Origin of the sequence: Microbulbifer pacificus (genome assembly GCF_033723955.1) — a bacterium.
In the GTDB taxonomy this organism is placed as follows: domain Bacteria; phylum Pseudomonadota; class Gammaproteobacteria; order Pseudomonadales; family Cellvibrionaceae; genus Microbulbifer; species Microbulbifer pacificus.
Map to the genome: position 1 here is coordinate 2,388,358 of NZ_CP137555.1, position 57,671 is coordinate 2,446,028.

The 57,671-nt window shown below is 59.5% G+C and carries 50 protein-coding genes (2 of these 50 only partly in view); 19 read left to right on the forward strand and 31 right to left on the reverse strand.

The window, feature by feature from the left end:
• Nucleotides 1-398, forward strand: partial view of a VIT1/CCC1 transporter family protein gene (locus R5R33_RS10340; RefSeq protein WP_318952620.1) — the 3' portion only. The gene continues 358 nt to the left of window position 1, outside the view; only the last 398 of its 756 coding nucleotides appear in the window; its start codon lies off the left edge, out of view; its stop codon occupies nt 396-398.
• Nucleotides 399-450: 52 nt separating this feature from the next.
• Here R5R33_RS10340 and R5R33_RS10345 read toward each other — a convergent pair whose 3' ends face one another.
• From R5R33_RS10345 to R5R33_RS10355, 3 genes are read right to left on the reverse strand one after another with little or no spacing between them, the layout of a single operon-like run.
• Entirely contained in the window at nt 451-1,182 is a 732-nt protein-coding gene (locus R5R33_RS10345) for a TSUP family transporter (RefSeq protein WP_318952621.1), read from the reverse strand.
• 58 nt (nt 1,183-1,240) lie between these two features.
• Nucleotides 1,241-2,101, reverse strand: coding sequence for a CheR family methyltransferase (locus R5R33_RS10350; protein WP_318952622.1), 861 nt, complete (start codon nt 2,099-2,101; stop codon nt 1,241-1,243).
• Nucleotides 2,102-2,115: 14 nt separating this feature from the next.
• Complete coding sequence (locus R5R33_RS10355; RefSeq protein ID WP_318952623.1) at nt 2,116-2,505, reverse strand: c-type cytochrome; 390 nt, start codon at nt 2,503-2,505, stop codon at nt 2,116-2,118.
• Nucleotides 2,506-2,635: 130 nt separating this feature from the next.
• Here R5R33_RS10355 and R5R33_RS10360 point away from each other — a divergent pair, with 130 nt between their 5' ends.
• The gene (locus tag R5R33_RS10360) at nt 2,636-3,199 is read left to right on the forward strand and encodes a glutathione S-transferase family protein (RefSeq protein ID WP_318952624.1); all 564 of its coding nucleotides are present in this window, start codon (nt 2,636-2,638) and stop codon (nt 3,197-3,199) included.
• A 187-nt stretch (nt 3,200-3,386) separates the two neighbouring features.
• On the forward strand, nt 3,387-4,376 hold the full coding sequence (locus R5R33_RS10365; protein ID WP_318952625.1) for an amidohydrolase family protein: 990 nt from the start codon (nt 3,387-3,389) through the stop codon (nt 4,374-4,376).
• Between the two features lie 53 nt (nt 4,377-4,429).
• Here the strand turns inward: R5R33_RS10365 and typA are convergent, their stop codons facing one another.
• Both typA and R5R33_RS10375 read right to left on the reverse strand, forming a co-directional pair.
• Nucleotides 4,430-6,238, reverse strand: coding sequence for a translational GTPase TypA (typA, locus tag R5R33_RS10370; protein ID WP_318952626.1), 1,809 nt, complete (start codon nt 6,236-6,238; stop codon nt 4,430-4,432).
• 205 nt (nt 6,239-6,443) lie between these two features.
• Entirely contained in the window at nt 6,444-7,709 is a 1,266-nt protein-coding gene (locus tag R5R33_RS10375) for a TIGR03862 family flavoprotein (RefSeq protein ID WP_318952627.1), read from the reverse strand.
• A gap of 208 nt (nt 7,710-7,917) precedes the next feature.
• Here R5R33_RS10375 and R5R33_RS10380 point away from each other — a divergent pair, with 208 nt between their 5' ends.
• On the forward strand, nt 7,918-9,102 hold the full coding sequence (locus R5R33_RS10380) for a TIGR03032 family protein (RefSeq protein ID WP_318952628.1): 1,185 nt from the start codon (nt 7,918-7,920) through the stop codon (nt 9,100-9,102).
• Nucleotides 9,103-9,212: 110 nt separating this feature from the next.
• On the opposite strand, the gene R5R33_RS10385 is transcribed toward R5R33_RS10380, so the two are convergent.
• Genes R5R33_RS10385 through R5R33_RS10400 form a run of 4 tightly spaced genes read right to left on the reverse strand, consistent with a single transcriptional unit; the run spans nt 9,213 to nt 12,305 of the window.
• On the reverse strand, nt 9,213-10,394 hold the full coding sequence (locus R5R33_RS10385) for a sensor histidine kinase (RefSeq protein ID WP_318952629.1): 1,182 nt from the start codon (nt 10,392-10,394) through the stop codon (nt 9,213-9,215).
• The gene (locus R5R33_RS10390) at nt 10,394-11,143 is read right to left on the reverse strand and encodes a response regulator transcription factor (protein WP_318952630.1); all 750 of its coding nucleotides are present in this window, start codon (nt 11,141-11,143) and stop codon (nt 10,394-10,396) included. The genes R5R33_RS10385 and R5R33_RS10390 overlap by 1 nt, the downstream gene beginning before the upstream one ends.
• Nucleotides 11,140-11,508, reverse strand: coding sequence for a DUF3019 domain-containing protein (locus R5R33_RS10395; protein ID WP_318952631.1), 369 nt, complete (start codon nt 11,506-11,508; stop codon nt 11,140-11,142). Before R5R33_RS10395 ends, R5R33_RS10390 begins: the two co-directional genes overlap by 4 nt.
• Nucleotides 11,505-12,305 (reverse strand): MipA/OmpV family protein, encoded by an 801-nt coding sequence (locus R5R33_RS10400; protein WP_318952632.1) that lies wholly within the window; start codon nt 12,303-12,305, stop codon nt 11,505-11,507. The genes R5R33_RS10395 and R5R33_RS10400 overlap by 4 nt, the downstream gene beginning before the upstream one ends.
• Nucleotides 12,306-12,731: 426 nt before the next feature.
• Here R5R33_RS10400 and R5R33_RS10405 point away from each other — a divergent pair, with 426 nt between their 5' ends.
• The 4 genes from R5R33_RS10405 (at nt 12,732) to R5R33_RS10420 (ending at nt 23,540) form a co-directional block, all read left to right on the forward strand.
• Nucleotides 12,732-18,029: a hypothetical protein gene (locus R5R33_RS10405; protein WP_318952633.1), complete on the forward strand. Its 5,298-nt coding sequence runs from the start codon at nt 12,732-12,734 to the stop codon at nt 18,027-18,029.
• A 95-nt stretch (nt 18,030-18,124) separates the two neighbouring features.
• A complete protein-coding gene (locus tag R5R33_RS10410) occupies nt 18,125-20,899 on the forward strand; it encodes a TonB-dependent receptor plug domain-containing protein (RefSeq protein ID WP_318952634.1) in 2,775 nt (924 codons plus the stop codon).
• 69 nt (nt 20,900-20,968) lie between these two features.
• On the forward strand, nt 20,969-23,038 hold the full coding sequence (locus tag R5R33_RS10415) for an alpha/beta hydrolase family protein (protein ID WP_318952635.1): 2,070 nt from the start codon (nt 20,969-20,971) through the stop codon (nt 23,036-23,038).
• Nucleotides 23,031-23,540: an energy transducer TonB gene (locus R5R33_RS10420; RefSeq protein WP_318952636.1), complete on the forward strand. Its 510-nt coding sequence runs from the start codon at nt 23,031-23,033 to the stop codon at nt 23,538-23,540. The genes R5R33_RS10415 and R5R33_RS10420 overlap by 8 nt, the downstream gene beginning before the upstream one ends.
• A gap of 120 nt (nt 23,541-23,660) precedes the next feature.
• Here the strand turns inward: R5R33_RS10420 and R5R33_RS10425 are convergent, their stop codons facing one another.
• The 6 genes from R5R33_RS10425 to thiI all read right to left on the reverse strand — a co-directional run bounded on the left by R5R33_RS10425 (nt 23,661) and on the right by thiI (nt 31,102).
• Nucleotides 23,661-24,842 (reverse strand): ATP-binding protein, encoded by a 1,182-nt coding sequence (locus R5R33_RS10425; RefSeq protein ID WP_318952637.1) that lies wholly within the window; start codon nt 24,840-24,842, stop codon nt 23,661-23,663.
• Complete coding sequence (locus tag R5R33_RS10430; RefSeq protein ID WP_318952638.1) at nt 24,842-25,585, reverse strand: response regulator transcription factor; 744 nt, start codon at nt 25,583-25,585, stop codon at nt 24,842-24,844. The genes R5R33_RS10425 and R5R33_RS10430 overlap by 1 nt, the downstream gene beginning before the upstream one ends.
• Nucleotides 25,582-25,971, reverse strand: a complete 390-nt coding sequence (locus R5R33_RS10435) for a DUF3019 domain-containing protein (RefSeq protein ID WP_318952639.1) — start codon at nt 25,969-25,971, stop codon at nt 25,582-25,584. The genes R5R33_RS10430 and R5R33_RS10435 overlap by 4 nt, the downstream gene beginning before the upstream one ends.
• On the reverse strand, nt 25,968-26,813 hold the full coding sequence (locus tag R5R33_RS10440) for a MipA/OmpV family protein (RefSeq protein ID WP_318952640.1): 846 nt from the start codon (nt 26,811-26,813) through the stop codon (nt 25,968-25,970). Before R5R33_RS10440 ends, R5R33_RS10435 begins: the two co-directional genes overlap by 4 nt.
• Nucleotides 26,814-27,052: 239 nt before the next feature.
• A complete protein-coding gene (locus R5R33_RS10445; RefSeq protein WP_318952641.1) occupies nt 27,053-29,494 on the reverse strand; it encodes an MltF family protein in 2,442 nt (813 codons plus the stop codon).
• 141 nt (nt 29,495-29,635) lie between these two features.
• Nucleotides 29,636-31,102 carry a tRNA uracil 4-sulfurtransferase ThiI gene (gene thiI / locus R5R33_RS10450; protein WP_318952642.1) on the reverse strand — a complete coding sequence of 489 codons (1,467 nt, stop codon included), beginning with the start codon at nt 31,100-31,102 and terminating at the stop codon, nt 29,636-29,638.
• Nucleotides 31,103-31,477: 375 nt separating this feature from the next.
• Here thiI and glnA point away from each other — a divergent pair, with 375 nt between their 5' ends.
• From glnA to R5R33_RS10480, 6 genes are all read left to right on the forward strand, one after another.
• Nucleotides 31,478-32,881, forward strand: coding sequence for a glutamate--ammonia ligase (glnA, locus tag R5R33_RS10455; RefSeq protein WP_318952643.1), 1,404 nt, complete (start codon nt 31,478-31,480; stop codon nt 32,879-32,881).
• Nucleotides 32,882-33,037: 156 nt separating this feature from the next.
• Nucleotides 33,038-33,724, forward strand: a complete 687-nt coding sequence (locus R5R33_RS10460) for a DUF4124 domain-containing protein (protein WP_318952644.1) — start codon at nt 33,038-33,040, stop codon at nt 33,722-33,724.
• 338 nt (nt 33,725-34,062) lie between these two features.
• Nucleotides 34,063-35,136, forward strand: a complete 1,074-nt coding sequence (glnL, locus tag R5R33_RS10465; RefSeq protein WP_318952645.1) for a nitrogen regulation protein NR(II) — start codon at nt 34,063-34,065, stop codon at nt 35,134-35,136.
• A gap of 69 nt (nt 35,137-35,205) precedes the next feature.
• Nucleotides 35,206-36,618 carry a nitrogen regulation protein NR(I) gene (glnG, locus tag R5R33_RS10470; protein ID WP_318952646.1) on the forward strand — a complete coding sequence of 471 codons (1,413 nt, stop codon included), beginning with the start codon at nt 35,206-35,208 and terminating at the stop codon, nt 36,616-36,618.
• Nucleotides 36,619-36,763: 145 nt separating this feature from the next.
• Nucleotides 36,764-37,105 (forward strand): zinc ribbon domain-containing protein YjdM, encoded by a 342-nt coding sequence (locus R5R33_RS10475; protein WP_318952647.1) that lies wholly within the window; start codon nt 36,764-36,766, stop codon nt 37,103-37,105.
• 93 nt (nt 37,106-37,198) lie between these two features.
• Nucleotides 37,199-38,008 (forward strand): bestrophin-like domain, encoded by an 810-nt coding sequence (locus tag R5R33_RS10480; protein WP_318952648.1) that lies wholly within the window; start codon nt 37,199-37,201, stop codon nt 38,006-38,008.
• A gap of 22 nt (nt 38,009-38,030) precedes the next feature.
• Here the strand turns inward: R5R33_RS10480 and R5R33_RS10485 are convergent, their stop codons facing one another.
• The 11 genes from R5R33_RS10485 to R5R33_RS10535 form a co-directional block, all read right to left on the reverse strand.
• Complete coding sequence (locus R5R33_RS10485) at nt 38,031-38,576, reverse strand: DUF3833 domain-containing protein (protein WP_318952649.1); 546 nt, start codon at nt 38,574-38,576, stop codon at nt 38,031-38,033.
• A 55-nt stretch (nt 38,577-38,631) separates the two neighbouring features.
• Entirely contained in the window at nt 38,632-39,759 is a 1,128-nt protein-coding gene (locus R5R33_RS10490) for an AI-2E family transporter (protein WP_318952650.1), read from the reverse strand.
• A gap of 80 nt (nt 39,760-39,839) precedes the next feature.
• Nucleotides 39,840-40,577 carry a D-Ala-D-Ala carboxypeptidase family metallohydrolase gene (locus tag R5R33_RS10495; protein ID WP_318952651.1) on the reverse strand — a complete coding sequence of 246 codons (738 nt, stop codon included), beginning with the start codon at nt 40,575-40,577 and terminating at the stop codon, nt 39,840-39,842.
• 16 nt (nt 40,578-40,593) lie between these two features.
• Nucleotides 40,594-41,274, reverse strand: coding sequence for a D-Ala-D-Ala carboxypeptidase family metallohydrolase (locus tag R5R33_RS10500; protein ID WP_318952652.1), 681 nt, complete (start codon nt 41,272-41,274; stop codon nt 40,594-40,596).
• A gap of 159 nt (nt 41,275-41,433) precedes the next feature.
• Complete coding sequence (locus tag R5R33_RS10505) at nt 41,434-42,981, reverse strand: phosphoenolpyruvate carboxykinase (RefSeq protein WP_318952653.1); 1,548 nt, start codon at nt 42,979-42,981, stop codon at nt 41,434-41,436.
• 379 nt (nt 42,982-43,360) lie between these two features.
• Nucleotides 43,361-44,239, reverse strand: coding sequence for an Hsp33 family molecular chaperone HslO (gene hslO / locus R5R33_RS10510; RefSeq protein ID WP_318952654.1), 879 nt, complete (start codon nt 44,237-44,239; stop codon nt 43,361-43,363).
• Between the two features lie 143 nt (nt 44,240-44,382).
• Nucleotides 44,383-44,817 carry a DUF4124 domain-containing protein gene (locus R5R33_RS10515; RefSeq protein ID WP_318952655.1) on the reverse strand — a complete coding sequence of 145 codons (435 nt, stop codon included), beginning with the start codon at nt 44,815-44,817 and terminating at the stop codon, nt 44,383-44,385.
• Between the two features lie 39 nt (nt 44,818-44,856).
• Nucleotides 44,857-46,377, reverse strand: a complete 1,521-nt coding sequence (locus R5R33_RS10520) for a S1C family serine protease (RefSeq protein WP_318952656.1) — start codon at nt 46,375-46,377, stop codon at nt 44,857-44,859.
• A 231-nt stretch (nt 46,378-46,608) separates the two neighbouring features.
• On the reverse strand, nt 46,609-46,989 hold the full coding sequence (locus R5R33_RS10525; RefSeq protein WP_318952657.1) for an RNA-binding S4 domain-containing protein: 381 nt from the start codon (nt 46,987-46,989) through the stop codon (nt 46,609-46,611).
• A 200-nt stretch (nt 46,990-47,189) separates the two neighbouring features.
• The gene (gene yrfG / locus R5R33_RS10530) at nt 47,190-47,852 is read right to left on the reverse strand and encodes a GMP/IMP nucleotidase (protein WP_318952658.1); all 663 of its coding nucleotides are present in this window, start codon (nt 47,850-47,852) and stop codon (nt 47,190-47,192) included.
• A gap of 69 nt (nt 47,853-47,921) precedes the next feature.
• Nucleotides 47,922-48,620: a lysoplasmalogenase gene (locus tag R5R33_RS10535; RefSeq protein WP_318952659.1), complete on the reverse strand. Its 699-nt coding sequence runs from the start codon at nt 48,618-48,620 to the stop codon at nt 47,922-47,924.
• 135 nt (nt 48,621-48,755) lie between these two features.
• Between R5R33_RS10535 and cysK the strand changes: the two genes are divergently transcribed.
• From cysK to R5R33_RS10560, 5 genes are all read left to right on the forward strand, one after another.
• Nucleotides 48,756-49,673 (forward strand): cysteine synthase A, encoded by a 918-nt coding sequence (cysK, locus tag R5R33_RS10540; RefSeq protein ID WP_318952660.1) that lies wholly within the window; start codon nt 48,756-48,758, stop codon nt 49,671-49,673.
• 90 nt (nt 49,674-49,763) lie between these two features.
• Nucleotides 49,764-50,600, forward strand: a complete 837-nt coding sequence (gene cysQ, locus R5R33_RS10545; RefSeq protein WP_318952661.1) for a 3'(2'),5'-bisphosphate nucleotidase CysQ — start codon at nt 49,764-49,766, stop codon at nt 50,598-50,600.
• A 112-nt stretch (nt 50,601-50,712) separates the two neighbouring features.
• On the forward strand, nt 50,713-50,925 hold the full coding sequence (locus R5R33_RS10550) for a hypothetical protein (RefSeq protein ID WP_318952662.1): 213 nt from the start codon (nt 50,713-50,715) through the stop codon (nt 50,923-50,925).
• A gap of 279 nt (nt 50,926-51,204) precedes the next feature.
• On the forward strand, nt 51,205-51,480 hold the full coding sequence (locus R5R33_RS10555) for a type II toxin-antitoxin system HicB family antitoxin (RefSeq protein WP_318952663.1): 276 nt from the start codon (nt 51,205-51,207) through the stop codon (nt 51,478-51,480).
• A 104-nt stretch (nt 51,481-51,584) separates the two neighbouring features.
• Entirely contained in the window at nt 51,585-52,175 is a 591-nt protein-coding gene (locus R5R33_RS10560) for an outer membrane protein (protein WP_318952664.1), read from the forward strand.
• 72 nt (nt 52,176-52,247) lie between these two features.
• On the opposite strand, the gene R5R33_RS10565 is transcribed toward R5R33_RS10560, so the two are convergent.
• From R5R33_RS10565 to R5R33_RS10585, 5 genes are all read right to left on the reverse strand, one after another.
• Nucleotides 52,248-54,392 (reverse strand): TonB-dependent copper receptor, encoded by a 2,145-nt coding sequence (locus tag R5R33_RS10565; protein ID WP_318952665.1) that lies wholly within the window; start codon nt 54,390-54,392, stop codon nt 52,248-52,250.
• 170 nt (nt 54,393-54,562) lie between these two features.
• Nucleotides 54,563-55,048: a hypothetical protein gene (locus R5R33_RS10570; protein WP_318952666.1), complete on the reverse strand. Its 486-nt coding sequence runs from the start codon at nt 55,046-55,048 to the stop codon at nt 54,563-54,565.
• Nucleotides 55,049-55,086: 38 nt separating this feature from the next.
• Nucleotides 55,087-56,415 (reverse strand): DUF58 domain-containing protein, encoded by a 1,329-nt coding sequence (locus tag R5R33_RS10575; protein ID WP_318952667.1) that lies wholly within the window; start codon nt 56,413-56,415, stop codon nt 55,087-55,089.
• Nucleotides 56,412-57,476 (reverse strand): AAA family ATPase, encoded by a 1,065-nt coding sequence (locus tag R5R33_RS10580; protein WP_318952668.1) that lies wholly within the window; start codon nt 57,474-57,476, stop codon nt 56,412-56,414. The genes R5R33_RS10575 and R5R33_RS10580 overlap by 4 nt, the downstream gene beginning before the upstream one ends.
• A protein-coding gene (locus R5R33_RS10585) for a DUF4350 domain-containing protein (RefSeq protein WP_318952669.1) crosses the window boundary here: on the reverse strand, nt 57,473-57,671 show its 3' portion. It continues 1,145 nt past the right edge of the window; the window shows 199 of its 1,344 coding nt (coding positions 1,146-1,344); its start codon lies beyond the right edge, outside the window; the stop codon is at nt 57,473-57,475. Before R5R33_RS10585 ends, R5R33_RS10580 begins: the two co-directional genes overlap by 4 nt.

Sequence of the window (57,671 nt, forward strand, 5' to 3'; positions counted from 1 at the left end):
GTAAGGGATTCAGCGGCGAAAACCTGGAGCACATCGTCGACACGGTGACCGCAGACCGCACCCTGTGGGTGGACACCATGCTGAGCGAGGAGTACGGCCTCAGTCTCATCGACCCCAACCCGCTGGCTTCCGCGTGGTGGACGTTTGTGGCCTTCGTGCTGGTGGGGCTGATACCGCTGCTGCCGTTTTTCTTTAACGGGGAAAACTTTACGCAGAAATTTGCCATCAGCACCGCGCTTGCCGGCCTGGTATTTTTTTCCATTGGCCTGCTGAAAGGCTGGGTGTTCCAGAGTTCCCTGTTGCGTGCGGGGCTGGGGACCTTTTTGTTGGGAAGTACCGCGGCGGGAATCGCTTTCGCGGTGGGTTACCTTCTCCAGGGAATGTTTGGGGTTGCCTGAGGACCGGGCGGTTAACTACGGATAATTCCGGCCTTTTTGTCCGGCAGTAAACTCAGCCGAACAGCTCCTGCAGTCCCGTGAAAATATACACAGCGCTGACCGTGAGAATTACTGCGCTGCCAATGCGTTTGAAATGGTGGTCGTGCAGTTTTTCCACCAGAATTTTACCGAGTGTATTGCCGAGAATTGCCGCGGGAATTACCGCAGCAAACAACCAGTTTGGCAGTGATACCGAAAGATCCAGAAACATGGCGTAATAGCCCAGTTTGATCACATGCCCCAGGGTTTGTGTAATTGCCTTGGTGCCAAGAATCTGGTGCCGGGTCAGTGAGCTTTTTACATAGAACAGGTCCAGTACCGGCCCGGACACCCCCGCCAGCATCTGTGCACCGGTAACCAGGATTCCCGCCAGAAATGCCACCGGTTTACGACAGATATCCATCGCAAACTTTTTCGGAATTGCCAGCGCCAAAAACGGGAAGCTACCGATCAGCAGAAACATGATCCCCTTGCTGGGCACAAAGTTCAGCAGCATAAACAGCAGCAGGATCACCAGCGCACCGCCCGTGTAGGGTATCAGTACATCCCACTGCACATGCCGCCGGTACAGCCACACCCGCGAGCCATTCGAGGCGGTCTGGCTGACGCCGTGCAAAACCATCGCCGCCGGTACCGAGAGAAAAAATCCGAAGATTCCCATAAGAATGGAACCGCCGGCCATACTGAGCACCCCAGAGATCAGGCTGGTGATCAAGGTGGCCAGAACGAGCAGGAAATAGGTCATCGCCAGTGAAATTCGATCGGTCGGAATATTCGCAACAGTATCGCTTGGTCGGCAAATTTTAAAGTCGGTAGATCCGCAGGTTTTCCGCCCATGGGTGAAAGGCCGAAGACCCTTCCGGCAGATGCTCGTGAATGCCCAGCACGAGGGCGGCGCCGGGATTCATTGCCGCCTGCAGGCGCTCAAGGGTGGTGTGTTGCAATGCGGTGTTGAAATAGGTGAATGCGAGGTTGCGGCACAGTACCAGGTCGAACGGCCCGGTGGGTACGCCGGTGCGGAGATCTTCAACTCTGAATTCGACACAGCGACGAATATTTGGTTTGAGACAATAGTATCCGTCCCCAGCAGATAAAGCCGTATCCAGCCACTCGGCGGGCATATCTTTGAACACGCGCTGGGGATAATGGGCTTTCTTGCCGCGACGACACAGGTTTGCATCGGCATCGGAGGCGACGATGTTGATCTGTAATTCGGGAAACGCCGCGCGCAGCTGCAGTTCCCAGATAATCGCCAGGGTATAGGGCTCTTCCCCGGCACCGGCGCCCGCACACCAGACGTTCAGGTTGTCGGCGCCGCGGGCGCGCGCGCGTTGTGCCAGTTCCGGCAGCACGGTAGCCGCCAGGTAGTCAAACACAGCCCGGTCGCGGTAAAAGCGGGAGATGCTAACTCGGCTCATGGCGTCCAGGGTCTGCCATTCGTCCGGATGTGTATCGAGGTAACGGCGGTAGGCGGGCAGGTCTTCGATACCCAGTTGTGTGATGCGTCGATAAAGACGCTTGCAGACCTGGGGGCGAACACCGTGGTAACCCCGCCACCGCAGACGCAGTTCCGGCAGAGCCCACTGCAAAAACTCCGCACACTGCTGTTTCCGGGTGGAGTGCAGAGGTATTTTCTGATCTGGATCGACCGGTCTCCCCGTCATATCCATGAATCCACTCAGCGAGCCTTGTTGATATCGTCTTCGGTTACCAGCAGCACACCATCCCCCCAGCTATTTGAAATAAAGGCAATGATCGCCGTGATCTCGCGGTTGGTCAGGAAATCCAGCGAGGGCATCAGGCGCTCTTCGCTGCCGTCGGTTTGTTTGCCTGTGCGTCCGTGCAAAATGGTGCTGATCAGCAGGGGTTTGTTCGCCAGCAACTCGGGATCGCGCAATGAGGGGTAGAGCGCTTCCTCTCCGTAGCCATCGACCTGATGACATTTTATGCAATTGTCGGCAAAGGACAGCGCGCCAAGGGCGACCAGGTTGCGCGTTTCCTGCTCGGTTGCCGCCGCACCCAGGGAGATTGCAGCCAACAGTACGCCGATAGAAATTCTGAAACTCATACATTGGATCCTGTTGCCAAAAAAGCGATGCACTTATGCTACCTTGATTCCCCTCGAGCGGCATATAGCTTCGAGGACCATTGGCTTTCCGGCCCAAGAACGTTTATCGAGAACCAGGAATAGTTGCAGCATGAGACTTTTTGGCAGCTTTACTTCACCCTATGTACGCCATTGCCGTATCGCCCTGATGCAATCCGGGCTCGACTGGGAAATGGTGGAACTGGATATCCATACCAGCAAGGACCCGGGCACGCCCACCCTGCGAGTCCCGTTTCTGGAGGACGGTACCCTGAAGCTGACCGACTCCACGCCGATCGTGAAATATGTGCGTGAGAAAGCCGGTCAGGTATTTATTCCGGACGTTAGAGCCCTCGATCGCTACTGTCTTGCCAACACCCTGCTGGATGCGGCAATCAATCTCTTCCTGCTGGAGCGCAGCGGCCTCGATATCGAGTCGAACGTGTACACCCGTCGTCAGCAGCAGCGAATTGAACTGGTTCTCAGCGAGCTGGATTCGGCACCACTGCCCGCAGCGGGGCAACTGAATGATGCCGATTACCGTGTGGCAGTTGCCGCCGCCTGGGGCCAGTTCCGCAAGCGCTTCTCCATTGCCTCGCATCCCAACCTGCAGCGCCTGTTGGAAATCGCCGGAGAAAATTCGATATTTGTGGCGACTGCACCGCCCACAGTGTAAGGGCCGCCAGTATCGACGGATAACGATCATTAGGGTCAGAATCATTGATTTCTCAGCCGGTAAATTGAAGGTCAATGAACCTGACTCCGTTGATCAAAGACAAGGGGAGTTATTGCAGTCCCGAGTCGCCAACCCTCCCTATGCACGTACCTTCGGAAGGTGTGCGGAGCAACGACAGAGAAATGCAATGAAAATAAAATCCCTGATTACCTGTATGCCATTGTTATTTGCGGCCTTGCACAGTGCGGCCAACCCCGAGGGCGCCAAGGCGGTTGGCCCGATCATCGACATGCACATGCACGCGGGCCCCGGTAACGAAAATTCCAGTCTCTATCGGCGCGCGCCGGGTGAGACGGTCGATGACGCCAGCTTGCGCTGGTTTCGAGCCGAGCTCGACCGGTATGACGTACAGCTTGGCCTAGTGGGCGGACCGGTCAGTGACGCACTACGTTTCCAGCAGGCCGCTCCCGAGCGATTGTGGGCAGGCATCATTTTTCCGTGTGTTAACGGGCGGGAACCTAACGGCTGGAGGTGTTTTTCCTCGGGGGCAGACATGCCGGATCTGGTCTGGCTGCGCAGTGAAATAGAAGCGGGGCGAATCAAGTTCCTTGGCGAACTGCTGAACGTCTATGCCGGTGTGTCGCCCCAGGATACACGGATGATGCCTTACTATGATTTGGCTGCGGAGTACGATATCCCTGTTTCTGTACACGCGGATGAGGGGCCTCCCCCGAACAGTCCGGTGCGGCTCGCTGGCTGTTGCCCGGACTTTAACGGCGATTACGCCAACCCCGCGCTCTATCGCCCCTTGCTGGAAAAATACCCGCATCTGCGCCTTCTTCTTATGCACACGATCCGGGATGAATCTGTCAGTGAGGCAATCAAACTGATGGATGACTACCCAAACGTGTATATGGACACGTCACCCATGTCCAAGGTGCCGCGGGAGTGGGTCCATGCATCCCTGAAACGAATAACGGAAGCGGGTCATGGCGACCGCATTGTATTCGGCTCGGATTATTGGGGTTCCATTGGCGCCGGGATTGAGGTGATTGAGTCGGCGAGCTTTCTGACGGTGGAGCAGAAACGCGGCATCTACTTCGACAACGCCGCGCGCTTCCTGCGGCTGAAATCTGAAAAGGAACACCCGACCGGCGTAGTTGCGGGCAAAAATTAAAAAGTCACCAATAAAAAACGGGCCATTCGGCCCGTTTTTTATTTTCCGAAGAATTACTTCTTCGCACGCTTACGCATGTTTTCCTGCAGGATCTTCTTGCGCAGGCGGATGAAGTGCGGGGTCACTTCCACCAGCTCGTCGTCCTCGATGAACTCCAGCGCCTGCTCCAGGGTGTGGCGGATCGGCGGAGACAGGGTCAGGGCCTCGTCGGTGCCGGAAGCGCGGATGTTGGTCAGCTGCTTGGCCTTGGTGGGGTTTACCACCAGGTCGTTGCCGCGCGAGTGAATGCCCACGATCTGGCCCTCGTACACTTCTTCGCCATGGCCCATAAACAGACGGCCGCGCTCCTGCAGCGGGAACAGGCCGTAAGCCAGGGTCTTGCCCTTGACCATGGACACCAGCACACCGTTGATGCGCTTGGCCACGTCGCCCTGCTTCACCGGACCGTAGTGGTCGAAGATGCTGGTCATAATGCCGGAGCCGCTGGTCAGGGTCAGGAACTGCGAGCGGAAACCGATGATGCCGCGCGATGGCACGACGAAGGTCAGGCGCACACGGCCCTTGCCGTCCATTTCCATATTGGTCAGGTCAGCCTTGCGCAGGCCCATTTCTTCCATGATGGAACCCTGGTGCTGTTCCTCGACATCGATCATGACCTGCTCGTAGGGCTCCTGCACTTCACCGTCGACGATCTTCTGTACTACTTCCGGGCGGGATACGCCCAGCTCGAAGCCTTCGCGGCGCATGTTCTCGATCAGTACCGACAGGTGCAGTTCGCCGCGGCCGGAGACCTTGAACTTGTCCACGGTATCGCCCGGCTCCACGCGCAGCGCCACGTTGTGGATCAGTTCCTGTTCCAGACGATCCTTGATGTTGCGGCTGGTAACGTATTTGCCGTCCTGGCCAGCAAACGGGGAGTCGTTCACCTGGAAGGTCATGCTCACGGTGGGCTCGTCCACGGTCAGTGCCGGCAGTGCTTCCGGGTGGTCCGGGTTACACAGGGTGTCGGAGATGTTCAGCTCGCCCACACCGGTGATGCACACGATGTCGCCGGCGCTGGCCTGTTCCACTTCCACGCGTTCGAGGCCCAGGTAACCCATGACCTGCAGCACCTTGGCTTTGCGCTTGTCGCCCTCGCGGTCGAGGATTACCACCTGCTGATTCGGCTTCAGGGTGCCGCGCTTGATGCGGCCCACGCCGATCACGCCCACGTAGCTGTTGTAGTCCAGCGCGGAGATCTGCATCTGGAACGGGCCGTTCAGGTCCACCTGCGGCGGGGAAACCTTGTCGACGATCATCTGGAACAGCGGAGTCATGTCTTCCGCCATGTCGGTGTAGTCGAGACCGGCGATTCCGTTCAGGGCAGAGGCGTAGATGACCGGGAAGTCCAGCTGCTCGTCGGTAGCGCCGAGGCTGTCGAACAGGTCGAATACCTGGTCCATTACCCAGTCGGGGCGCGCGCCCGGACGGTCAACCTTGTTGATCACCACGATCGGGTTCAGGCCCTGTTCGAACGCCTTCTGGGTCACGAAGCGGGTCTGCGGCATGGGACCGTCTACCGCGTCCACCAGCAGCAGTACGGAGTCCACCATGGACAGTACGCGCTCTACCTCGCCGCCGAAGTCGGCGTGTCCGGGGGTGTCGACGATGTTGATGCGGTAATCGTTCCAGCGGATGGCGGTGTTCTTCGCCAGGATGGTGATGCCGCGCTCTTTTTCCTGGTCGTTGGAATCCATCACCCGCTCGGAGTCGGCGCTGCGGCGGTCCAGGGTACCGGACTGGGACAGCAGTTTGTCCACCAGGGTGGTCTTGCCGTGGTCAACGTGGGCGATGATCGCGATGTTGCGAAGGTTGTCTATCACTGGGGGAACTCTCGAAAGTGGTCGGATGCCTTGCGCGGCAGGCAATCTGGGCGCCGGCGGATGAAATTGGGGGCGCATTATAGAGGGGATATGTGTCAATTGGCAGTGGTAATTTGTGCAAAAATTAGCCGGGTCCGATTGTGACCGTTTTTGCCTCCTTGGTTTTGGGCTGCAGTGCGCCGCGTCGCGGCTACCCGCGGGCAACCTACTGCCGCTGCGCAAGCCACGCCAGCACGCCGTGCGCGGCGCTGCGGCCGCTGGCGAAACAGGCGGTGAGCAGGTAGCCGCCGGTGGGGGCCTCCCAGTCGAGCATCTCGCCGGCACAGAACACCCCGGGCAGCGCCTTCAGCATCAGGCCTTCGTCCAGCGCCTCGAACGGCACGCCGCCGGCGCTGCTGATAGCCTCCTCCAGCGGGCGTGTGCGCACCAGGGTAATCGGCAGGGCCTTGATCCAGGGCGCGAGCTGCGCGGGCTGGGCAAAGGCCCCGGCGGGTGCCAGTTCCCGCAGCAGTGCCGCCTTGACGCCGGTCAGCCCCGCCTGGCGGTGCAGGTGTTTGGCGAGGGACTGCTTGCCGCGCGGCTTGGCCAGCGCGCCCGCGAGCTTCTCCAGGGGGATCTGTGGCAGCAGGTCCAGCAGCACCTTGGCCTCTCCCTGCCGTTCGATGCGCTGGCGGATGGGGGCGGACAGCGCGTAGACCAAGCTGCCCTCGACGCCGCCCTCGGTGAGCACGAACTCGCCGGTGCGCGGCGACTGCCCATCCAGGCTGAGGGCCACATTTTTCAGCGGGGCGCCGGCAAATTTTTCGCGTAAATGCTCGCTCCAGGCCGCCACTTCGAAACCGCAGTTGCTTGGCCGCAGCGGCGCCAGTTCCACGCCGCGGGCCTGGAGCAGTGCGGTCCAGCGACCATCCGAGCCGAGTCGCGGCCAGCTGCCGCCGCCGAGGGCCAGCAGCATCGCATCCGCCTCGACCAACTGTTCCCCTTCCGCGCTCGCCACTCGCAGAGCGCCGTCATCACTCCAGCCCAGCCAGCGGTGGCGGGTGTGGATAACTACCCCCTGCTCCCGCAGGCGCCTGAGCCAGGCGCGCAGCAGCGGTGCGGCCTTCATATCCGTGGGAAATACTCGCCCCGAGGTGCCGACGAAGGTTTCGATACCGAGACCGTGGATCCAGTCGCGCAGCGTGTCCGCATCGAACTCTTGCAGCAGCCGCGCAATCTCCCCGCGGCGTGCGCCATAGCGCGACAGGAACGCGTCTTTGGGTTCGGAGTGGGTGATGTTCATGCCCCCAACCCCGGCCAGCAGGAACTTGCGTCCCACCGATGGCATGGCGTCGTACAGGTCGACCCGTGCGCCGCCGGCCGCCAGTACCTCGGCCGCCATCAATCCGGCGGGGCCGCCGCCGAAAATGGCCACGCGCGGAGCGCTGGAATGGCTGGAAACTGGTGTGGGCTGGGACACTGAATCGGGCATTGGCAAACCATTGGCGGAAATGGCGCATTCTAATCGAGACCGCGCGGTTTGGTATTCGCGGGCCCGGAGGCTACAAACTGTTACAGTCGGGCCCGCCGGTCATGCCGCCAAGCGCGTTACAGTCCCACGTTACCGATTTATGTCGGCAGACGAAAATAATGACCGGGTTCGCGAGCGCGGGCCCACAAGCAACTCAGTGGTATCGAGTATGAGTGACGCAGACGTAACCGCCGCGGCCAACGCCAACGCGGAAGACCAGAATCCGCAGGCGGTGGAAAACCAGGCCGCAGGCAGCGCCGAGCAGACCGAGCCCACCGCCGGCGAGCCGCAGAAGGCCCAACCGGAGCCGGTGCGCAAATCCTGCTCCTCCGGTCTGTCCCAGTGGATGCACCAGAAGCAGCTGTCGATCGCGTTCACCTCCTACCAGTCCGGCCGCGTCTACATGGTGGGTGCCGAACCCGGCGGCAAACTGTCGTTCCACGAGCGTATTTTCCAGCGCGCCATGGGCATCGTCGGCAACCGCAAGCGCATTTACATGGGCGGCCTGTACCAGGTGTGGCGTTTTGAAAACGTGCTGCAGCCGGGTCAGGTGGCGAACAAGATCTTTGATGCCTGCTATGTGCCGCGCAACGCGCAGTTTACCGGCGAGGTGGATATCCACGAGCTGGGTATCCAGAAAGACGGCAAGATCATTTTCGTCAACACCAAGTACAACTGCCTGGCAGAACTGAGCCTCTCCCACAGCTTCCGCGCCATCTGGAAACCGCCATTTATTTCCAAGATCGTGCCGGAAGACCGCTGCCACCTGAACGGTCTGGCGATGGTGGACGGCAAGGCGAAATACGTTACTGCGGTGTGCAAGTCCGACACCATCGACGGCTGGCGCGAGCGCCGCGACAACGGCGGCGTGATCATCGATGTGGAAACCAACGAAATCGTGTGCGAGGGGCTGTCCATGCCGCACTCGCCACGCTGGGCCGATGGCAAACTGTGGGTGCTGAACAGTGGCACCGGCTACCTGGGTACCGTGGATTTCGAGACCAAATCCTTCGTGCCGCACACCTTCTGCCCGGGCTTTATGCGCGGCCTCGCGATTCACGACGGCTACGCCATCGTCGGCCTGTCCAAGCCGCGCTACGAGCGCTTTGAAGGCCTGCAGCTGGACCAGAACCTGGCAGACAAGGACTCCGAAGCCTGGTGCGGTGTGCAGTTTATCAACCTTGCCAGCGGCAACGTGGAGCACTGGATTCGTCTCGACGGCCCGGTGACCGAGCTGTTCGACCTCACCGTGCTGCCGGGCGTGCGCTGCCCCATGGGCATCGGCCAGCAGAGCAAGGAAAACCTCACCATGGTGACCTTCGAAGACGGCACGGCGAACCACGCCAAAGACTGATATTGCTATTGATTGTCGTGAGAGAAACTGTTGCTGGCGTGTCCGCGCCACACATTTTTGGCCCGGGATTTCCCGGGCTTTTTTTTGCCGTATTAAAACGGGAGGTTGAGCTAGCGGCGATTGGGCCAGCGCAGGATGGCGCGGGTGCCGCCGAGGTGCGGTGACTGGTCCAGGCGCAGCTCGCCCTCGTGCCACATCATCACCTTTTTCACGATATACAGGCCGAGGCCGTAGCCCTGGTCGTCGGTGGCGGAGCGGGTGAAGGCATCGGTCAGTTCCAGCGCATCGCCACCGAGTCCGGGGCCGTTGTCTTCCACCGCCAGCACGCAGTACTCATCTTCAACGTCAAAGCGCACATCCACGCGATCGCGCGCGTACTTGCTGGCATTCACCACCAGGTTCTGCAGCGCGATGGTGAGGGAATCCGGTTCCAGCCAGGCTTCACTGTCCGGGAAGTAATAGGCAATTTCCAGCTGCGGGCACTGTACTTCCATGTGCGAAGCGAGTTCGGAAAATAGCGTCTCCAGGGAAACGCGCTTGCGCGTTAAAAACTGTTCGTGCACTTCTACGCGGGCAAAGTTCAGGTACTTTTCCACTAACTGCTCGATATCGCGGGTGGCGCGGTCGATGACTTTGGCACTGTCGGAATCACTGGGCACCAGCGCCTGCTGGAATTTGATCCGTGCCAGTGGCATGCGGATTTCGTGCGCAATGGTGCGCGCCAGATCCTGGTTCATCTGGAAGTGGCCGGTGACAATATTGGCCATGCGGCGAAAGGTCTCCGCCAGCGGAAAAATGGTGGAGCGGCGGCTGAAGGGCTCGGGGATATTGAACGGCTTCTGGCTGAAGCGGATGGCCTGGTTCTGCAGCTGATTGAGGTCGCGGAACATCGGCCAGGTCAGCAGTGCCAGCACTACCAGCATGGCGCCGATAAACAGCAGCCGCCATTGAGTGACACTCTCCGCGGGCTGGTGCGGGAAAGGCCCGATTTGCAGAATCGCGTTGCCATTGCGGTGGTAAAACAGAATCTGGTTTGCACCCGTATCCAGTCCCACCACTTCACCGGCGTCGAGGCGCTCGATCAATTCCTTGGAAAAATGGATCGCATCGAAGGAGTAGCTCTGTGCGATGGGTGCATCGCCGCGCTCCAGTGCCTCCGCCAGCTGGGCCGCGCTGATGGTGTATTCATTGGGAGCGGCGGAATAAAAGTTGTACAGCGCGGCCACCGAGGAATAGACCACCACCAGCGCCAGCGCCAACAGGCCGACGAGGCGCAACATCTGCAGGCGCATTAATGGCTACCGTGGGTGGTATTCAGCGAATAACCGCGTCCGCGGATGGACTGAATGGCAACGCCGTCGGCAATTGCGTCGAGCTTTTTGCGCAGCCGGCTCACGCGCATATCGATCACCCGGTCGAGTCCGTCAAACTCGCGCCCGATCACGCGCCGGAACAGGTATTCGCGGCTCAGCAGGCGCGCCGGCTGTTCGGCGAAAATCTGCAGCAGGTCGAATTCGTTGGTGGTGAGTGCCAGCGAGGTATCGTTCACAAAGGCCTGGCGGCTCACCAGGTCGATGGTCAGCGGGCCAAACGAGATACCGGCAGCGGGCGGGGCGGAATTGCCGACGCTGCGCAGCTGCGCCTCGATTTTCGCCCACAGCAGATGGGGGTCGACCGGCTTTACCAGGTAATCGTTGGCACCGAGCTTCAGCCCGGTCACCTGGTCCTCCACCGAACTGAGCGCACTCAGGAAAATCAGCGGGCAGTTGAGCTGGTTGCGGAATTGCTCGAGCAGCTGGAAACCACTCGCGTCTGGCAGTACCACATCGGCAATGATCAGGTCGTAATCCCGGTGGCGGATGGCCTTCATAAACTCGCTGCCATTGGCCGCGTAGGCCACGCTGCATCCGCGTTCCTCGAGAAAACGAATGATCAATGGCGCCAACTCTTCATCGTCTTCCAGCAACAGAATCCGATAACCCGCGGACAAATTCGCGTGTTTTATACCTTCCTGCCATTTGGCATTGCTTACAGCGTTCATAGCAATCCCCAGCCATAGCGGCGTCGGTGTCGTTTGGGCTGATATTGGGCCACCTTGAGAATGGCGGAAGCAACGCGCTCGCCACTTTCGCCTTCGGTCACCATGAACTGGGTGTCGTGATCCGCGTGGATATAGACCTCCAGGTTTTTTTCGGTTTTGCCGGAGAAGCAGCGGATCAATCCCTTGCCCATAATCGACAGGCAATAGCGCTCGCTGTCGTCCGCCGTGAATCTCACTTTTACCGATACGTTGCAGCTGGACTCTTCTTCACTGACCGCGCACAGGCTCGGTGTCAGCTGCAGTTCCGCCGCCTTTGCCGGGATCGCCAGCAGGGCGAGAAAAAATAACAGGAAGCGCTGCATCATTGCCCACTACCGATGGAGTACTGGATACCGGCGAACCAACTCAGGGTTTCCGATGTATCCATGAGCAGGGGCAGACGACCCTCCATATCGAACTGGGTGTATTTTGCGCCGAACCGCACATCCAAATTGGCCGAGAGCGGATAGGAAAAATGCAGGCGCGCATAGCGATCGACGACGTCGCCTGGCGGGTAATAGCGGGCGTAGGCGCGCGCCATCAGCCCGGCCTCTTCCTCGGTGACGTGATAGTAGTAGCGCACCAGGTCTTCATCTTTCTGCACCGCGCCGAGACTGTAGCCAAAGGTGCCGCCGAACAGCGGGAACTGCTTGTCCAGGCTCAGGTGCGTCTCACTGCCGTAGTGCACCGCAGTTATGTCGTGAAAAGACGCCAGCGAGAGGTCTGCGTATTTGCCCACCAGCGTCACGCTGGGACCGGCAACCACAGAAATATCCCGCTCGATGGCCTCGCCCGCGCCACCAATATGGGTGAGAAATGCGTTCAGGGACCCCATGGTCATGGTGGAGCTGTCGAGGTGGTAAAAGAGCCCGTCCTCGTTAGGTTGCGCCACCAGGTCTACATAAAAATTGCGCTCTTCGAGCAGGGTGTAGCCGACCGTCAGGTTGCTGATAAAGAAGCGGTCGCCGTAGTAGGAGTAAGAAGGGAGGAATAATGTTTCGCCATCGCTCTTACCGGCGATGGGGTTTTCGATAACGCCGCGGCCAGCCGCGAAGCTGAGCTTCCATTCAGGCGCCCGCGCTTCAGTAGCCAGCGCGCGGAGCGGGCTGACAGCGACTAACAAGCAGAAAAGCGTACACCTGAACATCTTATTTTGTTGATATTGGACGGCTGTTCGAAATTTAAACGCTTTGTAACACAGCGTATCGGGCGCATCTATCGCACTGATACAAATCCGAACAAACTGTTACAAAGTCGGCTTCCTCAGAATCTGCATCGGTATTTTCCAGTCTGTTCCGTATTTTCTGCTGTTCTCGCTGATCGATCGTCCTGTAAACCTCCTTTCGGAACATTTTTCCGGCAATTCCTGCTTTTGAGGAATGTTTTTGACTGACCTGCCAGTTCAGTATGCCCGGTGACAATGCTGACAAACTGTTACGCGAAAGCCTTGGGTTGCTGTACGACCGTCATGTTTTTATGACTGCCTCGGACACTCTCACAAAAAAATTTGCTCGAGTACGAATAATTCAATCTCTGGGGAGAAGTACCTATGGCCGTAACAATAAATGGCTTTCCCGGGACCCCGAGCCAGCTGACATCAGCGGTTCGTAAGGCTCTGTTCACCTCCGCCGCCGTGACCGCAATTTCCGTCGGTGCACCCGGCTACGCCGCAGCGGCAGAAGTTGCCTGCGCGCCCGGCCAGTACGGCGCGCCCGCAGCGGGCGATACCGTGCAGTGCAGCGGTTCGTTTGACGAAAGCATTCACTACGAGGTAGCGGACTACACCGTAGTGGACGGTGAAATCGAAACTGTCGTTCCTGGCGATTTGAAAGTGGTGGTTGCCGAGGGCAGCACGGCAGCGGGTATTTCCATTTCCTCGGTAACCGCAGCGATTGAAAATACTGCAGCCACCGGTTCCATTGTGATCGAGAACCACGGCGATATCGCCCGTGAAGGCGACGCCGGTATCGAAGTCCCGGACGGTGTCGAGCGCACCTATTACGACATGGGTATCCGTGTCGGCAGCGCCAACTCCAACGACGGCGGTCACTTCTTCGACAGCTACATGAAGCTGGATGAAAACGGCGAGGTGATGCGGGACGAAGATGGTAACGCCACTGGTGAACGTATTCTGTTCACCGACGTCGAAGGCAACCCGATCAAGGTCGGCTTTGATGAAATCAATGATCACCTCGGGGTTGACTCTGACAGCGCCGACTACGACAAGTGGAACAAAAACGGCCCCGAGGACAAGATCACGTTCCTGGTTGCCGAGGAAGGAACGTTCGACGGCGGCGTGAGTGCGCTGGTCACCGCAGAAACCGAAGCCGGCAGTATTTCCATTTCTAACACCGGGGATATCAGTGTTGGCAGCGGTGAGTCTGTTACCTACTACTCCGCGTTCACTGAAAAACACAGCAGCGCCTACGATGAGATCGTGGCAGCTGGCAAGAATCCTTTTGGCGTCCTTAACAAAGTCGATGTCGACGGCGACGGCGTTGCCGATATCAGTCTGTGGACCGGTGAGGACACCATCTTCGTCGACCCGGCCAACGTGCACGTGGCCACGGTATTCGCCGGCGGCATCAACGCCAGCAGCACCACAGGCAATATCGCCATTGAGAACGCGGGCACCATCACCGCGGGCAATATTTCCAAGGGTATCAATGTGTTCACCGAGAGCGGTGACATTGCCATCAGCAACAGCGGTGATATCGCCACTGGCGATGCCTCTTACGGTATCAGTGCAGGCAGCGCGGTGCAGGCGGTAGATTCCGGCATTTCCTACACCTACAACACCCAGGACAGTGGCACTGCTTACGCGGTTGAGCACACTGCGGGCACCCTGAGCATGTTCCGCGGTTGGACGGGCCCGAGCTATACCCACTTCTATCGCGAGTACACCGTTAATTCGAAAATCGTCGACTCCAATGACAGCGTCATCGAGATCGGCAACAGCGGTAGCATCTCTGTGGGTACGGCCGGTGTCGCCATCCATGCGAAAAACCCTTCCGGTGCCGGCATTACCATCGTCAACTCCGGTGATATCGAAGTCGCTGATGGTATTGGCGGTGCTGGTATCTACGCTTCCACCTCCGCAGGCCTGAGTGCCACCAAGGAAAAGGTAGAAGTTGCCAGCTGTAACCCGTTCTTTGGTTGCCCTGCCAAGCCCTACTTCACCGTGGAAGAGGGAGAAGCCAACGAGCTGAATGTGGCCTACGGCCTGAGCGATCGCGAAGACAACATATATAGCCACAATGCCAACGGTGAGTACTACACCTACGACAAGCCCATTCTGAATATTATCGGGCGTCCGACCGGTTACTACACCGAAGGAGTCACCAAGCACTATTCAGAAGTAGTGCAGTGGGAAGCCACCGGCTACTTCGACGACCGCGGTGATATTGCTATTGCCAATACCGGCACCATCGACCTGTCCGGTACCTACCGCGCTTCCGGTATTACTGCCGTAGGCCACGGTGCCAAGACCATCCTCAACACCGGCGATATCGAAGCTGGCGCGCTGGGTACGGGCATTGCCACCCGCGGTGTCGGCGAGACCGTGATCGACAACCAGGGCAACATTTATCTGAATGGCGCAGGCAGTGCGGCGGTTCAGGTGACTGCTTCTCCGTTCGATATGGACAGTGTTGAGCAGTCCGGCGCCGGCATCGACGAAGCCACCGCGGAAGCGTTTGGCGGCTTTGAAAATGGCGATGTGATTATTGTGAACTCCGGTTCCATTGGCGGTGCCGACACCAGCCACCTGACCACTTACAACGAGAACGGTGCGCTGGAAGCCTCTGCCGTCACCAGTTTTGGTATCAACGTTTCTGCGCTGGGCTCAAACCGCGTTGGCAGCGCCAACAAGTGGACCCAGTACGGCCAGGCGACCGTGGACAAGGTCAACGCCGCCAATTACGCCCGTGCCCAGGCGGATATGGAGTCCTACCTGGCCGGCGAAATCGCCATCGATGAGGTGTACGAGTACACCAAGATCGAGATCGACGAAAGCATCGAGCAGACTACCACCAGTATCCTGAATACCGGTGATATCAGCCTGTCTGACATGGCTCGCGGTATCAATGTCTCGGCGAAATACGGCGACGTGGTGATTGAAAACCAGGGTACCGTTTCCGTCGGCAACGGCGTGCACGGCCGCGCACCGGAAACCTACGGTGCGGTCACAATCAAGTCCACCGCGATCAACGTCAGCAACTTCGGTATCGAGGGCCTGGCGAACCATTACGTGGTCAACAGCGGTGATGTGTTCGCCGGTGATGTCTCGAATGGTATCCGCTCCGAAAGCTGGCACGGCTCCAGCTCCGTCTTCAACGAAGGCAATATCACCGTTGGCAGCGGCCACCTGCTGGAGGCCACTGAAAGCAATGGCGCCCACGGTGCCGTCGCCAATGGCATTTCCTCTGTGGTTGCCGGCGGCAATGATGCCTACGCACTGGCCCACAACAGCGGCAATGTGACCACCGGTGATCGCGCCTTTGGCGTGGTGTCTTCCAACGTCTTCACCACTGGTGCCTTCCTGAGTGAAGAATTCGCGCACAACTACACTGCGGCGGCCATCAACACCGGCGTGATCAGCACCGGCGACTACTCCACCGGTATGGGTGTGAACGGTTATATGTCGCTGGGCTACAACAGCGGCAGCATCAGCATCGGCAACGGCCCGATGCAAAACCTGGGTGATGTCGAGATCGCTGCGGGCATGCGCACCCTCACCGATAACGGCCTGACCGCGACCCTGCTGAACACCGGCGACATTAGCGGTGGCAACGAAACGGCGGGTATGTTCGCGGAAGCGTTCTTCGCGCGCAGTGTGCAGTCCGATACCGGTAGCGTGATGGTGGGTGACGATTCTGCAGGCCTGGTGGCCCGTGGTCAGACCCAGGGTATCGTGCAGAACTACGGCATGGTGGTAACCGGTGACCGTTCTACCGGTATCCAGGCCATGGGTACCAACTTCAACTACGGCGCCAACTACGCCACCGCGACCAACGCCGGTACGGTGAAAGTGGGTGATGAGTCCGTGGGCATGCAGGCCTTCGGTACCCTGGCCCAGGTAATCAACACCGGTTCCGTTTCCGTTGGCCACGACTCCGTGGGTGTACTGCTGTCTTCCGCGACCATTAATGCGATCGACGCAGAAACCGGTGAAGAATTCCTGCGTGCAGGTACTGTACTGAACCAGGGTTCCATCCTTGCCAGCGGCGAAGGCAGCCTTGCAATCCAGTCCACCGAAGACTTCGCGGCAACTATCGTCAACCGCGGCCTGATCGAAGGCTCTGTGGTGATGGGAGGCGGTGATGACTTCTTCTACAACGGCGTGCGCACCGATTCCGAAGGCTACCTGGTGGGCGCGGGCGTTATCCGCCTGAACAATGACTTCATCGACATGGGCGAAGGTAACAACACCTTCCGCAACGTGTTCGGCGATATCGTGTTCTCCGGCGACAGCAGCATCGACCTGGGTGCCGAAGGCGAGATGCAGAACTACTCGTCCAACGGCAGCTACGTGACCATCTCCAGCATGGACGGCAAGGCCGGTGACACGCTGACCATCAAGGGCAATGTGCTGTTCAACACCGTGCAGGGCAACAACGGCCTGTTCCTGGTAGACGTCAGCTCCAAAGGCAACGACAGCATCGTTATCAACGGCGACCTGACCGCCAGCGAGACCATCGATGAAGCGGGCAACACCGTCGATTCCGACCTGCGTGTTGCCATCGCGATCAACGATCAGGGCAAGGGCGCACTGACCTCCGGCAGTATCCTCACCGTCAATGGCGACCAGGATCTGGATTCCGTACAGCTGAGCGCGGTTGGCGGCGCCTTCGCCGACACCATCCTGAGCGCCGAGCTGAACCAGGACGACAATGGCAACTGGGTTGTGGATTACACCGCTGGCCTGTCCCAGCTGGGTACCGCGGCGAGCTCCGTGTCCCACCTGGCGGAAAGCTTCTGGCTGCGTTCCGCGTCCCACTTCTTCGACGGCGAGCGCGCGGCGAATGCCAGCGAGACCGGTCGCGTTGAAGGTCTGCACGCCTGGTCCGGTTTCTTCCGCGCCAACAGCGATATGCAGAGCCAGGGCGACCTCGACGCACAGGACCTGAGCTTCACCCAGCAGCTGGGCGGCCAGTTCGCCGGTGCCACCTACTCCACCAAACTGGGCGACAGCTGGCTTTCCGTAAGCCCGTTCGTGGGTCTGGGTAGCGCGGACAGCGACCAGTTCGATCAGCAGTCCTCCGCGCTGCTTGATACCGAAACCTACGCCATTGCAGGTAGTTGGGGCATGGGTGACTTCTACGCCAATGCCATGTACCAGAACGTGGAATTTGACGCGAACATCATCTCCGTCAATTCCCGCGCGGCGACTTCCGGTAAGGCACACGGTTTCAGCCTGGAAGCGGGCTGGAACTACCTGTCCGAGTCCGGTATCGCGATGACTCCGTTTGCCCAGTGGGACGACGTGAAGACCGAGATTGATGGATTCACTTCCTCTGACGGCAACTTCAACTACGCCTACGACCTCGGCAACAGCAAGCGCGCACGTGCCGGTGTGAGCCTGCGCAAGTCCTTCTCCATGAGTGAAGGCTTCGCCATGCCCTACATCACATTCAGCGCGACGGACGTGATCACTGCCAACAACCACGACCTGTATTCCAACGGTGTGCGTTTCGGCAGCGATGTGTCCGGCAATGGTATGAGCGTCGACTTCGGTGTGGATGGCAAATACAAGCTGTGGACTGTTAAGAGCGGCCTTGGCCTGTTCAGCGGCGACACGGACAAGAATGGTCTGAGCGGCCACCTGTCCATCTCCCGCAGCCTGTAATTCACAGCCTGTCATCGCCAAAAGGGGGCGCCCGGCGCCCCCGGTTATCGATTTAATAAAAATTTCAGATGGGCGTGTGCCCACGGGATTTGACTATGTTTGCAAAAAATAAACTCTCGCTTTGCGTAGCACTGTTGCTGGGTGCTTCTGCTTCCATGCCGCTGTATGCGCAGGAAGCTGCTGAAGAAAAGGCTGCAGAAAGCAGCGAACAGCAATCCAAAGACAAAAAGAAAGCCACCGATGGCCTGGTAGCCCGTCAGGCGGAAGCCATCGAAACCGTAGTGGTGACCGGCTCCCTGATTCCGCGCAATACCTTTGACGGTCCGGATCCAATGACCGTTATCGGCGAGGAAGACATGAAGGCGCGCGGTCTGAACACCGTTGCCGACGTGATCGACTCCCTGGCTTCCAACACCGGTTATCGCGAAGGCGAAGCGGGCAACCTGCTGTCCGGTTTCACCGTCGGCGCGTCCGAGGCGAACCTGCGTGGCATGGGCTCTGGTCGTACCCTGGTACTGATCAACGGCCGTCGTATTGCCGACTACCCACTGCCCTTCGGCGGCGAGCAGAACGGCGCTGACCTGGGCACCATCCCCGGTGCTGCCATGTCCCGCGTTGAAGTGCTGAACGGCAGTGCCTCTGCCATTTACGGTTCCGACGCCGTTGGTGGTGTGATCAACGTCATCACCAAGCGCGATATGGAACAGACCGCGGTGACAGGTGAAGTAGGCGTTTATGAAGACGGTTACGGCTTCACCAGAAATACCTCCTTCATTACCGGCAAGGTGTTTGATAAAGGCTCTGTAACCTTCAGCCTGGAGCAGCGCACTGTCGATCCGGTATATGCCGACGAAGTCGATTTCCTCGATGATCGCAAATTTGTTACTACCGGCATTGGCGCGAGCATTAGTGAGTTGAATGCGGACAATACTGTCACCACCAACGCGATTTCTCCGCTGGGCTACAGCTGTGAAGACAGCGGCATGATCACCACCGAAACCTACGGTGAAGACGGTGCGAGCATGTGTAACTTCGATGCCTCCAGAGGTATCGCCATGCAGCAGGAATTCGACCGCACCTCGACCTTCGTCGATGGTCGCTATCAGTTCACTGACAGCATCCGTGGTTTCGCCACCTTCCTCGGCTCCAAGCAGGACGTAGCCAGCTCCGTGCCGGCATCCAGCTGGAGCGGCCGCTTTATCAGCAGCGACGGCACCCAGTTTGTGGACGTCCGCCGTTCCTTTGCCATGGACCTGGGTTACACCACTTCTACTTACGATCAGGAAATGTGGACCCTGATGCTGGGTCTGGAAGGTGAAGTCGAGATCGGTGACACCACCTGGAACTGGGACGTGGGTTACTCCAAGGCCCGCTACGACATGGTGCAGAAGTACGGCGCGATTCGCGAGGAAGCGCTGGCATCCTGGTTTACCGAAGGTGCCCAGAACGTACGGCAGGTTGCCAACGACATTTACGTGGTTAACAGCAGCTTCTTTGACAATCAGCTAGTGGACAACATTTTCCGCGACGCGTCTGTGGATCGCGACGAGCTGATGGGCCAGGCGACAACTTACGCCAGTTCCAGCGCCGACAGCATCACCATCAAAGCGGTGGGTGAGCTGAGCGATTTCGGTTTCCTGTACAACCCGGTAACCGTCGCCGTGGTCGGTGATTGGGCTACCCAGTCCAGCGGTATCAACCCGGATGAGCGCTCCCTGAACCTGGACGGCAACGGCTGGCTGAACGTGGGTGCCATCGAAGCCGGTGGCAGCCGCGATCGAATGGCCATCGGTGCCGAGTTCCTTATTCCGGTTGTGGAAGATCTCGAACTGACCTTCGCCACCCGTATGGACCGCTACGACGACTCCACTGCGATCGGCGGCCGCGGCACTTCTTCTGTGAAGTTCCTGTACCAGCCGTTCGACATGCTGAAACTGCGCGGTAGCGCTTCGGAAACTTTCCGCGCACCGGACATGTTCAACATTTACGGTGAATCCACTGGCTACCAGTACATTGCCGACTTCGTAGCAAACAACTGTTACGACGGTGAAAACGCAGACAACTGCTCCGTGTACAACGTACTGTCCACCCGTCGCGGTAGCGAGGACCTGGAAGAAGAGAAGGGTAGAGATTACGGCCTCGGCTTTGTGCTCACCCCGACCAACGACATCAGCCTGGCCGTTGACTGGTACAACGTGCGTCTGGAAGACCTCGTGGTTACCGAGAGTGCCACTGGCCTGATGCGTTCCGAGTGGCAGTGTGAAACCGGTGTATTCGACAGCGCCAGCCAGTTCTGTGCCGACGTCTACAGCCGCGTGAAACGCAACGCTTCCGGCTATGTTGACCAGATCATCATCGAGCCGCAGAACCACGAGTACACCGAACTCGAAGGTGTCGACGTGACCCTTGCCGGTAAATTCGACTCCGCTAAGTACGGTAACTTCGGTGCACAGTTCAAGTACGTCAATATCCTGTCTTACGAGTGGCTGCAATTCGAAGGCGATGAGCCGGTTGAAATGCGCAACGGTCTGCGTGGCCAGTCCACCCCGGCGAACAACAGCAACCTGACCCTGACCTGGAGCAACCCGCTGGCGGGCTTCCGCTCCGTAGGTGCGTCGCTGTTTATCCAGCGCCAGGGCAGTGTGAAAAACTATGCTGGTTCCGAGCGCATGGATCCGTACTACACCGCCAACCTGTCTGCGAACTACACCGCGAGTGCACGTCTGAACCTGGGCCTGACCGTCAGAAACCTGACCAATGAAATGCCCCAGGACGACTACACCAACCAGTGGCCCTACTACTGGTCTTACCTGCAGCAGCCCTTTGGCCGTAGCCTCAACCTTTCTTTCAGCTACTTCCTGAGTAACTGATTAATCCTGTAGATGTGTCGGCCGGTGTTTGATGATTTTTTGTCAGACACCGGCCACAGGAGTTAAGCAATGAAAATTTTATCAATGCTGAGCGTCGCGGTGGTTACCGGTGCGGTCGCAGCGATGAGCATTCTGCCGGCGCCGGCAGAGGCGAAAGAACAAGTGCACAAGCCGTTTGCCAGTCTCGGCGAAATGCCCATTCCGTTTGAAGACCTGTTCCGCCCGGCGGCGTACAACAACATCCGTATCTCTCCGGATGGCAAATACTTTGCCGCAGGTCGCACCCGTGAAGACGGCATGACCGATGGCGTGATCATCGATCGCCGCACCATGGAAGTGAAGTCCACGCTCGAAATGGCCGGTGACGTGGGTGTCAGCCAGATCCAGTGGGCCAACAAAGAGCGCGTACTGTTCAGCTTCACCATGAAGTCCGCGGTCGCTGAAGATGCGAGCACCTCGCAGATTGCGGCAATGAATATTGACGGTTCCCGCAAGGAAATCATTTATACCGGTACCAGCGATTACGGCGGCGGTGAAGGTGCGGTGCTGGCCGGCAAGATCGATGACAAGCATTACCGCATCGAGGTGTACCCGTCTGGTAGCGCCCTGAACTTCCCGCTGAAGTATATCTACAAGCTGAACATCTATACCCGCAAGACCACCCTTATCGCGCGTTCCCCGATTCGTATGGGACGTCCGATCAGCAACAAAGACGGTGAGATCACTCACTGGGTAGGCAAACTGCCCGACGACTTTGATGCGACCGTAGTGGCCACCAAAAATGCCGCTGGTGAATGGGACGAAACCGTATTCCAGAATAAGGATGGCGTGTTTGAGCCCATGGGTTGGACCAAGGAAAAAGACTGGATGTGGTACACCGACACCGTCGATGCGCCCACCAAAGGTCTGTACCGCTACAACGTGAAAACCGGTGAGAAGAAGCTGGTTTACCGTCACCCGAAGGTGGATTACGACCGCATCTTCAACGATGACGACGGCAACCCCTGGGGTGCCCTGGTCAACTACGACTATCCGACCGTGGTCTATATCGACGAAGACAACCACTACGCCAAGACTCACAAGCGCCTGCAGGGAACCTTCCCCAACAAGCACATCCAGATCCTCAACCGTACCAGTGACGGCAATGAGTGGGTGGTGCATGTGGGCGACGATCGTCACCCGGGTAGCTACTACGTTTACAACCAGTTCGACGGCGCGCTGAAGTTCCTCGCCAACCAGGCGGAGTGGATCGACCCGGCCAAGGTACCAACGACCCACCCGGTGCGTTTTACCGCGCGCGATGGTCTGGAAATCAACGGTTACCTGACTCTGCCAATCAACAAAGAAGCGAAGAACCTGCCGCTGATCATCCTGCCGCACGGCGGCCCGCACGGCCCGCGTGACTACTGGGGTTACAACAAGGAGCGCATCATCTTTGCCAACGCCGGTTACGCCGTGATGCACGTGAACTACCGCGGTTCCGGTGGTTACGGTCGCGAGTTCCTGTTCGATTGGTACGGACACTGGGGCATGGAAATGCAGGACGACCTGACCGATGCAACCAACTGGGCGATCAACGCCGGTATTGCCGACACGGACCGCATCTGTATCTACGGTGCTTCCTATGGCGGCTATGCGGCCATGCAGGGCGTAACCAAAGAGCCGGACCTGTACCAGTGCGGTATCGGCTACGTCGGCGTGTACGACATGGCGATCTTCAGCACCCACGGTGATATCCGCCTGCGCAAAGCCGGCCGCAAGTACCTGGCTGCTGCCACCGGTACCGATCCGGAAGTACACCGTCAGCGCTCTCCGTCCCGTAATGCCGAGCGCATTACCGCACCGGTATTCTTGGTACAGGGCGCCCGCGACGTACGTGTGCCCATCGAGCACTACTGGGCCATGCGCGATGCGCTGGTGAAGCAGAACCACCCGCTGGAAACTTTGGTAGCCCCGCGCGCTTTTCACGGTGCCCGTGAAAAAACCAGCCAGCTGGAAATCTACTGCCGCATGATCAACTTCTTTGATCGCCACATCGGGGACGGCAAGCCTACAGATGCACCGGCCAACGACTGTGTGCCGGAAGACGGCCCGGGGCTACTGGAGTACCACTACTACGAGGAGGCCAAGCGTGGTTAAGTCTGTATTTACTGCCATTACCTTGCTGGCCTCCAGCCAGGCGTTCTGCCTGGACTGGGAGCGCCCGGACTGCTCCAAATACGCGGACTTCGGTGAATGTCGCAACGCGGAGAGCAACAACTACCGACTGCAGAAACAGCAGGAATTTCGCGAGAAAGGCCTGTCGTTCTGGTACTACGAACGCCCGGATTATTCCGACAACAAAAAAGTCGAGCAGGCTCTGGAAGACAAGGTCGAAGGGGCGCTGTTCTTCTCTTTCACGGTGAAGCGCGACGGCAGCGTTGCCGATGTTGCGCTGAAAAGCAAAACCAGTGATGAGGTTGCGGTGTTCGCCGAGCCGATTCTGGCCGCGATCAAAAACTGGCAGTTCGTGCCGTCTGAAAAAGACTGGCAGGATCAGGAATGGCGCTACCAGTTCTTCTTCAAGCAGGAAGACTGTGATGCCGAAGCCAGTGATACCGAAGCTTGCGCAGCAGAAGAAAAAGCCGCGTCAGCGGAGTGAAGCAGTTACTCTCTTGATCGAGTAAACCAGCGGTGAATAACCGCATCCCCCCAGTAAGGCCCGGACTCCTGTCCGGGCCTTTTTGTTTGTGCGGGTGGTCGGGGCAATACCCGCACGGAATTAATTTCTATTGGGCCAGCGCAGTGTGGCGCGGGTGCCGCCGAATTTGGGTGACTGATCCAGGCGCAGCTCGCCCTCGTGCCACATCATCACTTTTTTGACGATGTACAACCCGAGACCGTAGCCCTGCTCGTCTGTGGCCGAGCGGGTAAACGCATCGGTGAGTTCCAGCGCATCGCCACCGAGTCCGGGGCCGTTGTCTTCCACCGTGAAAACGCAGTGGTCCCTGTCAAATTCAAAGCGCAGGCTGACGCGGTCGCGGGCGTATTTGCCGGCATTCACCACCAGGTTCTGGATGGCGATTGTGAGGGAATCCGGCTCCAGCCAGGCTTCGCCGTCGGGAAAATAGTAGGCAATTTCCAGTTGCGGGCACTGTATTTCCAGGTGAGCACCGAGCTCTTCGAAAAAGTCCTCCAGCGAAATGCATTTGCGCGCGAGGAACTGCTCGTGCACTTCCACACGGGAAAAATTCAGGTATTTTTCCACAAGCTGTTCGATATCGCGGGTGGCGCGGTTGATGACCTCGGTGCTTTGCGTATCGTGCCCGGCCAGCGCTTGCTGGAACTTGATGCGCGCCAGCGGCGTGCGGATTTCGTGGGCAATGGTGCGCGCAAGATCCTTATGCATCTCGAAATGACCGGTGACGATATTGGCCATGCGGCGAAAGGTTTCTGCCAGTGGGAAAATGGTGGAGCGGTGATTGAACTGTTCGGGAATCTGGAACGGTTTTTTGCTAAAACGGATCGCCTGGTTCTGCAGGCGGTTCAGGTCGCGAAACATGGGCCAGATCAACAACAGCAATACCACCAGCATCGCGCCAATAAACAGCATGCGCCACTGGGTGACGCTCTCCTCCGGCTGGTGGGGGAAGGGTCCGATTTCCAGCAAGTTGTCGCCATTACGGTGATAAAAAAGGATCTGCCCTTCGCCACTGTTGAGCCCCACCACTTCTCCGGCGGCCAGTCGCTGCTGCAGTGGCGCGGAAAAATGAATGGCATCGGTGGCGTAGCGTTGCGCGATGGGCGTATCGCCGCGCTCCAGTACTGCGGCCAACTGAGCCGCGCTGATGGTGTATTCGTGCGGAGCAGGCGAGTAGAGGTTGTAAAGTGCCGCTACCGAGGAGTAGACCACCACCAGTGCCAGCGCCAGCACACTGAGCAGCCGCAACATCTGCAGGCGCATCAGTCGATTCCGCTGGTGGCGTTCAGCGAGTAACCGCGGCCACGAATGGAGTGGATGACAACGCCATCACCGACACCATAACAAACGGCATCGAGCTTTTTACGCAGGCGACTGATGCGCACATCGATCACCCGGTCCTGGCCATCGAATTCGCGTCCGACCATCCTGCGGAACAGGTATTCGCGGCTCAACAGGCGCGTCGGTTGCTCGGCAAATATATGCAGCAGATCGAATTCTGTGGAAGTCAGTGGAAGTTCATTGTCGCGGACTTTCGCCTGGCGCGTGACCAGGTCGATGGTCAGCGGGCCAAAGCAAATACTGGGGTCCGCTGGTGGCAGCGTTCTGTGGGCGCGCAGGCTCGCTTCGATTTTTGCCCACAGCAGGTGGGGGTCGACCGGTTTTACCAGGTAATCGTTGGCACCCAGTCTCAGGCCGGTCACCTGGTCCTCCACCGAGCTGAGGGCGCTCAGGAAAATCAGCGGACAGTTTATCTGCCGGCGGAACTGATCCAGCAATTTGAAACCGCTCGCATCGGGCAGCACGACATCGGAAATGATCAGGTCGTAGTGGCGATGGTGAATGGCTTTCATGAAATCATTGCCATTCGCCGCATGGTAAACGCTGCATTGCCGCTCCACCAGGAACTGCAAAATCAGTGACGCCAGTTGCTGATCGTCTTCCAGCAGCAGAATCCGGTACTTAACTTCGGGGCCCCGGGCTTGATGTTGCAGCGACGAACTCACAATAGCCCCCAGCCGTAACGACGCCGGTGGCGTTTCGGCTGATAGTGGGCGATCTTTAGGGTTGCCGCGGCAACGTCCTCGCCCCTGGTATTGCCACCGGTACTGGCACTGGAGCTGGCAGAAACCTGAAAACGAATATCCCGGTCGCTATTGATATACACCTCGAGATCGCGGATTCCACCGTGGAAGCAGCGAATCAGCCCCTTGCTATCGACGGAAAGGCAATAATGCCGTTCGTCGTCTGCTTCGAAATCAACATTGACGGAAATGCTGCAGCGACTTTCGCTCTCGTCCACCGCACACACCGTTGGTGTCAGATGTAAATCCGCGGCCGCCGCCAGCCCGGGAAGCGCTGCCAGGAAAAATAAAAGGATCTGCGGTTTCATCGATTGCTACCAATGCGGTATTGCAAACCGGCGAACCAATCCAGTGTTTCGCGATTTTCTATAAACAGGGGGTTGCGGCCAGCGAGATCAAACTGGTTGTATCTCGCGGTCAGGCGCAAATCGAGGTACTTGCTCAGCGGGTAGCTAAAATGGATCCGCGCGTACTGGTCGATGGCGTCGTCAGCGGGAAACAGTACGGCGTAGCGCCGGTGATAGATGCCCGCTTCCGCGGGGGTGAACTGGTAGTAATAACGTACCAGTTCCATATCTTTCTTGATCGCGCCGATTCCGAAACCGAATGCGCCGCCGGCCAATGAAAACTGTTTGTCGAAACTCAGATGGGTTTCGCTGCCGTGGTGCACGTCTGAGATGTCTTCCAGCCAGGAAAACGAGACATCAACAAACCTGGTAACCAGGGTGAAACTGGGGCCGCCGAGGACAGAATTTTTACGCTCGGTTTCCGCCACACCCGGCTCTTCCAGCTTGACGGCGAAATTGGACACGGCCGCGGTGGCTGCGGTGTCGTTGTCCAGGTTGTAGTAGAGCCCATCTTCATTGGGGCGGGCGATCAGGTCGAGGTAGAAATTCTTCTCTTCCAGCAGGCTGTAACCCAGTGTCAGGTTGCTGACAAAGAAGCGTTCGCCGTAATAACTGAACGAGGGCAGGAAATAGGTCTCGCCGTCCGGTTTGCCGACAATGGGGTTTTCCAGGAAACCGTAACCGCTAGCGATGCTGACTTCCCATTCGGAAACATCAACCTTGCCAATCTCGGTTGCCGGCGCGGTCTGGGCCCAGCTGGAAACCGGCAGTCCCAGCAGGATTATTAGGGTAATTCGAAACATCGGGCGCGCGTACAATTATTGCTGTTTGTATTTTGAGCGAATTGTACCAATTTGTAACACAGTCCCGTCGGGCACTCCAGTGACCTCCGGACATATTTGAAAAGCGTAACAAACTGTTACAAAGCGGCGCCCGACAGCGAAAGTGTCGAAATTTGTTTTTTAATACAGGTGAACATCCTGCTTTCTGGAGTTTTTGAACGATTGACCAATTTCGTTGCGCGCGTTTTCGCTGGGGGGACTCAGTAGCTGCCGCCGGGATGGTGGCTCAGCGTTGAGAAAGACGAAGTGTCGCAGCCCTCGAAATAGGATCGCAACCATTCGGGCCAGACTGGCTCCATCATGCAGTCAAGCGCGCTGACGTTTTGTTGCCGTTGGTAGGCTTCCAGCAACCCGGCATAGGTACGATAGCGCTGCACAATCTTGCGCACATAGTCGTAAGGCTCGCGGCCGCGCGCGTATCCATAGCGTGCTTTCGAGTAGTGTTTTTTTTCCGACAGCAGCAGCATCGCATTTTCCACATTACCGAACCAGACTTTCCGGTCCCATCCCTTCTCTTCCGCCAGGTCCTTGGCATCGTAGACATGCCCCAACCCGGCGTTGTAGGAGGCGAGGGTAAACCACATCATGTTTTCCGGGCTGATGTCCTTGTCCTCGAATTTGCGGTGTAGCCACTCCAGGTATTTCATCCCTGCACGCACACTGGTTTCCGGGTCGAACAGGTTTTTTTCCCCGATTTGTTTGCCGGTGTCCGGCATCACCTGCATCAGGCCGCGAGCGCCGACCCAGGACTTGGCCTTGGCGTTGAACGTACTCTCCTGAAACATCTGTGCCACGATCAGTCGCCAGTCAAAGTCATACTGTTTGGCATATTTCTTCACGAGATTGTCGTAGGGCGAAATCTCCCCTTTCTGGCTCAGGGCCTTGATCTCTTTGCGGGTTCGTTTGGGCTCGTCGAAATATTTGTGAAACAGGGTGTCGCGCAGTTTGGTGATCTCGGGGTCGCTGAAGAATTGGTTTACCGCCTGTAGAAGCTGCGGGTTGCTCTCCCGTACCATCCACGCATAGATGTTGTCTTCGACATGGAGGTCGAACAGATTGACGATGTCGTCGCGCCAGTGATGTTCCAGTCTTACCGTGACATCATCGGCGATGGTCAGGTCGTACTCTCCATCGGCTACACGATCGAGAATTTGCGGGATCGTCAGTTCCTCGGGAACCAGCTGGATATCTATCTTCAATTCCCGTAGCTCGGGATGACTGTCGAGTAGCTCCATGAGCAGCTCGAATTGGCTGCTGGAGCGCAGCAGATGAATGGTTCTGCCATTCAGGTCTTCCAGTTTTTCAATCTTGTCACCGGGGCGACCGACCAGGGCTACGGTTTCTTTCATGTAGGCGGGGCCGAAGTCCATACCGGCCAGATCCCGGGCTTTGGTCGCGGTTATCAGGCTGGCCGCGATGTCGGCCTTGCCGTCGCGCACCATGCTAAAGATTTCCTTGTGCGTCGGTGCCACGATAATTTCCAGGCGCACATCAAGTGACTTGGCAAATTTTTTCATAAGTTCATATTCGTAACCCATTATGCGGCCCTTCCACATGAAGTAAGTGCCGGGGTGGTTGCGCGTTACCGCGCGCAGGACACCGCGCTCCTTGATTTTGTCCAGGTCGCCGAGGTGGCGCATGTAGGGATTGGTGAGCTTGATCTTGCGGATGGCGTCGTTCAGGGCCTGTTGCAGTTGCGGGGAGTTTTTGCGCAGCCCTATCGCCAGTGGGTCCTCGCGCTCGAAGACGACATTTTTCTTGAGGTTGTCGCGAAATTGGCTGACGAGCGCGAAAATTTGCTCATCGATAATGGTGAAATCGATATGCCCCAGTGACACGTCCAGGGCAAGTTCGACATAATTTTTCTCCACAACCTTCAGGTCAATGCCGGGGTGCTGTTTGGCGAATTCTCGCCCGCGGGTTTCAAACACCGTGCCCTTGGTGACGGTCAGTGTCTTGCCCTTGAGCGCGTCGCCGACTTCCACTTCCGGTGTGTCTTTTTGGGAAATCAATGTGTCGTGGGTCTTGCCCATGGGATTGGAAAAATCGATAAGCGCGGCGCGCTCCGGGGTGGGAACCAGGTTGTTGGCGATGATGTCCCCCTTGCCTTCGATCAGTAGCGGGATCAGCTGATCGAAGTTCTCCGCATAGAGCACTACGGGTTCGAGACCGAGGATTTCCGCTTTCTGTTTTGCCAGCTCGATTTCAATGTCCTGCTGGGTGGCGGCGCGGTGCAGTGAGTCCGTATTGGCGATATCGGCCAGTATGCGCAGCTTGCCGCGCTTTCTGATCGCGTCCAGGTCACCTTTCTCGATGTAGTTGTTGTAGGCGCCGATGGGATACTCGCCGGTGGTGTCCGGCGCCCAGTCTGCTTCGGGGCGAAGCTCGTCGCTCGCCGCCGGACGACCCGCGTATTTTTGCTGGGGTTGTTGGTCGTCGCTCTCGTCGTTCGCGCTGGCGTTGTCGGTCGCAGAGCCCGTAGTTTCGGCTTGTTGCGAGGCTCCGGTGTCATCCCTCTGTGAAAGCTGCTCGATATGTTGATTCGGTGAAGATGGTTTGCCCGCCTCGCGCTCGCAGCCGCCAGCGAGCAGCTGGACACAGAGTAGGGTCAAGCAGGTAAACAGGCGCAGACCTGGCGGCATATGCGCTCCCAAACGGTTCGAATCGAGGTATACCTTCAAGTCTAGTCACAGGTTCGGGTTTGCAGCCGCTTCAGGCGGAGACGCAAAAAAAAGCCCGGCATGAAAGCCGGGCCTGTTCTCGCGCTTTGGGGGCACAGCAACTCAGTGCTGCGGTTTCTCCGGCCGATAGACCCCTACATTCTTGTAGCCTTCATCCAGCAGGTGCGAGGCGTGCAGCTTGCTCATGACACCGCGGGCGCAGTACAGCAGGTACTGCTTGTCCTTATCCAGGGTTTTGAACGCGGTGCTCAGGCGGTAAAACGGGATCGTCTCCACGCTGGCGTTGTCGAGCTCCAGCGGGTTCACTTCCTCTTCGGTGGGGTGGCGGATGTCGATGACGATGGCATTGCCGGGCGCGGCGAATTCCTCTACCGCCGGCGCGTCTTCACCGAGGTCTTCCATCACCTCGTCGATGTTCTGCATCACGCGGTTACCGATGGCGCGGTCGAGCACGGTGAAGTCGAAGCGGGTTTCCTCGTGTTGCACTTTTTCCATCTTCGCGCGCGTAGTGGGTTTCACCGAGATCACGCCGCAGTACTCGGGCATGTTCGCGGCAAATTCCTCGGTGCCGATCTCGCGCGCGGTGCGGATAATGTCGGTCTTGTCGGAGGTGATCAGCGGGCGCAGCACCAGGGTGTCGGTGACGCTGTCGATCACCGACAGGTTTTTCAGGGTCTGGCTGGACACCTGGGCGATGGCCTCGCCGGTAACCAGGGCATCCACATCCAGCTCCTTGGCGATCACCGAGCCCGCGCGCAGCATCATGCGCTTCAGGGTCACGCCCATGTAGGAGTCGTCGATGCGCTCGAGGATCTCGGCCACGACTTCGTCAAATGGCACGGTGATGAATTTCACCCGGTGCGAGGCGCCGTATTTTTCCCACAGGTAGAACGCCACTTCCTTTACCCCCAGCTCGTGCTGGCGCCCACCCAGGTTGAAGAACAGGTAGTGGGTGCGGATACCGCGCTTGATGGTCAAATAACTCGCCACGGTGGAATCGAAGCCGCCAGAGACCAGCGAGATCACCGGGTCCTGGGTGCCGAGCGGGAAGCCGCCGAGGCCCTGGTGCAGCTGCTCGATCACATTCAGCTTGTCGTGGCGGATTTCCAGTTTCACGGTGATATCGGGGTTTTTCAGTTTCACCCCGGCGGCGTCCGTATTCATGTTGAGGCCGCCGCCCACGTACTGCTCCACCTCGAGGGACTGGAAGTCGTGCTTGCCGGTACGCTTGGCCCGCACGCAGAAGGTTTTGCCGCTGAGCTTGTCGCCCCACACCGACAGGGTCTTCTGGTACATGTCGTCCATGTCGCCCAGGGGGAACTGCTGTACCCGCGCGAAGTTGGCGATGCCGGGGGTGTGCGCCAGCACCTCTTCAATGCGGTCGGAGAGGTGGGCTACGGCGTCCGGCGCGATCACATCAATTTTTTCCCAGTCCTTGCGCACCTGGATGCGGTCATCGACCCCGCGCAGCAGTTTGCGCAGGTTGTCCGCAAGCTGTCGCGACATGCGCTTGCGTACCGGGTTGCTCTTGATGGTGATCTCTGGGAAAAACTTGACGACGAAGTGCATAGGGATGTGCCAGAACCGCGATTGACAGAAATGTGAGCCGGGAACGCGTACACCGCTTCCCGGCAAAGGTGGCGAATTATAAACTCGCCACTGGGAATTTGCTTGCGGCACCAAATTGGTGCTTAACGTGACTTCTCAGCCCTTAATTGGTGCATATTGCGGTTTGAAAGCACCAATGTTGGGACTATCTTGGGGTTGTCCTGGGAATTGCCCGGCCAGTTTTGTCCCAAATTGGGCCACTGCCGCCGTATTCAGCACGCCAGTCATCGCCCACAGTCAGTTTGCCCCAATTTGGCACACTCCTTGCTTTTACTGTTGCCACAAGATAAAGCGAATTGGCGCGACACATAACTTTTTCATTCTTGGAGGACTGCAATGTCAAAGACGCTCGAACTGATCAAAGAGAGCGAAGCCAGATGGGTAGACCTGCGCTTCACTGATACCAAAGGTAAGGAACAACACGTTTCCATTCCTTCTAAGGAAGTGAACGGCGAGTTCTTCGAAGTAGGCAAGATGTTCGATGGTTCCTCCATCGCTGGCTGGAAGGGCATTAACGAATCCGACATGGTTCTGATGCCGGTTGACGATACCGCATTCCTGGATCCGTTCACCGACGAGCCGACCGTTATCATTCGCTGTAACATCGTTGACCCGATCACCGGTCAGGGCTACGAGCGCGACCCGCGTTCCATCGCCATGCGCGCCGAGGAATACCTGAAGTCCACCGGTTACGGTGACAAGGTTCTGATGGGCCCGGAGCCCGAGTTCTTCGTATTTGACGACATCACCTGGGGTGCCGAAATGGGCGGCGCCTTCTACAAGATCAACTCCCAGGAAGCGGCCTGGTCTTCTGGCGCCAGCTATGCCGAAGGCAACATGGGTCACCGTCCGGGCATTAAAGGCGGCTACTTCCCGGTTCCGCCCGTCGACTCCCTGCACGACATCCGCGCTGCCATGTGTGCCGCGATGGAGCAGATGGGTCTGGAAATTGAAGTACACCACCACGAAGTGGGTACCGCTGGCCAGTGTGAAATCGGCGTTGGCGCCAACACCCTGACCAAAAAGGCTGACGAAGTTCAGATCCTGAAGTACGCGGTGCACAACGTGGCCCACGCTTACGGCAAAACCGCCACCTTCATGCCCAAGCCGCTGGTAGGTGACAACGGTTCCGGTATGCACGTACACCAGTCCTTCAGCAAGGACGGCGTGAACCAGTTCGCCGGTGACGCCTACGCTGGCCTGTCTGAAACTGCCCTGTTCTACATCGGCGGTATCATCAAGCACGCGCGCGCTCTGAACGCCATCTGTAACCCGGGCACCAACTCCTACAAGCGTCTGGTTCCTGGCTTCGAAGCACCGGTAATCCTGGCCTACTCCGCGCGCAACCGCTCTGCGTCCATCCGCATTCCGTTTGTGCCGAGCCCGAAAGGCAAGCGTATCGAAACCCGCTTCCCGGACCCGATCGCCAACCCCTACCTGGCCTTCGCTGCACTGCTGATGGCTGGTCTCGACGGCGTGAAGAACAAGATCCACCCCGGCGACCCGGCGGACAAAGATCTGTACGACCTGGAGCCGGAAGAGCTGGCCGAGTACCCGACCGTTGCTTCCAGCCTGGAACAGGCCCTGGACGCACTGGATCAGGACCGCGCCTTCCTGACCGAGGGTGGCGTATTCACTGACGACGCCATCGACGCCTTCATCGCCCTGAAGCGTGACGAAGTACAGCGTGTGAACATGACCACTCACCCGGTCGAGTTCGAAATGTACTACTCCTGCTAATTCGCAGGTATCATCGCGGCACCGCCCCGGCTTTTGATATGAGGGCGGCGCAAAGATGACGAGAAAGCCCGCACTTCGGTGTGGGCTTTTTTTTTGCGACGCAGATGGCTAGCCTTAGCATTGCAACAGAACACAAAAAGTGAGGCAGGATTGCCCATGAACAAATGGTCCATCAAAAAATGGTTGCTCCCGCTGGTATTGGTGCTGGCGGTGCCGGCGATGGCGCTGCAGGATTCGGGCGCGCAATCGGGTGCGGAGGATGACAAATCCTCCAGTGGCACCAGTGTCTACAAGATCGTCGGTCCCGACGGTCGGGTCACGTTCAGTGATACCGCACCCGCGGGTTCCAGGGCGGAGAAGGTCAAGATAGGCCCCACCAACGTGCAGCCGATTGCGCTGCCCGTGCCCCTGCCGGTGCGCAAGCTGTCCCCCCGCAGTGACGAGGATCGCGGCGACCTGGGGCCGGTGAATTTCGCCATCGTCAGCCCGTCCAACGATGCCACCATCCCGCCGGGGCAGCGCTTTATCGTGCTGCAGGTGGCGCTGGAACCGGTGCCCCGCGACGGTTATGCCTTCTACGCGGTGATCGACGGTCAGCGCTGGTCCGGCACTTCTTCCGGCACCAGCCTGGATATCTCCGCGCTGGAGCGCGGTTCTCACACCATCCAGGCGGTGTTGCTGGATGCCAGCGGTCGGCCACTGGCGCAGTCGCAGATGATCCAGGTGCATGTAAAGCGTCCCGGCGGCCAGATCCCGGATTTCCCCGCGGAGCAGGCCCCGCAGATGCCCAAAATGCCCCAGGCACCGGGTGTTGCCAATCCACCGAAACCCCAGCCACGCTGATACGCGCCGCCGGTTTCGCCGGGCGCCATCTTCGGCGTCCGGCACTACGTCCCCTCCTCTTTCCCTTCCTCCATCTCAGTCATTCTTCTCAGTCATTTCGCCGCCATGCTGCCGCGCCTGGCGCCGCTTCTGTCTGCGTGCCCAATTGTGAGCGGCATATCTGGCTATTTTTCGATCGTCGCACCATAATGGTGCGCAATATGGCGGTATCTTTTCTCGGTGCCCCTGAAAGTTTCCTGTGAATCCGGTTTATGCGCCATTTTGGTTTGCTTTTTGCACTGCCATTAGGCGAACCGGAGAAGTGAACCAAATCGCAACTCGCAACCTCGGAAGACCGAATGCTCAACGATCGCCAGTTACGCCTGCTGCTGGACAACCTAACGTCGGCTGTCTTGGTGCTCGATGAAAACCTGTCGCTGTGTTACCTCAACTCGGCGGCAGAAGACCTGGTGGCAGCCTCCAGCGCCCGCGCCATCGGCCTGCCGCTGGACGAGGTAGTGCGGGAATCCCGCTCCCCGGAACAGGCGCTGCGCGCAGCGCTGGCCACCGGTGAGAAGTACACCGTGCGCCGCGCCCTGTGGTTTCTGCACAACCTGGAAGAGTGCACCGTGGACTACTCGGTGACGCCGCTTACGGATCTCGGCCTGCTGCTGCTGGAAGTCCAGTCCATGGACCGCCTGCTGCGCATCGCCCGCGAGGACGCGCTGCTCTCCGCCCAGGAGACCACCCGCAACCTGGTGCGGGGCATGGCCCACGAGGTGAAAAATCCCCTCGGCGGAATTCGCGGAGCGGCACAGTTGCTGCAACGGGAGTTGAAGGATCTGGGTGACGATGGTCTCGGGGAGTACACCCAGATCATCATCGAGGAGGCGGATCGCCTGCGCAATCTGGTGGACCGCATGCTCGGCCCGCGCAAGCCGGTGAAGCTGCAGCCGGTGAATGTGCATTCGATCACCGAGCGGGTGGCGCAGCTGATCGAGGCGGAGTGCGATGGCGCGCTGGAAATCAAGCGCGATTACGATCCCTCGATTCCGGATATTCCGGCGGACAGCGAACAGCTGATCCAGGCGGTGCTGAATATCGCCCGCAACGCCATGCAGGCCATTGCCGAGAATATCGGGCTGGCGGAGGGTGAGCTCACCATTCGCACCCGGGTGCAGCGACAGTTCACCATCGGCCGTCGCCACTGCGCGCTGGTGTGCCGTATCGACGTGGTCGACAACGGCCCGGGGATTCCGGAAGACATCCGCGAGCGAATTTTTTACCCGATGATTTCCGGGCGCGCCGAGGGCTCGGGGCTGGGGCTTTCCATTTCCCAGCACATCATCAACCAGCACCGGGGGCTCATCAAATGTGAGAGCCGCCCGGGACTGACCGAATTCCAGATTTATCTGCCGCTGGCCAACGATTAGGGGCCGGCGGGGACGAGAACCAGTAGTACGAAAATTATTAGAAAGTAATCACAGAGCCGGAAAATTATTATGAACAATCGCGTATGGATCATTGATGACGACCGCTCCATCCGCTGGGTGCTGGAGCGCGCCCTTTCCCGGGCGGGTATCGACACAACCTGTTACGAAAATGGCGATCGCGCGCTGGACGATTTTTACAGCGAATCACCGGATGTGGTGATCAGCGATATTCGTATGCCCGGTTCCGATGGCTTCAAACTGCTGCAGCGCTTCCAGGCCGAACGCCCGTCGCTGCCGATCATCATCATGACCGCGCACTCGGACCTCGACAGCGCGGTGGCGGCCTACCAGGGCGGTGCCTTCGAATATCTGCCGAAACCCTTTGACGTGGACGAGGCGGTAGCGGTGACCCGCCGCGCGCTGGCCCACGCCAATGAACAGCAGCCGGAAGAGCCGGTGGTGATCGAAAACGGCACCGGCAACAAGGAGATCATCGGCGAGGCGCCGGCGATGCAGGAGGTGTTCCGCGCGATCGGCCGTCTGTCCCACTCCAATATCACCGTGCTGATCAACGGCGAATCCGGTACCGGTAAGGAACTGGTGGCGGCGGCGCTGCACAACCACAGCCCGCGCAAGAGCCAGCCATTTATCGCATTGAACATGGCGGCGATTCCCCGGGACCTGATGGAGTCCGAGCTGTTCGGCCACGAGAAAGGTGCCTTCACCGGCGCCAGCGCCCAGCGCGCCGGCCGCTTCGAGCAGGCCAACGGCGGCACGCTGTTCCTGGATGAAATCGGGGATATGCCCGCGGAGACTCAGACCCGTCTGCTCCGGGTGCTTGCAGACGGGGAGTTCTACCGGGTGGGCGGCCACACCCCGGTAAAAGTGGATGTGCGTATCATCGCCGCCACTCACCAGAATCTCGAGCGTCTCGTCGAGCAGCACAAATTCCGCGAAGACCTTTTCCACCGTCTCAACGTTATCCGCATCCATATCCCGCGTCTCGCCGATCGCCGCGAAGACATTCCCCGCCTGGTGCGACACTTCTTCAATATCGCCGCCAAGGATCTCGGGGTGGAACCGAAAATCCTGCTCAAGGACACCGAGGAATACCTCTCCGGCCTCGGCTGGCCCGGTAACGTGCGCCAGCTGGAAAACACCTGCCGCTGGATCACCGTGATGGCCTCTGGCCGCGAAGTGCACATCGACGACCTGCCGCCGGAGCTGCACCAGCAGAGCGCCAGCAGCGAAGTGCCGCAGGACTGGCAGAAAGCCCTGCGCCTGTGGGCCGATCAGGCGCTCGCCACCGGCCAGCGGGAAATCCTCGGCCAGGCCGTGCCGGCGTTCGAGCGCGCGCTGATCGAAATCGCCCTCAAGCACACCGCCGGTCGCAAACGCGACGCCGCCGAACTGCTGGGCTGGGGGCGCAACACCCTCACCCGCAAGCTGAAAGAACTGGGCATGGGCGGCGGCGAGGACTGACAGCCGCCACCTCCGGCGATATCATTGCCACGGGCACCCTCGGGTGCCCGTTTTCATTTGCGCGCTGTCGGCCAGAGGCCGCGCCGTATCCATCTCTGCTTTAATGCCAGATAGCTACCCACAAGTATTGATCCCGGAGTCTTTCATGAGTGACCTCCCCCACTGTCCCAAGTGCCAGTCGACCTATACCTACGAAGACCGCAACCTGTTTGTGTGTCCGGAATGCGGGCACGAGTGGTCGGCGCAGCAGGGTGCGTCGGACGCCGATGACGGCCTGGTAATTAAAGACGCCAACGGCAATCTGCTGGCCGACGGCGACACCGTGACCGTGATCAAAGACCTCAAGGTCAAGGGTTCGTCACTGGTGGTGAAAGTGGGCACCAAGGTGAAGAATATTCGCCTGGTCGAGGGGGACCACGATATCGACTGCAAAGTGGACGGTATCGGCCCGATGAAACTGAAATCTGAATTCGTCAAAAAAGCCTGATTCCCCGCGCTGCCGGCGGAGAACAATTCGCCGGCAGATCGCTCTGCGCTGGTCCAGACTTGCCCATAACCACGGGGTTTTTCTGGAACATACATGGCCATAACGAGGTCGTTTTCTGATTTATCGCTGACCGGGGTGTATTTCGCTTCCATCCTGCTGGTGCTTGCAGCTCTCGCCTGCGGTTACCTGGTGGGGCGCCGGCTCGGGAGAAGCCGCAAAGGTCACCGGGATGATCCCTCCATGGGCAGTGCGGTGGCCGCCACTCTCGGTCTACTGGCTTTCATGCTGGCACTCACCTTCAATATGACCGCCGACCGTTTCGGCCACCGCAAGGCGCTGCTGCTGGAAGAGGTCAATGCCATCGGCACCACCTACCTGCGCACGGATTTTCTGCGCGCGGACAATCGCGCGCGCGCGCGCCAACTGTTGCTTGATTACACAACCTTGCGCGGTTTTGACCCGCACACGATGAGTGCGGAGGATTTTCTGCATGACATCCGCCGCAGTGAGCAAATCCAGCGCGAGCTGTGGCAGCTGGTGGAGAAGGAAATAGCCGCTGGTACCGAAAGCGTTCGCCTGCGCGCCTTCTACGAACCGCTGAATCAGGTCATCGACCTGCACACCTCACGCCTGCAGGTGGGCATGGAATACCAGGTGCCGGCGCCCATCTGGGCGGCGCTCTATGCGATTACCGCGCTGGCGGTGTTTGGCATTGGCTTTCAGCTGGGGGTCAGTGGCAGCGGCTCGAAACTGGTGGCACTGGCAATGGCCATGGCATTTGCGCTGGTGATCCTGCTGATTGCAGATCTCGACCGCGCCGGCGAGGGGATGCTGGTAGTGGACCAGGCGCCGATGAAGAGCCTGGCCAGGCAGATGAAAGAGAGTGGCGACGGCACACGATAAGGTTGCCGCTACAAGGAAGTGCTCACAGCTTCACGATCGTCAGCGTGATGGCGCCGATGTCAAAGCCCCATTTGCTCAGGTCCGATTCTCCGATCAGGGTATGGTCGTCAATCAAGTACATGCGATCGTCGACGCTGATATTGATCGTGCGCCCACCGTAGGGTACTTGCAGGACATAGCCGATGAAGGCGCTGTTGCCGCTCACCGCCAGGTGCGCTTCACCCACTACATCTTCCGCACGCCCGATATAGTGGCGCTCATTGCCGCTTGCTTGTCGAAATTCCAGCTGCCAGTTGCGGTATTGAATTTCGCCGTCATCAAACTCGAATTTTTCTGCCAGCAACCCGCGCCCACTGCTCCAGGTTCCATTTAGTGTCGCCGTAAATCGCCGGGTTACCTTGCCCGCGCGGTTTTTCACGATACCGTGCGCGCGCAATGGACCATTGAAAAATTGCTCGGGTGTGAACAGCGGCGTGTTGCCGGCATAGTCTTCAACTGCCGGCCCACTGCAGGCCTGCAATAGTGGCAGTGTCATGGCCAATAACAGGGAGAGAGCGACTCGTATCATGGGAACACCTGTGTGCGTTGAGTTCCCGTTGATACGAGTCGCGCGTGCGGATAGATCAGTCCCCGCTGGTTTGTGTCGAGCCGCCTGGCTTGGACAAATCGTCCAGGGGGGATTGATCGCCCGGGGGCAGCAGCGGTTCGTCGCGGCTGATGAATTCGCGCATGAATATTTCCCAGAACGCCATGAACAGCGCCGCCAGCAGCGGGCCAATGGCGAAGCCGCTGATGCCGAACATGATGAGTCCGCCGACGGTGGAGAACAGCACGATATAGTCCGGCAGCTTGGTGTCGCGGCCCACCAGGATCGGGCGCAGGATGTTGTCCACCAGGCTGATCACCAGTACCCCGAAAATCATCAGCACGGTGGCTTTGACCGCTTCGCCGGTGGAATACAGATAGAGCGCAGCGGGGAACCAGATAATGGCGGCGCCCACCGCCGGCAGCAGCGACAGTACCGTCATCACCACACCCCACAGCAGCGGCGCCGGCAGCCCCAGCGCCCAGAAGATCATTCCGCCCAGTGCACCCTGAGTCACCGCCACCACCAGATTGCCCTTGATGGTGGCGCGGGTGACCTCGGCAAATTTTGCCAGCAGCAGTTTTTCCCGCTCATCGCCCAGCGGCAGTGCGCGAATCAGCAGTGCCACCAGTGCGTTGCCGTCGCGGATCAGGAAGAATGTCAGGTACAGCATCAGCCCGAGGCTGACAAAAAAGTTGAGGGTGTTCTGGCCCAGTGCCAGCGCATTTTTTGCAATCAGGCTGCCGGCGGTCATCAGTCCTCCCAGCAGGCGCTCCTTGATGCCGTCAAAATCCAGACCGAAGCGCTCGAGTGCGGCGTTAATACCCGGGAAGGCCGCGCGCACCTGCTCGACCTTGGCGCCGAGGTTGATCTCACCCGACTGTACTCTCTGGTACAGGTCCACCGCCTCACTGACAAACGAGCTGGCCACCAACAGCACCGGGATCACGACCACGATCAGGCACAGCAACAGGGTCAGCAGCGCGGTGAGGTTTGGCCATTTGGGAAAACGGTGCAGCAGGTAGCGGTACAGCGGGTGGAAAATCAGCGCGACCGCACAGGCCCAGAAAATTGCGGTAAAAAACGGCTGCAGCAGCAGTACAAAGGCGACGGTTACCAGTAGCAGGGTGAAAATAAATGAACGTCTTTCCAGTTTTTCCTGCACTGCCGGCTCCCTGATTTTTGTTATGCGCGTGCTATATGCGTCGGACGATGAGCCGCTAATGTAACCAGATAGCGCGGTGCTTACCAGCGACGGTAACCACAGGTGTCCACGTGAAAACGGATGCCGCTGTAGATGCCGAGCCCCATTTTCCATTTGCGCCCATGGCGCTGGTGGATCTTGCGCAGTTTTGGCAGCAGTTCACTGCGGGTGTAATCCGCCTCCGGAATCATGTCGAGGCCGCAGAAGTGCAGGTGTTTACTGGAGCGCGCGCCCCCGGCCTTGGCGTTGTACTTGGAGGTGCGCCAGCCGGAGAGCACCACCACCGGGCCGATTTCCGGCACCACAAAATTTTTGATCACCTCCAGGGTGTTCACCATGGTTTTCCAGCTGCGCTCCGGTGGAATGGCGAACGGGGGCTCGCCCACTTTCTGCCAGTCGCTGCCCTGGCGCAGCAGTACGAACGCGGGTAGCACGTCGCCAACCCCTTTGGTGTCGAGGAAAAATTTCAGTTTGACAAACTGTTCCCGGTTGTTGTCCTCGTCGAGGAATTTTTCAAACGCGCCCACCGAGGCCGCGGGATAGCCTTTTATCTTGAACGACATCGGTGTTTCCGGGGTGATCGGGATCCTCTCGGGCTCGGGTACCGGAATATATTCCACCGGGCGCACCACCCGCTCCGCCAGCTCGCGTACTTTTTCCACCGTCAGCACGATGAGTGCCAGGGAGCATGCGAGCACCAGCGCGCTGATCCAGATCACCCGTCGGCGCTCGATGTGAATATCGACAAACTCGTGATCCGGGGTTTCTTTGATATCCATGCTGGTGACGACTCAGCTACCAGCGGCGATAACCGCAGGTGTCCACGTGAAAGCGCACGCCGCTGTAGATGCCGAGCCCCATATTGCTGGCGGGGCCGAGGCGCGCGTGCAGGTTGTGCAGTTCTTCGACCAGTTCGGTGCGGCCGATATTCGAGCGCGGTACCAGGTCCACACCGCAAAATGTCCGGTGCTTGCTCTTTTGCGAGCCCCCCGCCTTGTGGTTGTAGGTCTCGGTGCGAAACGCAGAGACGATATCCACCGGGCCGATGCTGGGGATAACTTCATCGCGGATCAGCTTCAGGGTGGCGACGATATTCGGCCACTGCTGTCGCGGCGGAATGGCGAACGGCGGCTCTTTGATGTCCAGCCAGTCGGAACCCTGGCGCAGCAGGTTTTCGGGCTCGATGGTATCGGCCACCCCCGCCTCCTCGAGAAACAGCACAAACTGGTCGAACTCGCGCCGGTTGGCACCGGTGCGCAGGAAATCTTTGAGGCTTGCGGCGGTGGCGACGCGGTAGCCCTTGAGCTCGGTGTAGGGCTTTTCCCGCGCCTGGAACTGCAGGTAAACCCACAGGCCCAGCAACAACACCAGCAGCAAGGCGGCCACACCCACTACCACCCACCAGTTGGTCTGCTGGCTGGGGGACAGATGGTCGTAGCGGCGTTTGACGGTGGAAAGTGGATTGCCTGACGGCATGCCCGCTGCCTGTTTGCGTTGTTGGTCTAATGATGTGGGGGCGACGGGAAAACGATTGCCGGGAATCGCCCCTCCACAAACTATAGCTCTCCAGTGGCGGGCTGGCGGACACAAAAAAGGCGGTCACAGTGACCGCCTTTTCGCTAGATCGATACGCTATCAGGCCTTGGGGCCGGCCGCGTTGATCGCATCGCTGACCGCGAACTTGCCGATGTTATCGGCAAACAGGGCCGCCAGCTTTTTCGCAGCCGCGTCGTAGGCCGCAGAATCGGCCCAGGCATTGCGCGGGTTGAGGTAGGACTTGTCCACGCCCGGTACTTCCAGCGGGATTTCCAGGTTCATGATGTCCAGGTGCTCGGTGCGGACGTTGTCGAGCGCGCCGTTCTGGATCGCCGCGACCACCGCGCGGGTGACCGGAATCGGGAAGCGCTTGCCCTTCTCGCCGGAGCCGCCGGTCCAGCCGGTGTTCACCAGGTATACCTTGGAGTCGAAGCCCTCGATGCGCTTCATCAGCAGGTCCGCATACTCGCGCGGCGCGCGCGGCATGAAGGGAGCGCCAAAGCAGGTGGAGAAGGTCGGGTTGATGCCCGCTTCCGCACCCAGCTCGGTGGAACCTACACGCGCGGTGTAGCCGGACAGGAAGTGGTAGGCAGCCGCTTCCTTGGACAGGATGGCTACCGGGGGCAGTACGCCGGTCACGTCACAGGTCAGGAAGATCACGTTCTTCGGTTCGCCGGCGCGGTTCTCCAGCTGTCGCATTTCCACGTGCTCCAGCGGGTAGGAGCAGCGGCCGTTCTCGGTCAGGCTGGTGTCGTCGTAGTCCGGTACACCCGCGCTGTCGGTCACCACGTTCTCGACGATGGCGCCAAAGCGGATGGCATCCCAGATCACCGGTTCGTTCTTCTGGCTCAGGTTGATGGTCTTGGCGTAGCAGCCACCTTCCATGTTGAACACGCCGCCCTTGGCCCAACCGTGCTCGTCGTCACCGATCAGGTAGCGCTCCGGGTCTGCAGACAGGGTGGTCTTGCCGGTACCGGACAGGCCGAAGAACAGGCACACATCGCCGTCCTTGCCCACATTGGCCGCGCAGTGCATCGGCATCACGTCTTTTTCCGGCAGCAGGAAGTTCTGCACGGAGAACATCGCCTTCTTCATCTCACCGGCGTAGCGCATACCTGCCAGCAGTACCTTGCGCTGGGCGAAGTTGATGATCACGCAGCCTTCAGAGTTGGTGCCGTCGCGGGACGGGTCACACTCGAAGTTGGCCGCGTGCAGGATGCGCCACTCTTCTTTGCCTTTCGGGTTGTACTGCTCGGCGCGGATAAACATGTTGCGGCCGAACAGGTTGTGCCACGCGGTGTGGGTGGTCACTTTCACGGGAATGTAGTGATCCTCGTCCTGGCCCACGTGCAGCTGTTGTACAAAGCTGTCATGGCTGGCGACGAAATCTTCCACACGGCTCCACAGTGCATCGAACTTGTCCGCCGGGAACGCGCGGTTCACGCTGCCCCACTCGATGCTGTCGGCGGTGGATGGCTCCTCCACCACGAAACGGTCTGCCGGAGAGCGGCCGGTGCGCGCACCGGTAACGGCTAACAGAGCACCGGTGTGCGTGAGGTGGCCCTCGCCACGCTGCAGAGCCTGCTCCACCAGTTGCGCGGCGGAAAGGTTAGAAAATACCTGCACCGTATCGACTTGCTGTGCCATTCGCTTATTACCCATGAAAGTTGTATCACTGAAATAAATAGTAGGGGGTGCCGCCAAATATCGCGACAAACTCAAGGCCTTCGCGAGTTGGTACAGCGGCCAAACCTCGCGCGCCGGCGCATTATGGCAAACTTCAAATTATGATCACAGAAAAACCGCACATTTTTTGATCAAAGACAGCGTTGTCAGGAAAATATTTCGCTGTTTTTCATCAAAAATTATGATGTAGTTTTTTTACTTCATAAATTTGGGGAATATTGATGGTTCTGTAGTTTCAACTACAGTCAGAAACTTGCCTGCAAGCGAACCGATCGCTGGAACGGTTTGTGACTGGCAGGTACAAAAAAGCGCGCCATGGGCGCGCTTTTGGTCAGCGGGGTCAGTGCAGGGTGTGCGGCGGGGCGTTGAAAAGCTCCTCGACCTTCTCGCGATCGAAGCGGTAGGTGCGGTTGCAGAACTGGCAGTCTGCGGTGATCTCCCCGCCCTGCTCCTCCAGCAGTGTGTAGACATCCTCCGGGCCCATGGCGATCAGCGCGCGCGCACTGCGCTCGGGGGAACAGCTGCACTTGAAGCGGATATTGGCGGTGCCCAGGGTCGCCGGTTCCAGCTCGTGGAACAGGCGCACCAGCAACTGGTCGTGGGGCAGGTTGTGCAGCTCATCGGCGGTGACGGTGGAGGCCAGGTGCACCCCGGTTTCCCAGGCGTCGGCATTTTCCTCTTCCGTGGCGGCGTTGTTGCCCGGCAGTACCTGCAGCATGATACCGCCCACGGTGTCGGCGTTGGACTCTATCCAGAAGCGGGTCTTCAGCTGTTCGGACTGGGTAAAGTAATCCTCCAGGCACTCCGCCAGGGTGTCTTTCTCCAGTGGCACAATGCCCTGGTAGCGCTCACCCTCCTGCGGTTCCACGGTGATCACCAGCGCACCGCGGTTGCCCACCAGCTCGCGCAGGGTCGCATCCGGTTTGATTTCCGCACCTTCGGCGACCCGCGCCAGGCCGCGCACATCGCTGTGGTTGGTGCATTCCGCTACCAGCAGGGGAACGTCGCCTTCACCGCGGGCCTGCAGCATCAGGATGCCCTCGAATTTGAGCGTGGTGGAGAGCAGGCAGGAGGCGGCGAGAAACTCGCCCAGCAGCCGCTGCACCGGCAGTGGCAGGTGGTTTTGCTCAAGCACTTCCCGGTAGGCCTTGGTGAGTGTGACCAACTGGCCGCGCACGTCGTGCTTGGAAAAAATAAAGCGTTCCAACTGGTCGGACATGACTGGGTGCCTCGCTGAAAATTTGGGGGTGGCGATTTTAGGGCCTGCCGCGTCCAAATACGATGACCTTCAATGGGCAGCTTTTAATCTTAGCGACTAATGTTAGCGAGCATGGCGCGGGGAAACCGCCTGCCGTGGCCCGCTCAGCCGCAGTGCTGGCGGATCTGCGCTTCCAGCTTGACCGCTTCCTGCTGCCGCTCGCGTTCGCTGACGGTGGATTCTTTACCGTTCTCATCCACGAAATACACCCGCCCCTTCAGTATCTGCAGCTGCCGGCGCGCGTGCTTGCAGGCGTTCAGTTGCTGTTGCCGGCTTTGCGACTGCTGGGACTCTTTGCGTGCCGCGTATTCCTGCTCGATCTGCCGCGACCGCGCGGTATCCGGGAAATCCTGGCGCAGGGTGGGGTCGGCACCGTTAATGGGCTTGAGTCGTCCATCCAGCGATTCCGCCTTGGCTTCAACTGGCGGGCGGTCGCCAAAGTGAACCTTGCCTTCCGCGTCTACCCAGCGGTATAGCTCGTCAGCACTGGTACTGAAGGCCAGCGCGAAACCGGCCAGTAGTGACAGAGAATACTTCACGGATTCCTTCCCTGATTCCTAACGTTACCGGACCTGGAGTTACTGGACCTGGCCGAGCGCTTCCGCGGCGGTGCGTTCCGCCAGGGTGCCAAACAGGCCTTGGGAGTGGCGCTCGGGGATCTGGTAGGTCTGCAGGATCAGTGGCTGCTGCTCACGGGCGGCGGCGGTATCCAGCACCATGCGGTAGCCGGAGCTGTCCCGCAGCTCGACGAATTCCCCTTCACTGGACTCCATCAGCTGTGCGAACTGCAGGAAATCGTGGACCTGCTCGCCGTTGACCGACTCGATGATCCAGTTTTTCCAGTCGTGATAGCCGAGGTTCACCGGCGCCGGCAGTACCTTCAGCGCCACCACCAGTTCCTGTTGCTCGGGGCTCGACCACTGGTTGCGCGCGTTGAGGTATTCAATCGGCGCCTTGGAGTGCCAGTTGTTGCCCCAGCGCTTGATCAGGTTCATGTTCAGCGGCACAAACACCACGCCGCCGTAGATATAGTAGCGCGGGCGCTGGTCGAACTTTTCCCCCTGCACCAGCGAGCGTGAGGGCGGGGTGGCGGCGAGGGTGATCTCGGCGTTATGGATCTCACCATTGCGGGAGAATCTCACCGGCAGCTGCTCGCCCACGTGGTGGTGATCCACCGCATAGTGGTAGTTGGTGCGCTGGTTTTCCCGCCACTCGATGGTGCGGTCGGCGGCGATATCGAAGCCGTCCACCTGCAGTAGTACGTCTCCCGCCTGCAGCACCTGCGCCGCTGGCGCGTCTTCAAATACCCGCACCACCAGCGCGCCTTCCTGGTCTTCCTCGAGTCCGGCCGCGGCCTTCATCGACGGACTCTCCAGGCTCTGGGTCACCGCGCCGAGTTCCGGGAAGCCCTGGTGCACACCGTCTTCGGAATCCTGCAGCACGTGCTCGATCACGCTCGGCGGCACAAAGTAGCCGAGGTTTTCGGCGCCGTTGCTGTTGTTGGTCTGCATGGCGACACCGACGATCTTGCCGTTGGAGATCACCGGGCCACCGCTGTTGCCGGGGTTGATGGCGGCGTCGATCTGGCCGGCCATGAGATAGCTCTCGGCGTGGGCGTAGTACTGGTGTTCTACCCGGGATAGCACTCCGCGAGTGATAGACAGCGACTTGCCACCAATCGGGTAGCCGTAGACGGTGACCTCTTCCTGCAGTTCGGGGAGGCTGCCGAAGGGCAGCGGGCGGGTGTCGTCGAAGAAGGTTTCGTCGTCCACAGTGAGCAGGGCGAGGTCGGCGTCGTGGGAGACGAATTTGACCCGCGCGCGGAATTTCTGCGCGTCGCCGTGGCGCTGGACCTGGATATAGCTGCCGTCGGCGATGACGTGGGCGTTGGTGAGGATCTGCTTGCCTTTGATAACGGCGCCGGAGCCGGACAGTTGCTGGGCGTTAAGCAGGGCCCAGGGGTTGAAGTAGTCGGGCGCGGCGGCAGTGGTGTAGATCTTGATGATCGAACGCTTGAGCTGCTCGTGCTCGCGACTGTCGGCGTGGGCGAGCTGGGTGAAACAGAGAATCAGCAGGCAGATCTTCAGCAGATGTTTCATTGCGGCTTCTTGGTTATTCGTTGGTTTGGGGGAGTTTAGCACTCTGATTGGCGTGCAGTAGTTTGGGGTGCTGTGGCGGTCGGGTGCCGGGGATGGAGTTTCAGGACCGCTGTGAATACGTCCCTGTACGCTTCGTCGGCAACTTCCCTGTTGCCGACGATCCTGAAACTCCATCCCCGGCCCCCGCCCTTCGCATCTAATTCCTGCACTACGTAAGCAAAGTACTTTGCGCTAATCCTGTGATTCACGAATGAATTTGTGGATTTGCCGGCGCTGTTTTTTGTTAGGGCGTTCGCTCTGGATCATTGCGTTATTTGCCTTTCTATCAGCCGCAAATTGTTCGCGCTTCGCAATACTGTCTTCCGTTTCCCGGTAAAGCGTCTGCGCAACATCCGCTCCGCGACGCTGATCGGAAAGCGCAATTACCTCCACGATTTTTTCATCAAAGCCCTGGCGAATGGTCAGGGTAATCCCGAGAGAAATTTCCTTGCTGGCTTTGATTCGCTGGCCATCAGCATGAATTTTCCCACCCTCAATCGCTTGTTTGGCGAGACTGCGGGTTTTAAAAAATCGCGCGGCCCAAAGCCACTTATCAATACGAACCTTGTCCATCAGTTAAGTTTCTAACCAAAAACAATTGCTACGAAGCCAAATTCGCGATGCGAAGGCGGAGTGCCGGGTGCGGGTTTTCAGGAGCGTCGCAAACAGGATGTTTGCGCCGCAGCGCCCAAGGATGGGTTTACAGCGGTCCTGAAAGCCCGCACCCGGTGCTCCGCCGCCACAGCAGGTAATTCCGGGGTGCCCCAAAAACCTCAGCGCGCTCCCAAAATCTCATCAAAATCGTGAATTGCGGGGAACTCGGAAATCTCGCGGGAAGGACTGCGGCTGTCCGGCTGGCGAATACACAATAGATTCGCAATACCGTATTCCCGCGCCGCACCCAACACATGCAGGTTGTCGTCCACAAACAGCGTGCGCTCCGGGTCAAACGGCTGGCGCTCCTGCAGTGAATGCCAGAACAGTACACTCTCTTTCGCATGCCCCAGATCGTGGGAGGAAATGATTTCATCGAGCCACTGATCAATCCCGGTCACTTCCAGCTTATGCATCAGGCCATCCGGGTGTGCATTGGTCACCAGCAGCGCGCGCTTGTTCATCTGCCGCAGACTGCGCAGGAAATTGTCCGTGTGCGGGCGCAGTGCGATACGGTCTTCGATCTCGCGGTAGATCGCCGGCACATCCAGCTTCAGCGCCTCAGACCAGTAGCGCAGGCAGTACCAGTCCAGAGTGCCGCGCAGCGCGTCGGTCTTCTGCATTACCAGCGTCTGCGCTTCCACCAGCGAAATGCCATTCACCTCCGCATAGCGCTGCGGCAGGTGCTCCAACCAGAAATGATTGTCGTAGTGCAGATCCAGCAGGGTGCCGTCCATATCCAGCAGCACCGTGTCGATCCGGCTCCAATCCAGCGTGACCATCTCGTCGCACAGCCCTCGTCAAACAGCTCCGGTAACGGAGCTGTACAAAAAAACAACGGTCATTATCCACTAAGCCTGGCGCGCCGCCAAATCCGCGCGTATCAGCCCCACCACCAGCAGCGCCTGCGCCGCGTAGTAGGTCAGCATGATCCAGGTGCCGGCGAGCGGTACCGGGTCCACAAAGCGGTTGATCGCAATCAGCGCATCGGAGGCCATAAATGTCAGTGCCCCGGCGAACAACAGTGATGAACCACTGCGGTGGGCGGCGGCGGATATCGCCATGGCGCTGATCGCCAGGATATACAGCCCCACTGGCAGCGCCAGCTCGCCCGCTCCCGGCAGTACCTGGTTACCCAGCAGCACAACCGCCACCAGCACCGCAAAAGCGCGCCCGGCCAGGCACAGGCTCAGCTTGCCACTGCGGGCAAAGGTCACGGTGTAGGTCAGCTGTGCCAGCAGGAAGGCGCCGAGGCCGAACAGGAAGTGGTTGGCAAAGGGGATCGCCAGCAGTACGTCGCCGAGGGCAGAGAGGCCCAAGGCCAGCAGGCACAGTGCGCGGGTGCCGCCAGTGAGCCGCTGCGCGGCGAGCCACACCAGGATGCCAATGGGTACTATCTTTAGTGCCGCCATCCACAGGGCCTTGGGCCCCGTGGCGTCCAGCAACATATACAGCGCCGCCACCAGCACAAACAGCAGGGTGGCCGGTTGCGGCAGCGCCGTCGGGCTTGCATCGGTGTGGCGGTCCGGATTCATCGCTAGGTCGTTCATGGAGTCTCCTGGTTTTTATCTTTGTAGTGGGGGGAGTATTCTTGCGCGAGTATTCGCGAAAGCGGGTGGCGGAGCAAATATGGCGCCCGTCCAATCAGTATCCATTCTCTTTATCGTCTTATCAGGGAGCGACAGATGAAAGCCAGCAATATCCTCGAAACCATTGGCAACACCCCGCATGTGCGTATCAACCACCTGTTCCGGGATGATATCGAAGTGTGGATGAAGGTGGAGCGCTTCAACCCCGGCAGCAGCATTAAGGACCGCATCGCACTCAGCATGATCGAGGATGCGGAAAAATCTGGTGTGTTGAGGCCAGACGGTGTGATCGTCGAGCCCACTTCCGGCAATACCGGGATTGGTCTGGCGATGGTGGCCGCGGTGAAAGGCTACAAGCTGATCCTGACCATGCCGGAGTCCATGTCCATTGAGCGGCGCAAGCTGATGAAAGCGCTGGGGGCGGAGCTGGTGCTCACTCCCAAGGAGAACGGCATGCCCGGTGCCATTGCCAAGGCGGAGGAAATCCTGTCGCAGAACGCCAACAGCTGGATGCCGCAGCAGTTCACCAACCCCGCCAATGTGACCGCGCACCGTACTACCACGGCGAGGGAAATCCTTGCGGACTTCCCCGAGGGGCTGGATTACCTGATTACCGGTGTCGGTACCGGCGGGCATATCACCGGCTGTGGTGAGGTGCTGAAAGATGCCATGCCGAACCTGAAGGTGTTTGCGGTGGAACCGGAGAAGTCCCAGGTGATCGCGGGCAAGGAAAAGGGTATGCACCGCCTGCAGGGGATCGGCGCGGGCTTTGTGCCGGAGGTACTGAACAAGGGCATCCTCGATGGCACCATCCCGGTCAGTGAGGAGGACAGCTTTGAGATGGCGCGCCAGTGTGCGTTGAAGGAAGGCATCTTCGTGGGTATCTCCTCCGGCGCCTCCCTCGCCGCGCTCAAGCAGAAACAACAGGAGCTGGCGCCGGGCAGCCGGGTGCTGGTATTCAGCTACGACACCGGTGAGCGCTATCTGTCCATTGAAGACCTGTTCAGCGCCTAGGGAATCACTGAAAACGACTGCGCGTGCGCCTGGCGGTGGCACGCGTATAATCTCCCGCTTTGTTGTTAAAGAATCAGAATCGGGGGAATCATGGAAAACGTCGTAAACAGGGAACTGCTGGATCAGGTCATCGCCATCTCGGTAAAAGCCGGTGAGGCGATCCTGGAGGTGTACAACGCCAGCGGTGATATCGCGGTGGACAGCAAGTCCGACGACTCCCCGGTAACTGCCGCCGACCTGGCCGCACACAAGATTCTCGCGCCCGCGCTGGAGCAGCTGCTGGACGGTGTGCCGGTGCTCTCCGAAGAAGGCAAATTGCCCGCATTTGATGTGCGCGGTCAGTGGAACCGCTACTGGATCATCGACCCGCTGGACGGCACCAAGGAATTCATCCGCCGCAATGGCGAGTTCACCGTCAATGTGGCGCTGATCGAAAACGGCGAGCCGGTGCTGGGGGTGGTGCACGTGCCGGTGCTGGACATCACCTACGCCGGCGGCAAATCCCTCGGCGCGATCAAGCAGGATGCGCAAGGTGAAAAGGCCATTCAGGTGCGCGCAATGCAGCCGCGTCTCGACGGCAAGCAGCCGATCGAGGTGGTGGCGAGCCGCAGCCATGGTGCCGGTGCGGTGGACGAACTGCTCGCGCGTATCGAGGGCAGCCTCGGTGAAACCGGGCTCAAGAACATGGGCAGCTCGTTGAAGCTGTGCCTGGTGGCGGAAGGTGCTGCGGATCTGTACCCGCGCCTGGCACCCACTTGCGAGTGGGATACTGCTGCCGCGCAGGCGGTGGTCGAGGCCGCCGGCGGCGTTGTGGTGGACGCGCAGTTTGCGCTGCTGCGCTACAACCAGAAAGACGCGCTGCTGAACCCCTTCTTCTATGTGATCGGCGATCGCGCCTACGACTGGAAATCCCTGCTGCTCGGCTGAGCGAGCGTGGGCTAAACCCGCGAAACTGGTCTAGGCTTTATCCTGTATCCCGGCAGTCACGTGGTTTTTGGCGACTGCCGGGGACGATCGATAGATGACCGGGAGGAACGCCATGACCAGTACCCGCGGTATCAGTAGCCATGTGAATATCAGTGAGGCGGATACCCACGCGCTGCGCTTCCGCCTGCAGACCGAAATCACCTGGCTGTCGCGCCAGATGCAAGACCTGCAGGGCGCAGATGAATCCCCTGACCTTTCGCTGATCCAGACCTACCGGGAAATGATCTTTTCCCGTCGCGCCCTGCTCGGGCGTATTCCCCGCTGAATTCTCCGCGGATTTTTTTGCGCGTTGCCCGCAGCCGCTGTCCGGGTGTCACCAGTGTTGTCGCCCCGGCGGCCGCGGGCGAAATATCCGTATATACAAACCCGTACCCGTGGAATTTGTGCCGTTAAATTACCGTGTATTGCGAATACTTTTTCCATATTCAGTCGCGTCGGATACCGGCGTCGTAAAAATATTTCCTTTGTTGAGAAATTTGTTCAAGTTTCGACAATTGGGTCTACGCTTGGTGGGAAATAAATTTAATGTAAAAGAGAAAGTCCCATGCGCTATCCGGTCGTGGTTCATAACATCGAATTTGCCGGTTACGGTGCCATAGCGCCGGATCTTCCCCACTGCCACTGCCGCGGTGAAACCCTCGAGGGCGCGCTGCAGAAAATGGCGGAAACCATTGCCCAGCGACTGGATGACCTGCAGGCCGTGGGCGATCCGCCACCGGTGCCCGGTGAACTCGAAAAACTGCGTAAAAACCCCGCCTTTGTCGGCGGCGTGTGGGCAATTATCGACATCCAGCGCAACGAGCTGCGCCCAAATTCCTGAATGCCACAGCGGGCAGCAAAAGCATCGCTGTGAAGTGTGGTGTGACAACAGCAATAAGCAGTATTTGAAAAAGTTTTTAAACTTTTTAACCAAGGATGGTGACAATGAAAGGTCTGGTATTCCTTCTGGCCCTGTTTGCTTCCAGTGCCGCACTGGCCCAGTGGAACAATCCCTTCGACGGCTACTGCAACGGTGAATATCGCGTGATCGGTACCATAGGTCTCGGTGCCGGTGATTTGCAGATCAATGACGACCGGGATTTCGCCGGCTACGCCAGTATCGGCGTCACGCCCGCCGCCGGTGTGTGGCAGGTGGAATTGCGCTACACCAACTTCGACGACGGCCGTGTGTCGGTGGATCAGTGGGGTATCGGCGCCAAGGTGGATTTCACCCTCACCTGCGATGTTCAGTGCCTGTACTGGATGGTGGGCTGGAACTACGGTGAGTTTGATGTGGGCACCGTGGAAAAGCACGGCATCCTGTATGACGTGAACAACGACAGCAGCGACAACTACTGGAATGCCGGTGTCGGCTACCGCTATAACTGGACTCAGGATTTCGATACGTCCATCGAGTACAACTACAACAATGTGAGCAAACGCGTCCGTTACTTTGACATCGTCGAGGATTACGAGCGGCGCTTCGATCTCGGGCATTTGCGCACGCTCACCGTCAACTTCAGTTATCGCTTCTGAGCGGGCGGCATAAAAAAGGCCGGCGGATCTGCGATCGGCGCCGGCCGTAATTCACGTGTTTAATTCATTTCTTTAAAAGCTATACACCGCTTTCATCCACAGGGTGCGTCCCGACTCATTGACCCGCGTCAGCTGGTCGAACCCGGGGATCGCGGCACCGGCGCGGCTGATGTGCTCCGCGTAGCTTTCATCCAGCAGGTTGTCGATGCCCGCGGTCACCTGCAGTTCCACTGACGGGCGCCAGTCACCATTCAGCGACAGCACATTTGCCGCATCCGTGGGCCCGAAATCCTGCCCGGCAATATTGCCCCTGCCTATATCCACCCGATCCTGCGCGGCGAGCGCGCGCCACAGTATGCCGCCGGACCACTGCGCCTGCTGGTAATACAGGCCGACGCGGGTTTCCAGTGGCGGCAGTTGTGCGAGCGTGGTGCCATCCGATTCGTTGGCACCGCGCACCGATGACAGGGTCAGTTCCGTGCGCCAGTGGTCGCTCAGGCGGTAGCCCAGATCCATTTCCACGCCCCAGGAGCGGGCGTCGATATTGCGCACAATGGTGGTAGTGCGGGTGCTGCTCATACCACCCATGCCGCCGCTCATCTTACTGAAACCGGATTGAATCATCAGGTAGTCGTCGATGATATTGGCGAACGCGGACAGACTCGCTTCGATCTTTTCCGTGCGGTAGATGAAACCGATATCCAGCTGGCTGGTTTTTTCCGCGGCGATATCCAGTGCGCTTACCGAATCCTCGGTTTCCTTGGCAATGGCTTCCCAGTAATCGGGAAAGCGCTCGGTGTAGCCGAGACCCGCGTAAACCGTGGCTGAAGCGGTTGCATTGGTCTGCAGCGCCTTCTCAAAGCGCGTGAAGCCCGAGTGTAGCGACTCCTCGCGTTTCTGGCCCGCCGTGGGGTTGGCGATGGACGACATCATCGACAGTGCGACGTTGTCGCGCAGGTCCCGCAGTCGCCAGTCATCCACGCGCGCGCCGCTTATCCAGCGGTTGCCCGGCGACAGCTCCCAGCTCAACTCTGTAAACACGCCGGTCTGGGAAAATTCTGCATCCGCGATCCGCTCGAGATTGCGGTAGTCCACCGCGCTCTGGTTCATGCTGCTGCGATTGCTATGTTGGTTTTGCTGGGTGTCGATGCCCGCAGTCAGTTCGAGATCCCCCCGCGGTGCCAGGGTCAGCATCAGTTTGCCGCCGCGGGTTTCGCGGTCCGGGTTCATTGCCATTGCCGTCGCCCCTCCCATCATTGTGGCGCCGGCAGGCTCGCGCAGGGTGTAGTTGTCCATCACGTGGTCGACGTAGTTGTAGTAGCCCTGCAGTTCGACGGACGTCACCAGCTCCGACAGGTTGTTGCGCGTCAGCTTGACGTTGACGTTTTCCCGCGCGAATTTCGCACCGTCCATCCCGCGGTCGGCGTAGGCCGCCTCGCCGTCGCTGCGGGCGCTACTGAGTTCAATGCGGGTGTCGTCGTCCGGGGTCCAGGCAAAGCCGAGCTGGCCGTTCCAGCGCTGGTAACGGGAGTGCACGGTGACGCCGTCACCATCCTGGTAGTCATCTGCGGAAGCGGAGGTGGCGCTGCCGCGCAGGGTGAACTCTGGGGTGGCGTAGGCGGCATCGATCAGGCCGTCTGTGCGCCCGGCGCTCGCCGCCAGCAGGCTGGCGTGCAGGTCCCACGCGGTCTCCTGCGGGCGCTCTTGGTCGTGCTCGAACAGCACCACACCCGCGGAGTTGCCGGGGCCGTACTTCACCGTTTGTGGACCCTTGATCACCCGGATCTGGTCCAGGGTCTCGGGAAAGATATACGCGGTGGGCGGGTCCATGCGCATGGCGCAGCCGCCGAGGATGGACTCCCCATCCAGCACCATCGACAGCCGCGAGCCGGCCATGCCGCGCAGCACCGGATCGCCGTCGGTACCGCCCTTGCGAATTACCGAGAAGCCGGGAATGGTTTTCAGGTAGTCCGCGCCGTCATTGGCGGGCAGTGGCTGGCGGGGTTTTTTGGGGTCGGTGGTGATGTTCAGCGGCTGTTCGGTCTTCACCGCCGTGACCACCATCTGCTCCATTGCCTCGTGTTCTGATTCCCCGGATTTCGTTTTCAGGGGTTCGGCCTGTGCGCTACAGGCGCAGCAGGCGGCGAGCACCAGTGCCAGTGGCGAATATTGTCGGGCACCCGCGGTCAGCGGTGCCTGGGTGTGAATTTTTTTCATTGCTTATTCTCGATGCGGCGAGCCAGCGGCCGGCGGCAGTACCGCGGCCAGACTGACTCATCCGGGATATATGTGCCCGCAGACGCATATACGACGCATATGCGCACATCCACACCGGTGCAAAGGCGGTGCGGAATTTCACATCAGCGGAAGGCTGCGGGGCGGATTTTTCAGGCGAGAATCGAAGCGATGGGCGGCGCGCGACCGGGTGGGAACAGATAGTCGTTGTCGTGGCTGCGGGCGACCGGTGCCGCGGGTGCGGGTGCCGCGAATCCGGGCAGCGGGCTCCAGGGCAGATCCGCGCGTGTGGCGATGGATGCGCCTGCACTGGAGAAGTTGCAGTGGTTGTCGGAAAAGACCTGGGCGGTGGCGTCGTCGTGCTGGTGCTGGCTCGCCTGGGGGGCTTGAGCGTGTCCGTGCTCGTGTCCATGCCCGCCATGCGCTCTGTCACTGGACCTGGCCGGTACTGCCAGGCTGAGCAGTAGTGCGCTGCGGCTGTCGCCGTGACACAGCTGGTAGGGGCCACCGCTGGCCACCGCCGTCGGCATAAACCCGGCGGGCACCAGGCCGCGCACCGCGAGGAACACGCCCAGCAGCACAACTGCCAGCCACGGGGGCAGACAGGGGCGGATGGCAGTTGCGGGTCTGGCGTTCACGTTAGCGGAGCCTGCATTGGCAAGGGGCGGAGGTGCGCTCAGAGTTTACCACTGCGTTTCAGCTGCCAGTAACTTTCCACCAGGGACAGGTGCATTTGCGACGGCAGCGCATCGGCGAGGATGGTGTTGCGCGCGCGCAGCTGCTGCAGCAGGCGTCCGCGGCGTCGCGCGAAATCCCGCCCCGCGCTGTGCAGAAGCGCACTGTCAAAATCCACTACCGGCTGATCCTGCACCTGGTCCAGCACGCGCTCGCGCAAACACGCCACCATGACCAGGTGATGGCGGGAGAGCTGTGCCACAGCACTGGTGAGATCTTCGCTGTCTTCATCCCGCACATTGGTGAGCAGGATCACCAGCGCGCGCCGCTGCTGGCGCGCCAGCAGTTGTTCCGCGGCTGCGGTGTAGTCGCTGTGGGCGGTGCCCGAGTGCAGGTCGTAGACGTGGTTCAGCAGCAGGTTGATGCCGCCCTCGCCCTTGACCGGCGGCAGGCGGCTCTGGCTGCCGGCAAAGCACTGCAGGCCCACCGCATCGCCCTGGCGGATGGCCACGTAGGCGGACAGCAGCAGTGCGTTGAGGGCGTGGTCAAAGTGGCTCAGGTCGCCGTCGCGCGCGCGCATGCGCCGGCCGCAGTCCAGCAGGAAGATGATCTCCTGATCGCGCTCGTCCTGGTACTCGCGGCTGATCAGCTTTTGCATGCGCGCACTGGCCCGCCAGTCCACCTGGCGCTGGCTGTCGCCGAGGCGGTATTCGCGCAACTGGCGAAAATCGAGACCCTCGCCCCGTCGCTGCTGCTGGTGCACACCGAGAAAACGCAGGGTCTGTTCGGTGGACAGCGCCTGCAGCGACGAGATACCGAGAAAATTCGGATAGACCTTGATCTCCTGCGTATCCCCCAGCAGCAGCTTGTTCTGCCATAGGCTCCACGGCGAGCTCACCAGCACTTCAATCTTGCCGAATACGGCGAGGCCGCGGCGCACCGGGGTCGCGCTGTAGTGGGCCGCAATTTCCTGCTGCGGTTGCAGCTGGATATCGAGTGGCAGCCCCTGCGCGCGCAATTGTGCCGGCAGCTGATCGGTCACCAGCAGGGAGAGCGGTCGGGTGCCGCCGTTGACCAGGGTCAGCCCGATGCGCTGCTCCACCCCGAGCGCGAGATTGCCCGGGAGCCGGCGGCGGCCACTGAGGCCGCGGTTGTGACGGCCGGTGGCGAAATCCAGCAGGCTGGCCATTGCCAGTACGCAGAACCCCAGCCACCAGGCACTGGTAAGCAGGCCGGCGGCCGCGGGCCACCAGATACGCGCGGCGCTGACCAGCAGCGCACAGGCACAGGCAATCAGCAGCAGGCGGATCAGCAGGGGTGAGGGCTTCACAGCCGCGGGGCCTCCACCGACTCAATGATCTGCGCCAGTACCGAGTCCGCGGTCTCGCCGTCGATTTCCATATCTGGCGATACCGCCACCCGGTGGCGCATCACCGGAACCGCCATGGCCTTGATATCGTCCGGCAGTACGAAGTCGCGCCCTTGCAGCAGCGCGTGGGCGCGCGCGGCCAGGATCAGGCCGATACTGGCGCGGGGGCCGGCGGCGCGGCGCAACTGGGAGGATTCGCGGGTGGCGCGCACCAGGCGCACCGCATAGCTCAGTACCTGCTGGTCCACCTGTACCTGGGGTACCAGCGCCTGCAATTGCTGCAATTCCCCGGCGTCGAACACCGGCTCCACAGTGTCGCGCAGTCGCTGCTCGATTTGCCCGCCGCTGGCGGCGGCGGTGAGCAGCTCCTCCGCCTGCTGGCTGGGGAAGTCGATCAGTATCTTGAGCATGAAGCGATCCAGCTCTGCCTCCGGCAGCGGGTAGGTACCCTCCTGCTCCACCGGGTTCTGGGTGGCCAGCACCATGAACGGACGCGGGGTGGCGTGGGTCTCACCGTCAATGGTCACCTGCTGTTCCTGCATCACTTCCAGCAGCGCCGCCTGGGTCTTGGCGGGGGCGCGGTTGATCTCGTCCGCCAGCAGCAGGTTGGTGAATACCGGGCCGCGACGCACTTCAAAGCGGCTCTCTGCCATGTGGTAGATGGCGTGGCCGGTGACATCGGCGGGCATCAGGTCCGGGGTGAACTGGATGCGGCGGAAGTCGCCACCGAAACCGCTGGCGAGACTGCGCACCAGCAGGGTCTTGCCGAGCCCCGGCACCCCCTCCAGCAGCACGTGGCCGCCGGCGAGCAGCGCGATCAGCACCTGGTCCACCACCGTGGGCTGGCCGATCACCACCTGGTTGATGCGGTTTCTCAGCAGGTTCACCCGCTCGCTCGCGTGCTGCCAGCGGTCTTCGGTTTCGGAGCCGATTTCGGTGTGCACTTCGGTCTGCGGTTGAGTCTGCAGATCGGTGTGAGTATCGGAATGCAGTTCCGCAGTCTGGTCGGTGGAATCGCTCATAGGGCGGCCTCGATGATCTGAATGCTGCGCAGTCGCGCGGTGAAATCGTCTTCACTGTGGGGCGCGGCGCCCCACAGCGTGTGAAAAATATCGCCGGCGGCAAGCCCGGTGCGCGCTGCCAGGGTTTCGGCAAGCTGCCGGCATTTTTCCGGCGTCAGCCGGTCCGCGCTGTGGCCGGCGAGCTTCTGCAGCAGC

Bases quoted from the DNA above. Each gene is read 5' to 3' on its own strand.
- R5R33_RS10565 (WP_318952665.1), bottom strand. From the start codon at position 54,392: ATGAAAAAAATTCACACCCAGGCACCGCTGACCGCGGGTGCCCGACAA.
- glnG (WP_318952646.1), top strand. From the start codon at position 35,206: ATGAACAATCGCGTATGGATCATTGATGACGACCGCTCCATCCGCTGG.
- glnL (WP_318952645.1), top strand. From the start codon at position 34,063: ATGCTCAACGATCGCCAGTTACGCCTGCTGCTGGACAACCTAACGTCG.
- R5R33_RS10365 (WP_318952625.1), top strand. From the start codon at position 3,387: ATGAAAATAAAATCCCTGATTACCTGTATGCCATTGTTATTTGCGGCC.
- R5R33_RS10535 (WP_318952659.1), bottom strand. From the start codon at position 48,620: ATGAACGACCTAGCGATGAATCCGGACCGCCACACCGATGCAAGCCCG.
- R5R33_RS10520 (WP_318952656.1), bottom strand. From the start codon at position 46,377: ATGAAACATCTGCTGAAGATCTGCCTGCTGATTCTCTGTTTCACCCAG.
- thiI (WP_318952642.1), bottom strand. From the start codon at position 31,102: ATGCACTTCGTCGTCAAGTTTTTCCCAGAGATCACCATCAAGAGCAAC.
- R5R33_RS10425 (WP_318952637.1), bottom strand. From the start codon at position 24,842: ATGCGCCTGCAGATGTTGCGGCTGCTCAGTGTGCTGGCGCTGGCACTG.
- R5R33_RS10345 (WP_318952621.1), bottom strand. From the start codon at position 1,182: ATGACCTATTTCCTGCTCGTTCTGGCCACCTTGATCACCAGCCTGATC.
- yrfG (WP_318952658.1), bottom strand. From the start codon at position 47,852: ATGGTCACGCTGGATTGGAGCCGGATCGACACGGTGCTGCTGGATATG.
- R5R33_RS10350 (WP_318952622.1), bottom strand. From the start codon at position 2,101: ATGACGGGGAGACCGGTCGATCCAGATCAGAAAATACCTCTGCACTCC.
- R5R33_RS10580 (WP_318952668.1), bottom strand. From the start codon at position 57,476: ATGAGCGATTCCACCGACCAGACTGCGGAACTGCATTCCGATACTCAC.
- cysQ (WP_318952661.1), top strand. From the start codon at position 49,764: ATGGAAAACGTCGTAAACAGGGAACTGCTGGATCAGGTCATCGCCATC.
- R5R33_RS10480 (WP_318952648.1), top strand. From the start codon at position 37,199: ATGGCCATAACGAGGTCGTTTTCTGATTTATCGCTGACCGGGGTGTAT.
- R5R33_RS10415 (WP_318952635.1), top strand. From the start codon at position 20,969: ATGAAAATTTTATCAATGCTGAGCGTCGCGGTGGTTACCGGTGCGGTC.
- R5R33_RS10500 (WP_318952652.1), bottom strand. From the start codon at position 41,274: ATGCCGTCAGGCAATCCACTTTCCACCGTCAAACGCCGCTACGACCAT.
- glnA (WP_318952643.1), top strand. From the start codon at position 31,478: ATGTCAAAGACGCTCGAACTGATCAAAGAGAGCGAAGCCAGATGGGTA.
- R5R33_RS10560 (WP_318952664.1), top strand. From the start codon at position 51,585: ATGAAAGGTCTGGTATTCCTTCTGGCCCTGTTTGCTTCCAGTGCCGCA.
- R5R33_RS10405 (WP_318952633.1), top strand. From the start codon at position 12,732: ATGGCCGTAACAATAAATGGCTTTCCCGGGACCCCGAGCCAGCTGACA.
- cysK (WP_318952660.1), top strand. From the start codon at position 48,756: ATGAAAGCCAGCAATATCCTCGAAACCATTGGCAACACCCCGCATGTG.
- R5R33_RS10445 (WP_318952641.1), bottom strand. From the start codon at position 29,494: ATGCCGCCAGGTCTGCGCCTGTTTACCTGCTTGACCCTACTCTGTGTC.
- R5R33_RS10385 (WP_318952629.1), bottom strand. From the start codon at position 10,394: ATGCGCCTGCAGATGTTGCGCCTCGTCGGCCTGTTGGCGCTGGCGCTG.
- R5R33_RS10375 (WP_318952627.1), bottom strand. From the start codon at position 7,709: ATGCCCGATTCAGTGTCCCAGCCCACACCAGTTTCCAGCCATTCCAGC.
- R5R33_RS10395 (WP_318952631.1), bottom strand. From the start codon at position 11,508: ATGATGCAGCGCTTCCTGTTATTTTTTCTCGCCCTGCTGGCGATCCCG.
- R5R33_RS10555 (WP_318952663.1), top strand. From the start codon at position 51,205: ATGCGCTATCCGGTCGTGGTTCATAACATCGAATTTGCCGGTTACGGT.
- R5R33_RS10485 (WP_318952649.1), bottom strand. From the start codon at position 38,576: ATGATACGAGTCGCTCTCTCCCTGTTATTGGCCATGACACTGCCACTA.
- R5R33_RS10505 (WP_318952653.1), bottom strand. From the start codon at position 42,981: ATGGCACAGCAAGTCGATACGGTGCAGGTATTTTCTAACCTTTCCGCC.
- R5R33_RS10390 (WP_318952630.1), bottom strand. From the start codon at position 11,143: ATGAACGCTGTAAGCAATGCCAAATGGCAGGAAGGTATAAAACACGCG.
- R5R33_RS10475 (WP_318952647.1), top strand. From the start codon at position 36,764: ATGAGTGACCTCCCCCACTGTCCCAAGTGCCAGTCGACCTATACCTAC.
- R5R33_RS10550 (WP_318952662.1), top strand. From the start codon at position 50,713: ATGACCAGTACCCGCGGTATCAGTAGCCATGTGAATATCAGTGAGGCG.
- R5R33_RS10355 (WP_318952623.1), bottom strand. From the start codon at position 2,505: ATGAGTTTCAGAATTTCTATCGGCGTACTGTTGGCTGCAATCTCCCTG.
- R5R33_RS10440 (WP_318952640.1), bottom strand. From the start codon at position 26,813: ATGTTTCGAATTACCCTAATAATCCTGCTGGGACTGCCGGTTTCCAGC.
- R5R33_RS10380 (WP_318952628.1), top strand. From the start codon at position 7,918: ATGAGTGACGCAGACGTAACCGCCGCGGCCAACGCCAACGCGGAAGAC.
- R5R33_RS10525 (WP_318952657.1), bottom strand. From the start codon at position 46,989: ATGGACAAGGTTCGTATTGATAAGTGGCTTTGGGCCGCGCGATTTTTT.
- R5R33_RS10495 (WP_318952651.1), bottom strand. From the start codon at position 40,577: ATGGATATCAAAGAAACCCCGGATCACGAGTTTGTCGATATTCACATC.
- hslO (WP_318952654.1), bottom strand. From the start codon at position 44,239: ATGTCCGACCAGTTGGAACGCTTTATTTTTTCCAAGCACGACGTGCGC.
- R5R33_RS10460 (WP_318952644.1), top strand. From the start codon at position 33,038: ATGAACAAATGGTCCATCAAAAAATGGTTGCTCCCGCTGGTATTGGTG.
- R5R33_RS10410 (WP_318952634.1), top strand. From the start codon at position 18,125: ATGTTTGCAAAAAATAAACTCTCGCTTTGCGTAGCACTGTTGCTGGGT.
- R5R33_RS10360 (WP_318952624.1), top strand. From the start codon at position 2,636: ATGAGACTTTTTGGCAGCTTTACTTCACCCTATGTACGCCATTGCCGT.
- R5R33_RS10435 (WP_318952639.1), bottom strand. From the start codon at position 25,971: ATGAAACCGCAGATCCTTTTATTTTTCCTGGCAGCGCTTCCCGGGCTG.